This window comes from Phyllobacterium endophyticum (genome assembly GCF_003010935.1).
In the GTDB taxonomy this organism is placed as follows: Bacteria; Pseudomonadota; Alphaproteobacteria; order Rhizobiales; family Rhizobiaceae; genus Phyllobacterium; species Phyllobacterium endophyticum.
Map to the genome: position 1 here is coordinate 1 of NZ_PGGN01000007.1, position 57,003 is coordinate 57,003.

At 58.0% G+C, this 57,003-nt stretch carries 57 protein-coding genes (1 of these 57 only partly in view); 22 read left to right on the forward strand and 35 right to left on the reverse strand.

Going from position 1 to position 57,003, the window contains the following annotated elements; translation table 11 throughout:
- Nucleotides 1-216: 216 nt before the first annotated feature.
- A complete protein-coding gene (locus CU100_RS24390) occupies nt 217-717 on the forward strand; it encodes a hypothetical protein (RefSeq protein WP_106719250.1) in 501 nt (166 codons plus the stop codon).
- Between the two features lie 40 nt (nt 718-757).
- Here the strand turns inward: CU100_RS24390 and CU100_RS24395 are convergent, their stop codons facing one another.
- From CU100_RS24395 to CU100_RS24405, 3 genes are all read right to left on the reverse strand, one after another.
- Complete coding sequence (locus CU100_RS24395) at nt 758-2,356, reverse strand: FAD-dependent oxidoreductase (RefSeq protein ID WP_187445975.1); 1,599 nt, start codon at nt 2,354-2,356, stop codon at nt 758-760.
- Nucleotides 2,357-2,560: 204 nt separating this feature from the next.
- Entirely contained in the window at nt 2,561-3,040 is a 480-nt protein-coding gene (locus CU100_RS24400) for an SRPBCC family protein (protein ID WP_106719252.1), read from the reverse strand.
- Entirely contained in the window at nt 3,037-3,381 is a 345-nt protein-coding gene (locus CU100_RS24405; protein WP_106719253.1) for an ArsR/SmtB family transcription factor, read from the reverse strand. Before CU100_RS24405 ends, CU100_RS24400 begins: the two co-directional genes overlap by 4 nt.
- 165 nt (nt 3,382-3,546) lie before the next feature.
- Between CU100_RS24405 and CU100_RS24410 the strand changes: the two genes are divergently transcribed.
- The 6 genes from CU100_RS24410 (at nt 3,547) to CU100_RS24435 (ending at nt 9,609) form a co-directional block, all read left to right on the forward strand.
- Nucleotides 3,547-4,290 (forward strand): Tll0287-like domain-containing protein, encoded by a 744-nt coding sequence (locus tag CU100_RS24410; protein WP_106719254.1) that lies wholly within the window; start codon nt 3,547-3,549, stop codon nt 4,288-4,290.
- Entirely contained in the window at nt 4,287-6,998 is a 2,712-nt protein-coding gene (locus CU100_RS24415) for a response regulator (protein ID WP_170113962.1), read from the forward strand. Before CU100_RS24410 ends, CU100_RS24415 begins: the two co-directional genes overlap by 4 nt.
- 11 nt (nt 6,999-7,009) lie before the next feature.
- Nucleotides 7,010-7,375: a response regulator gene (locus tag CU100_RS24420; protein ID WP_106719256.1), complete on the forward strand. Its 366-nt coding sequence runs from the start codon at nt 7,010-7,012 to the stop codon at nt 7,373-7,375.
- 3 nt (nt 7,376-7,378) lie between these two features.
- Nucleotides 7,379-8,932 (forward strand): adenylate/guanylate cyclase domain-containing protein, encoded by a 1,554-nt coding sequence (locus CU100_RS24425; protein WP_245419229.1) that lies wholly within the window; start codon nt 7,379-7,381, stop codon nt 8,930-8,932.
- Between the two features lie 50 nt (nt 8,933-8,982).
- On the forward strand, nt 8,983-9,162 hold the full coding sequence (locus tag CU100_RS24430; RefSeq protein ID WP_342588329.1) for a hypothetical protein: 180 nt from the start codon (nt 8,983-8,985) through the stop codon (nt 9,160-9,162).
- Between the two features lie 72 nt (nt 9,163-9,234).
- Nucleotides 9,235-9,609 carry a helix-turn-helix domain-containing protein gene (locus CU100_RS24435; RefSeq protein ID WP_106719258.1) on the forward strand — a complete coding sequence of 125 codons (375 nt, stop codon included), beginning with the start codon at nt 9,235-9,237 and terminating at the stop codon, nt 9,607-9,609.
- Nucleotides 9,610-9,611: 2 nt separating this feature from the next.
- On the opposite strand, the gene CU100_RS24440 is transcribed toward CU100_RS24435, so the two are convergent.
- On the reverse strand, nt 9,612-10,508 hold the full coding sequence (locus CU100_RS24440) for a LysR family transcriptional regulator (protein ID WP_106719259.1): 897 nt from the start codon (nt 10,506-10,508) through the stop codon (nt 9,612-9,614).
- A gap of 124 nt (nt 10,509-10,632) precedes the next feature.
- On the opposite strand from CU100_RS24440, the gene CU100_RS24445 reads away from it, so the two are divergent.
- The gene (locus CU100_RS24445; protein WP_106719458.1) at nt 10,633-11,247 is read left to right on the forward strand and encodes a pyridoxamine 5'-phosphate oxidase family protein; all 615 of its coding nucleotides are present in this window, start codon (nt 10,633-10,635) and stop codon (nt 11,245-11,247) included.
- Nucleotides 11,248-11,261: 14 nt separating this feature from the next.
- Here CU100_RS24445 and CU100_RS24450 read toward each other — a convergent pair whose 3' ends face one another.
- From CU100_RS24450 to CU100_RS24470, 4 genes are all read right to left on the reverse strand, one after another.
- Nucleotides 11,262-11,513 (reverse strand): hypothetical protein, encoded by a 252-nt coding sequence (locus CU100_RS24450; RefSeq protein ID WP_106719260.1) that lies wholly within the window; start codon nt 11,511-11,513, stop codon nt 11,262-11,264.
- Nucleotides 11,514-11,619: 106 nt separating this feature from the next.
- Nucleotides 11,620-12,774 carry an MFS transporter gene (locus CU100_RS24455; RefSeq protein ID WP_106719261.1) on the reverse strand — a complete coding sequence of 385 codons (1,155 nt, stop codon included), beginning with the start codon at nt 12,772-12,774 and terminating at the stop codon, nt 11,620-11,622.
- Between the two features lie 35 nt (nt 12,775-12,809).
- Nucleotides 12,810-13,025, reverse strand: a complete 216-nt coding sequence (locus CU100_RS24460) for a DUF1127 domain-containing protein (protein ID WP_106719262.1) — start codon at nt 13,023-13,025, stop codon at nt 12,810-12,812.
- Nucleotides 13,026-14,021: 996 nt separating this feature from the next.
- Complete coding sequence (locus CU100_RS24470) at nt 14,022-14,771, reverse strand: Crp/Fnr family transcriptional regulator (RefSeq protein WP_170113963.1); 750 nt, start codon at nt 14,769-14,771, stop codon at nt 14,022-14,024.
- A gap of 481 nt (nt 14,772-15,252) precedes the next feature.
- Here CU100_RS24470 and CU100_RS27015 point away from each other — a divergent pair, with 481 nt between their 5' ends.
- The 5 genes from CU100_RS27015 to CU100_RS24495 all read left to right on the forward strand — a co-directional run bounded on the left by CU100_RS27015 (nt 15,253) and on the right by CU100_RS24495 (nt 21,544).
- The gene (locus tag CU100_RS27015) at nt 15,253-15,411 is read left to right on the forward strand and encodes a hypothetical protein (RefSeq protein WP_170113964.1); all 159 of its coding nucleotides are present in this window, start codon (nt 15,253-15,255) and stop codon (nt 15,409-15,411) included.
- A gap of 299 nt (nt 15,412-15,710) precedes the next feature.
- Entirely contained in the window at nt 15,711-17,621 is a 1,911-nt protein-coding gene (locus tag CU100_RS24480) for a potassium transporter Kup (RefSeq protein ID WP_106719266.1), read from the forward strand.
- A 162-nt stretch (nt 17,622-17,783) separates the two neighbouring features.
- Complete coding sequence (locus CU100_RS24485) at nt 17,784-18,365, forward strand: TRAP transporter small permease subunit (RefSeq protein WP_106719267.1); 582 nt, start codon at nt 17,784-17,786, stop codon at nt 18,363-18,365.
- A complete protein-coding gene (locus tag CU100_RS24490; RefSeq protein ID WP_106719268.1) occupies nt 18,358-20,124 on the forward strand; it encodes a TRAP transporter large permease in 1,767 nt (588 codons plus the stop codon). Before CU100_RS24485 ends, CU100_RS24490 begins: the two co-directional genes overlap by 8 nt.
- A gap of 181 nt (nt 20,125-20,305) precedes the next feature.
- Nucleotides 20,306-21,544, forward strand: coding sequence for a glycosyltransferase (locus CU100_RS24495; protein ID WP_425515814.1), 1,239 nt, complete (start codon nt 20,306-20,308; stop codon nt 21,542-21,544).
- A gap of 41 nt (nt 21,545-21,585) precedes the next feature.
- Here the strand turns inward: CU100_RS24495 and CU100_RS24500 are convergent, their stop codons facing one another.
- From CU100_RS24500 to CU100_RS24510, 3 genes are all read right to left on the reverse strand, one after another.
- Entirely contained in the window at nt 21,586-22,458 is an 873-nt protein-coding gene (locus tag CU100_RS24500) for an amidohydrolase family protein (RefSeq protein WP_106719459.1), read from the reverse strand.
- Nucleotides 22,459-22,464: 6 nt separating this feature from the next.
- Complete coding sequence (locus CU100_RS24505) at nt 22,465-23,451, reverse strand: aldo/keto reductase (RefSeq protein WP_106719269.1); 987 nt, start codon at nt 23,449-23,451, stop codon at nt 22,465-22,467.
- Nucleotides 23,452-23,571: 120 nt separating this feature from the next.
- Nucleotides 23,572-25,155 carry a GMC family oxidoreductase gene (locus CU100_RS24510; protein ID WP_106719270.1) on the reverse strand — a complete coding sequence of 528 codons (1,584 nt, stop codon included), beginning with the start codon at nt 25,153-25,155 and terminating at the stop codon, nt 23,572-23,574.
- A 226-nt stretch (nt 25,156-25,381) separates the two neighbouring features.
- On the opposite strand from CU100_RS24510, the gene CU100_RS24515 reads away from it, so the two are divergent.
- The 4 genes from CU100_RS24515 to CU100_RS24530 all read left to right on the forward strand — a co-directional run bounded on the left by CU100_RS24515 (nt 25,382) and on the right by CU100_RS24530 (nt 30,083).
- Entirely contained in the window at nt 25,382-26,464 is a 1,083-nt protein-coding gene (locus tag CU100_RS24515; RefSeq protein ID WP_106719271.1) for a sugar ABC transporter substrate-binding protein, read from the forward strand.
- Nucleotides 26,465-26,566: 102 nt separating this feature from the next.
- Nucleotides 26,567-27,598 carry an ABC transporter permease gene (locus tag CU100_RS24520; protein ID WP_245419230.1) on the forward strand — a complete coding sequence of 344 codons (1,032 nt, stop codon included), beginning with the start codon at nt 26,567-26,569 and terminating at the stop codon, nt 27,596-27,598.
- A gap of 4 nt (nt 27,599-27,602) precedes the next feature.
- The gene (locus tag CU100_RS24525; protein WP_106719272.1) at nt 27,603-29,105 is read left to right on the forward strand and encodes a sugar ABC transporter ATP-binding protein; all 1,503 of its coding nucleotides are present in this window, start codon (nt 27,603-27,605) and stop codon (nt 29,103-29,105) included.
- Nucleotides 29,106-29,114: 9 nt separating this feature from the next.
- Complete coding sequence (locus CU100_RS24530; protein ID WP_106719273.1) at nt 29,115-30,083, forward strand: ABC transporter permease; 969 nt, start codon at nt 29,115-29,117, stop codon at nt 30,081-30,083.
- 74 nt (nt 30,084-30,157) lie between these two features.
- On the opposite strand, the gene gloA is transcribed toward CU100_RS24530, so the two are convergent.
- On the reverse strand, nt 30,158-30,574 hold the full coding sequence (gloA, locus tag CU100_RS24535; protein WP_106719274.1) for a lactoylglutathione lyase: 417 nt from the start codon (nt 30,572-30,574) through the stop codon (nt 30,158-30,160).
- A gap of 159 nt (nt 30,575-30,733) precedes the next feature.
- On the opposite strand from gloA, the gene CU100_RS24540 reads away from it, so the two are divergent.
- The 3 genes from CU100_RS24540 to CU100_RS24550 are packed head-to-tail and all read left to right on the forward strand — an operon-like array spanning nt 30,734 to nt 33,699.
- The gene (locus tag CU100_RS24540; RefSeq protein ID WP_106719275.1) at nt 30,734-32,188 is read left to right on the forward strand and encodes an FAD-binding oxidoreductase; all 1,455 of its coding nucleotides are present in this window, start codon (nt 30,734-30,736) and stop codon (nt 32,186-32,188) included.
- The gene (locus tag CU100_RS24545; protein ID WP_106719276.1) at nt 32,185-32,901 is read left to right on the forward strand and encodes a FadR/GntR family transcriptional regulator; all 717 of its coding nucleotides are present in this window, start codon (nt 32,185-32,187) and stop codon (nt 32,899-32,901) included. The genes CU100_RS24540 and CU100_RS24545 overlap by 4 nt, the downstream gene beginning before the upstream one ends.
- Nucleotides 32,902-32,955: 54 nt before the next feature.
- Nucleotides 32,956-33,699 carry an SDR family oxidoreductase gene (locus tag CU100_RS24550; RefSeq protein WP_106719277.1) on the forward strand — a complete coding sequence of 248 codons (744 nt, stop codon included), beginning with the start codon at nt 32,956-32,958 and terminating at the stop codon, nt 33,697-33,699.
- On the opposite strand, the gene larB is transcribed toward CU100_RS24550, so the two are convergent.
- The 4 genes from larB to CU100_RS24570 are packed head-to-tail and all read right to left on the reverse strand — an operon-like array spanning nt 33,688 to nt 37,380.
- Nucleotides 33,688-34,365 (reverse strand): nickel pincer cofactor biosynthesis protein LarB, encoded by a 678-nt coding sequence (gene larB, locus CU100_RS24555; RefSeq protein WP_106719278.1) that lies wholly within the window; start codon nt 34,363-34,365, stop codon nt 33,688-33,690. The two genes, CU100_RS24550 and larB, sit on opposite strands and share 12 nt — an antisense overlap.
- Nucleotides 34,362-35,162, reverse strand: coding sequence for an adenine nucleotide alpha-hydrolase family protein (locus tag CU100_RS24560; RefSeq protein WP_106719279.1), 801 nt, complete (start codon nt 35,160-35,162; stop codon nt 34,362-34,364). The genes larB and CU100_RS24560 overlap by 4 nt, the downstream gene beginning before the upstream one ends.
- The gene (locus CU100_RS24565; protein WP_106719280.1) at nt 35,159-36,358 is read right to left on the reverse strand and encodes a nickel pincer cofactor biosynthesis protein LarC; all 1,200 of its coding nucleotides are present in this window, start codon (nt 36,356-36,358) and stop codon (nt 35,159-35,161) included. The genes CU100_RS24560 and CU100_RS24565 overlap by 4 nt, the downstream gene beginning before the upstream one ends.
- 17 nt (nt 36,359-36,375) lie before the next feature.
- The gene (locus CU100_RS24570) at nt 36,376-37,380 is read right to left on the reverse strand and encodes an NAD(P)-dependent oxidoreductase (protein WP_342588332.1); all 1,005 of its coding nucleotides are present in this window, start codon (nt 37,378-37,380) and stop codon (nt 36,376-36,378) included.
- Between the two features lie 29 nt (nt 37,381-37,409).
- Here CU100_RS24570 and CU100_RS24575 point away from each other — a divergent pair, with 29 nt between their 5' ends.
- Entirely contained in the window at nt 37,410-38,162 is a 753-nt protein-coding gene (locus tag CU100_RS24575; protein ID WP_106719282.1) for a FadR/GntR family transcriptional regulator, read from the forward strand.
- Between the two features lie 4 nt (nt 38,163-38,166).
- On the opposite strand, the gene larA is transcribed toward CU100_RS24575, so the two are convergent.
- The 17 genes from larA to CU100_RS24660 form a co-directional block, all read right to left on the reverse strand.
- On the reverse strand, nt 38,167-39,459 hold the full coding sequence (gene larA / locus CU100_RS24580; protein ID WP_106719283.1) for a nickel-dependent lactate racemase family protein: 1,293 nt from the start codon (nt 39,457-39,459) through the stop codon (nt 38,167-38,169).
- A 4-nt stretch (nt 39,460-39,463) separates the two neighbouring features.
- On the reverse strand, nt 39,464-40,183 hold the full coding sequence (locus CU100_RS24585) for an ABC transporter ATP-binding protein (RefSeq protein ID WP_106719284.1): 720 nt from the start codon (nt 40,181-40,183) through the stop codon (nt 39,464-39,466).
- A complete protein-coding gene (locus CU100_RS24590) occupies nt 40,183-40,905 on the reverse strand; it encodes an ABC transporter ATP-binding protein (protein ID WP_106719285.1) in 723 nt (240 codons plus the stop codon). Before CU100_RS24590 ends, CU100_RS24585 begins: the two co-directional genes overlap by 1 nt.
- Nucleotides 40,905-41,903, reverse strand: a complete 999-nt coding sequence (locus CU100_RS24595; RefSeq protein WP_106719286.1) for a branched-chain amino acid ABC transporter permease — start codon at nt 41,901-41,903, stop codon at nt 40,905-40,907. The genes CU100_RS24590 and CU100_RS24595 overlap by 1 nt, the downstream gene beginning before the upstream one ends.
- A gap of 24 nt (nt 41,904-41,927) precedes the next feature.
- Complete coding sequence (locus CU100_RS24600) at nt 41,928-42,797, reverse strand: branched-chain amino acid ABC transporter permease (RefSeq protein ID WP_106719287.1); 870 nt, start codon at nt 42,795-42,797, stop codon at nt 41,928-41,930.
- A gap of 75 nt (nt 42,798-42,872) precedes the next feature.
- Nucleotides 42,873-44,093 carry an ABC transporter substrate-binding protein gene (locus CU100_RS24605; RefSeq protein WP_106719288.1) on the reverse strand — a complete coding sequence of 407 codons (1,221 nt, stop codon included), beginning with the start codon at nt 44,091-44,093 and terminating at the stop codon, nt 42,873-42,875.
- A gap of 215 nt (nt 44,094-44,308) precedes the next feature.
- Nucleotides 44,309-44,956 carry an HD domain-containing protein gene (locus CU100_RS24610; RefSeq protein WP_106719289.1) on the reverse strand — a complete coding sequence of 216 codons (648 nt, stop codon included), beginning with the start codon at nt 44,954-44,956 and terminating at the stop codon, nt 44,309-44,311.
- A gap of 142 nt (nt 44,957-45,098) precedes the next feature.
- Nucleotides 45,099-46,067, reverse strand: a complete 969-nt coding sequence (locus CU100_RS24615; protein ID WP_106719290.1) for an MBL fold metallo-hydrolase — start codon at nt 46,065-46,067, stop codon at nt 45,099-45,101.
- A 249-nt stretch (nt 46,068-46,316) separates the two neighbouring features.
- The gene (locus tag CU100_RS24620) at nt 46,317-46,682 is read right to left on the reverse strand and encodes a response regulator (RefSeq protein WP_106719291.1); all 366 of its coding nucleotides are present in this window, start codon (nt 46,680-46,682) and stop codon (nt 46,317-46,319) included.
- Between the two features lie 29 nt (nt 46,683-46,711).
- On the reverse strand, nt 46,712-48,721 hold the full coding sequence (locus CU100_RS24625; protein ID WP_455363806.1) for a PAS domain-containing protein: 2,010 nt from the start codon (nt 48,719-48,721) through the stop codon (nt 46,712-46,714).
- Nucleotides 48,722-48,947: 226 nt separating this feature from the next.
- Nucleotides 48,948-50,438: a mechanosensitive ion channel family protein gene (locus CU100_RS24630; RefSeq protein WP_106719293.1), complete on the reverse strand. Its 1,491-nt coding sequence runs from the start codon at nt 50,436-50,438 to the stop codon at nt 48,948-48,950.
- 24 nt (nt 50,439-50,462) lie between these two features.
- Nucleotides 50,463-50,999, reverse strand: coding sequence for a CBS domain-containing protein (locus tag CU100_RS24635; protein WP_245419232.1), 537 nt, complete (start codon nt 50,997-50,999; stop codon nt 50,463-50,465).
- Nucleotides 51,000-51,059: 60 nt separating this feature from the next.
- Complete coding sequence (locus CU100_RS24640; RefSeq protein ID WP_106719294.1) at nt 51,060-51,473, reverse strand: cupin domain-containing protein; 414 nt, start codon at nt 51,471-51,473, stop codon at nt 51,060-51,062.
- A gap of 72 nt (nt 51,474-51,545) precedes the next feature.
- Nucleotides 51,546-52,304, reverse strand: coding sequence for an SDR family oxidoreductase (locus tag CU100_RS24645; protein WP_106719295.1), 759 nt, complete (start codon nt 52,302-52,304; stop codon nt 51,546-51,548).
- A gap of 335 nt (nt 52,305-52,639) precedes the next feature.
- Nucleotides 52,640-53,290, reverse strand: a complete 651-nt coding sequence (locus tag CU100_RS24650) for a response regulator transcription factor (RefSeq protein WP_106719296.1) — start codon at nt 53,288-53,290, stop codon at nt 52,640-52,642.
- 221 nt (nt 53,291-53,511) lie between these two features.
- Nucleotides 53,512-54,051 carry an RrF2 family transcriptional regulator gene (locus CU100_RS24655; protein WP_106719297.1) on the reverse strand — a complete coding sequence of 180 codons (540 nt, stop codon included), beginning with the start codon at nt 54,049-54,051 and terminating at the stop codon, nt 53,512-53,514.
- 100 nt (nt 54,052-54,151) lie between these two features.
- Nucleotides 54,152-55,042 (reverse strand): AraC family transcriptional regulator, encoded by an 891-nt coding sequence (locus CU100_RS24660; protein WP_106719298.1) that lies wholly within the window; start codon nt 55,040-55,042, stop codon nt 54,152-54,154.
- 249 nt (nt 55,043-55,291) lie between these two features.
- On the opposite strand from CU100_RS24660, the gene CU100_RS24665 reads away from it, so the two are divergent.
- Nucleotides 55,292-56,047 carry an SDR family NAD(P)-dependent oxidoreductase gene (locus CU100_RS24665; RefSeq protein WP_106719299.1) on the forward strand — a complete coding sequence of 252 codons (756 nt, stop codon included), beginning with the start codon at nt 55,292-55,294 and terminating at the stop codon, nt 56,045-56,047.
- A 36-nt stretch (nt 56,048-56,083) separates the two neighbouring features.
- Here CU100_RS24665 and CU100_RS24670 read toward each other — a convergent pair whose 3' ends face one another.
- Complete coding sequence (locus tag CU100_RS24670) at nt 56,084-56,425, reverse strand: DUF779 domain-containing protein (RefSeq protein ID WP_106719300.1); 342 nt, start codon at nt 56,423-56,425, stop codon at nt 56,084-56,086.
- 62 nt (nt 56,426-56,487) lie between these two features.
- Nucleotides 56,488-57,003, reverse strand: the final stretch of a protein-coding gene (adh, locus tag CU100_RS24675) for an aldehyde dehydrogenase (protein ID WP_106719301.1). The gene runs 1,002 nt beyond the window's last position; the window shows 516 of its 1,518 coding nt (coding positions 1,003-1,518); the start codon falls outside the window, past its right edge; its stop codon occupies nt 56,488-56,490.

Genomic DNA, 57,003 nt, shown 5'->3' on the forward strand with positions numbered 1-57,003 from the left:
CGGAGAAATGCGCGGCAAAACCGCAAGCAAACGTAAAGAGGGGCAGCCTCGTTCCGCCAGTGGGCCTCCAGTCCGGCCTGTTTCGGACCTATGCCCCGGCATGGTCAGACCTAAGTCTGATTACGCGACGGCAAGCCGTCGTTATCTGAGTTATGGAGTTCTTCCCCCGAGGCAGCGGGTTTCCCGCCCGCCAGGTCCGGAATGACAGGAGGCACGATGCCTGCCCGCACGAGACCGGTACCCGTCCTTTGCACCGCCGCGCTGGCAACGGCGCTGGCGCTGGCGCCCTACACCTTCACTTTCGACGGTCATTTCCCCACCTTGCAGCCCCAGGCAGCCCTCGCAAAGGACGGCAATAATGGCGGAGGCAATGGCAATGGCGGTGGTGGAAACAACGCCGGCGGCAACGCTGGTGGCAATAACGGCAACGCTGGTGGCAATTCCGGCAACGCTGGTGGCAATTCCGGCAACGCTGGCGGCAACAATGGCAATGCCGGTGGCAAGGGCAATTCTGCAGCTGCCGGCCCCGGCCGGTCCCCTTCGGCAGCGCCTGGCCGGGCGGCAAGCGACGGTCCTATCGAAGTTCGTCACAGGAATGGCATGAGCGAACGCATAAAGGACGGCCGCTATCTCATGAGTGACGCCAAAGGCCGCACGATCATCAACCGCACAGCGACACTAACCGACGAAAGTCGCCTGCAGTCCCTTACCCGCTGACACAGTTTCACAATTCCGGTGAAACCCTTGGCCGCCCGGCTCAAAGGCCGTCCTGCGCCGTGATGTGGTCGGCTAGGCGCAATGTCAGAGCGACGATAGTCAAAGTCGGCATGTCGTTGCCGCAGGTCGGAAATACCGAACTGCCGGCGACGTGAAGATTATGGATGCCGTGTACCTTGCAGTTCCGGTCGACCACGCCCAGTCGGGGGTCGGTGTGCATGCGCGTCGTTCCCATGTGATGATTGCAGCCGATGATGGGGAGCTGTAGACCCGCATCGGCCCGCTCGAGGTCGACGCGCCCCATGCCCCCAGCTTCGAACTGGGCCTTCATTAAAGCCAGCATTCGCAGATGTGTGCGTTTTTCCAGATCGCCAACCCGCCAATTCAGTTCGGCCCGGTTGAGGCCGAGACTATCACGTTGCCGCGAAAGAGTTATGCGGCTCTCCCTGTCCGGGACAGGCTCGACAACGCTTTCGATCTGGAAGTAGTCCGACTTTGCCGCCAGCCTCAGCCTTCGGTAGAGCAACGACGCCATCAGATTTGGGCTCCCGCGCGCAACCGTCGCAAAGGTCCGCAATTTGATGTCGCGATAGTTCTTCAATCTTATGGCACTATAGAGCTCATGAAACCGCTCTGTGACGTCGCTGTCTTCTCCTGAACGGCACGCGCGGAAATAGGTGCGGCACTGCACCAGTTTTTCCCGCCGCTGCACCTGCTCCGCCAATCCGAAATGTGCGCTGGCGCTGGTGCCATCCACTGCAAGATCTGGATTGTGATAGGTGTGGCGGGCATCATAGAACCGGAAGGCCGCCGCATTGTTCAGAGGCACCATCTGTCCTTGCCGGATGCGCGGGTGTTCCATGAAATAGCGCCCGACAACATCGTAGTGGTTGCCAATTCCCTGTTGGGCGACTTTGTTGGAAAGCAGCATGAGACGCGCATTCTCAACGCCGCCTGCCGCAAGAATCGTACGTTTAGCCCGCACGAATATCTTCTTGTGCTCGGCCGTCTCCACGTGGACGCCGGTAACCGTTGCGGCATCTTCGCTGGTCTCTATCTCGGTCACGTTCGCATTGAGTAGCACTCTGGTTGTTGCAGCAGCAGCCAACGCCGCACGATAGTCCCGGCCGAAGCGGGTCGGCGGACTGAATTTACTCACGATCGTCTCAAGCGATCCATCGTTCAGCTCAAGCAGTTGCACTTGCTTGACGGACAGGTGTTCGCGCCAGAATTGCGGCTCGAAGCTGTGGTCGTTGACCTTGACGAGGTCGTTCGCGCGTTGGTAAAACGGCTCGACCTCCGTCCGGTCGAATGGCCAGCCGCTATTCGGCACCCAATCCCTTCGTTCAAAATCAATGTCAATAAATGGCCTGATCCAGCCTCCCCAGCAATTGGAACTGCCTCCCAATTGCCGGGTTCTGCTCGCGTGGAGATCGTATGCGAGACCGACATTCTCGCTCCGGTAGAGCGACTGCGATGCGGCGTTGAATTTGAGCCCACCGCCTTCAAGGACACATGTCTCGATACCGCGGCGTGCAAACTCGAGTGCAAGCGTGATACCTGCGACCCCACCCCCGACGATGCAGATCGCCGCATCCAGAACAGACCCGCCTGGCAGTTCTCTGGCATCGATAAACATGGAATTGTAGCCACCTTTCCCCCGAGCAACCTTGTTCATCATAACGCTCGACACGGCGCGAAATGAATGCGCCGCGAAGGGTGACGTGGCGTAGTCCTTTGGTGGAGGCCCCTCATCATTCGATTGGTGCTAGTACCCGGAACCGACGGATTATTTAAATCAGGCGCTGGTTATGATTAGGGATCGTAATGCCATTTGGACTATCTATGTCGGCTGACGCTCAACAAGGCTGGCCAGTTGCTCTACAACTGTCCCCCACCCGTCGAAAAAGCCCATTTCTTCGTGAGTATTCCGGTCGGAACCGTTCTTATGCATCACGTGGGCGCGATAGCCGGTGCCCGATGAATGATCTTGCAGGGTAATGATCGCCGTCATGAACGGCTGTTCTGCAGGTCTCCACCCGCCGACAAGAGAGTTTGTGAAGACAATCCGTTCAAGGTTATCGAGAGCGAGAAAGCAGCCGCTCAGATGGGGAACGAAATCGCCGCCGTTTTCACTCATCTCGGTGATCAATGCGCCGCCAGGGCGAAGATTCATTTCAACAACCCTGCACTTGGCCGGTGCTGGAATCCACCATTGCTCAAAGCTTGACGCAGTGGTCCACGCGTTCCAGACGCTTGATCTTGGCGCTTTGATCACCCTTGAAATAACGAGGTCGAGATTTGGATCTACGGTCTGGCTCATTCTTGTCTTTCCTTCTTGTCGGCGTCAGTAACAAATTGCTCGAGCCTGTCGGTTCGGTCTTCCCAAAGTGCACGTTGTTCGGACAACCATGCGTCCACCGCGGCAAGCCGTTCCTTCTTGATCACACATGTTCTCACGCGACCTTGCTTGCGCGTCTGGATGAGCCCGCTGCTTTCGAGGAAATGGATGTGCTTCAAAAAGGATGGCAAAGCCATGTCGAAAGGATCGGCCAGGTCGCTGATGCTTGCAGGCCCCTTCCCCAACCGGCTCAGGACGGCGCGACGGGTGGGATCGGCGAGCGCTTGGAATATATCGTTCAACTGGGTCGAATAGTTTTCCATATGGCTAACTATCATGTCCTGATACTTAGCGCAAGAGCTAACTATCGTGCCGAGACAAATGCATCTGCAACCAGCGCGTGGCCTGCCCCAAATGGGGCGCTTTTGAATTCTTCTCGCGTCTGCTACACTTGCTCCTATAATCAATAAAAAATACGGGGAACTACCATGCATCGCGGTCTGACGTGCGGAGTTTTTCTAGCAGGAGTTGTGCTTTGCGCTTTTGCCGGCGCGGTTGCAGCAGATAGCGAAAACGATGTCGCAACGGGAGAGCGGCTTGCTGCTTTTTTGCGCGCGGGCCGGAACGTCATCTCAAGTCACCAGAATATCATCAATGATGCATCGATGGGCGACAAGAACCTCACTGGCCAGCGCGTTACAGATGAAGCGCTGGAAATCTTTGCCAAGGGGGACCCTGCACCCGAGAACACGTTCGACGCTCAGGACAAGCGGCTGTTCGATGCACAGGTCGCGGCATTGCGCGAAGTCGTGGACGAGCATCAGAAATTGATCAATACGGAAGGCGTTGGCTTCAAGGGGTTCATTCCTGCGACCTTCGCCCGTCTGGTCAACGAGCGCTTCGAAGAGAAAGTTGGCAACGAGGCAAAGATGAAGGTCACGGCGCCAAAGGATCTCGTGCGCAACCGCAAGGCGCTTCCCGATGAGTGGGAGCAGCAGGTAATAGAAACCAAATTTCTGGCACCCGATTGGCCCAAGGGCAAACCCTTCGTCGAGGAAGTTTCAATGAAGGGGCGCCAGTCGTTTCGCATGCTCATACCTGAATACTACTCGAAGTCATGTCTCACTTGTCATGGTCAGCCCAAGGGCGAAGTGGACATTTCCGGCTATCCGAAAGAGGGTGGCGCCGAAGGCGACCTGGGCGGTGCGATCAGCATCACGCTCTTCAAATGAACGCCTTCAACGCCATCGGATCCCGCATCGGGCGTTTGCTGGAGCGCAAGATACCGCTACGGCTCATCTGCCTTTCGGCGGGTCTCCTGGGCGCACTCCTTCTCAGCGTTGCCTTCATGGGCCACGATCTGCTTGACAATCAGCGACGCGTCGCGGCGGCAAATGCACGTTTTCACATGTTCAGCGAAGCAGCCAAGGCACATCGGCATTTTGGCGAAATGCGCTATTGGCTGACCGACCTGTCGGTCAGCCTTTTGACATTGTCGGAGCGCCGTGCCGCGACGGCAAGAGCCGCGCTCGAGGAGGATCTGGCACGAATCCGGGAGTTTGCGCCCGAAGCCGCCGATATGATCGAGAAAGGCGCAAAGGCCTATTACGATCAGGCAATGGAGGCGGTTGATGCCTATACGGCCGACAATCGCGTGATCGGCAACACGCGGCTGGCCTCGGCAAGAAACTATAGTGACGAGATCGACGGGGTGCTGACGGCGCTCGGGACGCGCCTTGAAACCGAAGCCGATGCCGCGCGGGACATGGCCATCACTACCATGCGAAATACATTTCGCCGCGCCATGATCTCCGTCAGTGCAATCACGATCGTTGGCGCGATAATGACGTGGCTCGTGCTCAGGTCAATTCTTGTGCCGCTTGGCCGCGTCGACAGAGCAATGGCTCAACTCACCCAAGGGCGCGAGGATGTCGAACTGCCTCCCGAAGGGCGCGACGAATTTGGCCGGCTTGCGACGACATTGCGGCTGCTGCGTGATGGTCAGGCGGAGCGGCGGGCCCTTGAAGCGGCTGCTGAACACCAGCGCAATACCGTAAGAACTGCCATCGAGACCATCCCCGATGGGTTTGCCCTTTTCGACGCAGAGGACAAGCTCGTTCTCGTAAACCAGCGCTATCTGGAAATCTTTCCCGAGACGGCTGACCTTATGAAGCCTGGAACAAGCTTCGAGGACATCATGCGGGCGCAGGCGGAGCGCGGGCGGACCGAGATAGATCGCGCTGAACGGGAGACCTGGCTCGAAGAGGCGATGCGACGCCAGCGGGATCCGCACGGCACCATGGAGCGGCAGTTTTCCAACGGCACCTGGATACGCGTTGCCAAGCGGAAGACGCCCGAAGGCGGCACAGTTGCGGTGTATACGGACATCACTGATCTGAAGCATCGTCAGGCCGAGCTCGAGGAGGCACGGCGCGGCGCGGAAGTCGCGAGCCAGGAAAAGAGCCGTTTCCTCGCTTCGATGAGTCATGAATTGCGAACGCCTCTCAACGCCATCATTGGCTATAGCGAGATGCTGATGGAGGATGCAAGCGATTGGGACAAACCGGGGTTCGTTGCTGACCTTGGCAAGATCATGGGGTCCGGCCGTCACCTTCTTGCACTGATAAACGATGTTCTCGATCTGTCGAAGATCGAGGCAGGCAAGATGGAGCTCTACATCGAGCCTGTAAGCGTAAAGCAGCTTCTGGCAGACGTGGAGAGCACCGTAGCTCCGCTCATCACCAAGAAGGGCAATCGCCTCACGATCGAGGCATCGGTAGAACCAGACGAAATCGAGACCGATAAAACCAAGCTGCGGCAAAACCTGTTCAATCTGCTTTCCAATGCAGCGAAATTTACCCAGAACGACGAGATCCGCCTTTCGGTGAGGCGATATCATGACAGGGAAACCGGCGATCTGGTTGAGTTCGCGGTCAGCGACAATGGTATCGGCATGACCGAGGAGCAGCAGACAAAACTGTTCCAGGCTTTCGTACAGGTCGATGCGTCCACCACCCGCAACTACGGCGGCACCGGCCTTGGCCTCGCGATCACCCAGCATTTCATCAAGATGATGGGCGGTACGATCGAGGTGGAAAGCAAGTTCGGCGAAGGATCGACCTTCCGTTTCACCATACCGGCAAATGGTGCAACACCCCTCGCCCCGGAAGCGGCTCCTGAGGAGCTGCCCGACAACGCAATGCGTGGAACTGTTCTGGTCATCGACGATGAGGAACGGGCACGCAAGTTCATTTCGGAAGCGGTACGCAACGCAGGTTTCAACGTCATCGAAGCAGCTGGCGGCGAGGAGGGCATGACAAAGATACGCAAATCGCGCCCCGACGCCATCATCCTCGATGTCATCATGCCGGGCCAGGACGGCTGGTCGGTGTTGCGCGAGATCAAGTCGGATCGGGCACTGCGGGATATCCCCGTGATCCTCGCAACGGTCGTCGCGGATCGTGAGATGGGAATGGCCTTCGGTGCAGCGGGCCACCTGGTCAAGCCCATCGATCCGCGCCAGCTCGTTGAAATGCTGAATGCGGTCGCAGGTACCGGGCAGCACGACGTGCTGATTGTCGACGACGATCCCGCAACGCGCGAATTGTTCCGCCGGGTGCTGGCCCGCGAGGGCTGGCGTGTGCGTGAGGCAATTGATGGCCAGCGCGGGCTCGCGGAGCTTGAGGCGGGACGCCCGACGGTAATGGTTCTCGATTTGATGATGCCGAACATGGACGGTTTTGCCCTGCTTCGGGCGATCCAGGACCGGACGGATCTGGTCGACATCCCTGTCGTCGTCGTGACCTCGAAGGATTTGACGCGGGACGAACTGGCCTGGCTCAATACGCGTGCGAGTGAGGTTGTCCGAAAAGGAACAAAAGGCCGCGCCGACCTGATCGCAGCCTTGAAGCGGCACGTGCCGCTTCGCGAAGATGCTTGAGGGAGCTGAATATGGTCAAGATTCTTCTCGTCGAAGACAATGAGATGAACCGCGACATGCTTTCGCGCCGATTGGAGCGGCGGGGATATGAGGTGATCATCGCCACGGACGGGCTCGCCGGCGTCGAAGCTGCAGTGAGCGGCAGGCCGGACCTCGTCCTGATGGATATGAGCCTGCCTGTGATCGACGGCTGGGAGGCGACACGGCGCATCAAGGGAAATCCCGTTACCGCCGCCATTCCTGTCATCGCGCTCACGGCCCACGCCATGGCCGGGGACAGGGAGAAGGCTATGGAAGCCGGCTGCGATGATTACGACACCAAACCGATCGAGTTGCCTGCGCTTCTCGACAAGATCGTCAGACTGACGGGAGCCTGAGCCGTGTCGATCTCCACGGATATGGGCCGCCGCGTCTACGTCGCAAGGCTGGTGCAAAAGATCGCCGACCCGGCGCAGGCGATTTTGGGCTATCAGGAACTGGTGATCGAGGATGTACAGGCTTCCGGGCCCCATGATGCGTTGCCCGACCTCTACAAGGTTCTCGCCGCTGCGCGCGATCTGAACGACCTGATCAAGCGCCTGCTCGATACCGAGGCTTCCGGCAGTTCGGGCGTCTTCGCGGTCGACAGCGAATTACGCCATGACCTGCGAACCCCGATGAACGCCATTCTCGGCTATTCGGAGATGGTCATGGAAGAATTCGCAGGGAGCCTTTCCGCAAGCATCGCCGACGATATCGCAAAGATCATTCTCGAAAGCCGGTTCCTGCTGGAGCAGATCGATGGAAAGCTGGACGTTTTCTCCGACGACCCCCGCGAAAAGCTCACTGATCATGTTGACGTGACCATAGCGGCCGATCTGGTACGGACCATTGCCGCGCGTGTTGTCCGCTCCTCCAGCGAGACCGGGCGTATCCTGATCGTCGATGATACAGCGTCGAACCGCGACCTTCTGAACAGGCGCCTCACCCGCGATGGCCATCTTGTTACCGCCGCCGGTTCCGGCGAGGAGGCCCTGAGCATCCTGGAGACCCAGGAGTTCGATCTGGCCTTGGCTGATATCCTGATGCCGGACATGAACGGCATTGAACTTCTCGGCCGTCTCAAGTCACATGAGCGCTTGCGCGAAATCCCGGTCATCATGATTTCGGGGTTGAAGGATGATGGCGCCATTATCCGCTGCATCGAGGCGGGAGCCGAGGATTACCTGCACAAGCCCATCGATCCGGTCCTGTTGCGCGCCCGCATAACCGCCTGTCTTGAACGCAGCCGTTGGCGTGAGCGCGAAAGACGGTATCTCGCACAGATCGAATTCGAAAAGGAACGCGCGGACACGCTGCTCGATGCCATCCTTCCAAGACAGGTGATAAAGCGGCTTGCCGATGGTGAAAAAGTTATCGCCGATCGCATCGATATGGCCACCATCGTCTTTGCAGATATTGTCAATTTCACCCAGTTTGCTGCCCGGACCCCGCCCATCAAGTTGCTGCAGAGACTGGGTGAACTATTTTCCCGTTTCGACGAACTTGCCGATCAGCATGGTGTCGAGAAGATAAAGACCATTGGCGATGCCTATATGGCTGCAGCAGGGATACCCGACCCGCGACCCGACCACGCACAGGCGGCCGTGGCGTTCGCAAGGGCAATGCTGGCCGAGATGTGCCGGACCACGGGTTCGGAACCGCGCCTCAATCTGCGCATTGGAATAAACACCGGACCGGTTATCGCTGGTTTGATAGGCCGCAAACGCTTTGTGTACGACGTGTGGGGTCACACGGTGAACGTTGCCAGCCGAATGGAATCCTGCGGGACGCCTGGGCGTATCCAGATATCCCAAAGCACGTTCGACGCGCTCGGCCCGGATTTCGGAGAGTGCCACCACGAAATCAGGGATATCCACGGGATCGGTAAATATCCCACATACCTGCTTTTGTAGAGTCGTCGATCCGCTCTCTATTGGCTTGAAGTTTGCTTTACGCATACAACATGAAAAACATCGCTTACAGCCGTGTTGCGTTGAAAGCGCTGAGCCGAATGCCGTTGAACACAGCGAAGCTGATCCGCTCGAAAATCGTCCAGTATGCCGAGTATCCGACATCACAGGTGCGTAACGTCGTCAAGCTTCAGGGCCTGGATATCGCCTTCGTGTTGAGGACTGGCGTGTGATTTTCGATGACCACGGAAATGTTCTGCACATCGAAGCTATCGGCCCGCGCGGCGGCGTATATGGAAACTGAGATGGTCAAACCTGATATTATCACAACTCCAAGCGGGGACCGGCTGGCGATATTGCCACTTGCCGAATATGAGCGCCTTGTCGATGCGGCAGAAATGACCGCCGATGTTGCCGCATATGACGAATTTCACCGAAGACTATCGTCAGGGACTGAGGAATTGATACCGGCTGCGTTTGCCGATCGTATCATAGATGGAGAGAGCAAGATCAAAGTGTGGCGTGAGTTTCGCAATCTGTCAGCGCGGGAACTGGCTGCAAAAGCGGGAATCAGTGCCGCCTTTCTCTCGCAAATTGAGAGTGGGGCAAGGGACGGAAGCTTTGACACCATCAAGAAAATCGCGGCTGCACTCGGCATCACCGTGGACGAGCTTGCGTGATTTCATCCGACGACCTGCTTCCTTAGCTTTGGCACGGCAAAATCCAGGAATGCCCGCACTTTCAGCGGTACCAGTCCTTGCGCTACATAGATCAGGCTGACCGGCCACTGCTCCGGTTCGAAGGCCTCGAGGACGATCTGCAATTCGCCGGCGGCGATGGACCGTGTCGCCTGATAGGACAAAAGCCTCGTCACGCCAAGACCTGCCACCGCCGCGTCGATCGCCGCATCGGCCGTGCTCACGCTCAGCCGGGAATGGACCGGGACGATTATCTCCTTTTTGCCCTTCATGAAGGTCCACGTCTGCGGTGAATTCAAACCTTCGAATGTAATGCAATCATGGCCATGCAGATCCTCTGGCCGCTCGGGCACTCCCCGCTGCGCAAGATATGAGGGGCTTGCATAGGTTGCCCGGCGAATCCAACCGACTCGGGTCGCGACAAGATTGCTGTCCGGCAGATTGCCGATCCGCAGCGCAAGATCGATATGGTCTTCCACCAGATTGACCTGACGGTCGCTGAGACTGAGCCGCAGATTGATGTCGGGATAAATCTTGAGAAACTCGATCACGACGGGCAGCACGTGGACGCGGCCGAAGACTACAGGCGCGGTCATCGTCATATCGCCCCTAGGAGTAGTGTACTCGCCGGCGACAGCCCGCTCGGCCTGTTCCACCTGCTCCAGAATGAGCCGGCTCGCCTCGATATAGCCACGGCCCGCGTCGGTGAGCGACACGCGGCGGCTCGACCGAATGAGCAAGCGCGTCTTCAGATGCGCCTCGAGGTCGGAGATTTTTCGGCTGACAGTGGCGAGCGGCATGCCGAGCGTGCGGGAGGCGGCGGAAAGGCTGCCTGTCTGCGTAACACAAAGAAGCACTGCCATTGCGTCGAGGCGATCCATCTTCATCCTTCCATTTTATTGGAGGTTAGCTCCAGCTTATCATATCTACAGCAATTGGATGGAAGAGCCTATGTTGTGCCTCCGCCATTCTTCCTGAGTGGCAGTTTGGATATTCGAGGTTCACATGCCCGAAAATTTGTATTCCAGCGATGTCGCCTTTACGCCGACCGTCAAAACAATCCAGACCCGCAAGGGCTCGCGCCATGGTTATGAAAGCATGGAGCAGCGTGGCTCGTGGCAAACCGGCATTACGCCCGATCTGGCTGATTTCATCCATGGCCAGACCAGCAGTTTCTTTGGCACAGTCAACGCGCAGGGCCAGCCCTATATTCAGCATCGTGGCGGGCCAGCCGGCTTCTTGCGGATTATGGATGAGAAGACGCTTGCATTTGCGGACTATACGGGCAACCGGCAGTACATAACCTCGGGCAACCTTGCGGATAATCCGAAAGCATTCCTTTTCCTCATCGATTACCGCAATCGCCAGAGGGTGAAGCTATGGGGCGAGGCGCGGACCGTAGAGGGTGATCTGGACTTGTTGCAACGCCTGATGCCGGAGGGCTATCGTGCTCGACCTGAGCAGGCGATCCTTTTCACCGTGACCGCATGGGACATGAACTGTCCTCAGCATATTCCCGTGCGTTTTGAAGCCAGCGACGTAGCCGCTTTGTTGGCGGAGCGCGACGAGCGTATCAAAATGCTCGAAGCAGAACTCGCCCGCTTGCGGGCAGAAGCCTGACGCCGCGCGGTGGCTTATGCCACCGCCTCTGTCCTCAGGCTTTCAATCCGGCTCTGCAGCAAAGTCGAAAACCGTGAATTCCCGGCTGTCGAACCTATGCTCGCTATCTCGTCAAAATCGACATCCAACAGGAGACCACGTGCACTCAGAAGTGACATCACTCCCGTTACCAGCGTGCGCTCGACTGCATAATCCATATTGAGCTGTGCGATTTCGTCCGATTGTTCTCTAAGAATGCTTATAAGCTGCCCCAGTTTTTCGTTCATTATTGCTGCCCATAACGTAACCCCTGATCGAATCAATCCAGGATTCGCGGCGGAAACGTAATAGACTGTTTGGACTATTTATTGCAAAACTGCCTAAGCAATTTGGCTACGAGGCCTTGTCCACCCTCGCAGCTATCAAAAACACTGCCAGGACGCAGCACAACAGACCAAGCGACCATGGCAGCCCCTCATGGCCGATCAGTTGCATCGTGAGGCCTGTCGCAGGCGAGCCCACGATGCCCCCGATCCCCCATACAAACGCGAAGGCGGCGTTACCGGCGATCAGAGCATGACCCGTAAATCGCTCGGCGAGCTGGATCAGCGATTGAGTGTAGATGCCGAACGAAACGCCGCCCCAGACGACAACGAGTGGCCATATGAGCCATGAGTTGAATACAAGCGGCAAGAGCAGGCAACCAGCCAGGGCAGCGAGTACACAAAACAACATTGTCCGCCCGGAGCCAACCTGTTCGGCCAAGCGTCCGAGCAAGATTTGCAGGACGGCATTGCCTGCGATGAAACAGGTAATGAGCGAAGCAATACGCTCCTCGCCGCTGCCATATGCGGCGCCATAGACCGCAAACATGGACAGCACGGTCTGCTCGAAGGCGGCTGCGGAAAAAACCGCGAACAACAGCAGGGGCGCAAGTTTGAAGAAGCCGGCGACCGATGTTGGCTCCCCTTCATGCGGCATCTTCGGCAGGCGTGGCACGACCGCAAGTACGGTCAGGCCGCAGAAAAGAAAGGCGGTGATGCCGATCATGAAGGGCGGCCATCCCTGCGTTCCGACCAGACCGAGGGACAGCGGGCCAATAGCGAACCCGCCCGAAACGATGGAGGAATAGAGCCCCATGATACGACCCCGGCGTGCAGCGGGCGTAATCGAGATGAGCCAGGTTTCACTGATGACGTAAAGCGGGTTGGCGAAGAAACCGAGCAGGAAGCGCAGCGGCATCCAGGCCCAGACTTCCTGCGTCCAGCCAATAGCGATCAGGGCAACTGCCGCCATGCTTGAACAAAGGATCGCAAGTCGTGCCCCGCCCAGCCGCAGTGCCATCGCCGGAACCAATGGCGCAGATATGATGAAACCCAGCGGCGTCATCGCCGCAGACAGACCGATCAGGCCGGGCGTCGTCCCCTGCCGCTCCAGGATGAAGCTGAGCAGCGGATAGGTTAGCCCCTGCGCCACGGCGAAGACGGTGACGGTGGCAATGATGCCCGCCAACGCGGCCAGGGGAATTCGTTCCTCTTGTAGCGGTATCGTTCTCTCGGCGCCGGTGTCATTTCAGAACTTGCTTATACTTGCCAGAAGGGCTTGGCGAGTTCCGCCTCGACCTGCCGTTTGGTCAGACCGATATCGTCGATCAGATATGGATTGTCTCTCGAAATTTGTTCGAGGTCGCCGCGAAAACGGCTTCGCTCGCGCCAGGTGGCAATAATGTCTCGTAGGTTCGTCACGCTGCAGTGCCATCGCGCTATCGCCGCGTGTCGCGCTTTGAAAGTGTGATTCATGACATAGCTCCATGTCGTTCGAGGGTCCAGATACCCGCTCTGGAAGTAGAAATGAATTCTGCACGATGCGCGTGACGCCGTAATTAAGCGCTTCCTAATAGTTCTAAAAATTTGCCAATCGGACTTCAGATGCACCGACGTAATTTGTCGGTAGCAAAAGCAGTGCTTAGATTTGCGATGACTTCATGCGAAGACCCGGAAATTGCCGAACAAGGCGCGGAAATGGGGAGACGATGAGGGATTCTCGATGCTCAGAGATTGCCCACAGGCATATGTGGCTAACCGGGTGATCTTTGAAAAGGCACAGGGTACTTTACCTGCCTCGCTTCGGCCACGTCCAGCCTCCGCAGGAGCTGCGCAAAATGTTCGTCCGTCTCGGGGAGATCATGGCCACTCTGCATGTGCTCGGGGAGTTCTTTACGCCTGGTTGCTCTCCGGAAGACCTCAGCGAGGCCTCGGGGCTGTCCCTTCCTTCTCATAGGCTCCCAGCCCCGTGAACTTCTTTACCACGAACGCTCAATTCTCTCCGAGGTTCCCTGTCCAGTAAGACCTTTGCCGTCGTTCTGGGGCCATTGGTCTGATTGTCTGTCATGGAATAGATGATACGTTTCTGTTCCGACCCCCGTCGGCAGGTCCTTTTGAGGGCCATTAGCCCGATCAGCTGAATAACACCCTACCTGCTGATCGGGCCTTTTTACGAGCCGGCAAAGCTGCGGACGATCTGATAGGCGAAAAAAGTGGCCGAAGCGCCAAAGCGAAAGGCGGTCTAGTGCGCGTTCTACTAAGTCGGCTTCGGCCCAGTGCTGCCATAAGTATTGGGGTCGGTTTGGGCAGGCAGCAACGCAAGAATAACCGTGAAAAATAGAAACGGCAATTAATCCAATCTCTTAGATGCATCTCGACAACAGGAGCGATCCCGAGAATCAGAGTGAAGCTCTCCGGTGTAGCGTCAGGGTAAATGTGACTACTGCTGGAAGTTCCTTGCAGGGTGATTTATCAACTTTCCACAATCCTGAGATCAGCCCCGCTTGGCGCATCCCGACGAGCCATAATCCGTTCGTACGCTTCCTCCGCCATGCCATAAAAACCTCTTGCCTCGGCAATCAAACCGGCTCGGTCGAGTATCTGGACATTGCCACGTGTGGAACGGATCAAATGCTTGCCTTCAAGCACGTGCAGCGTTTCGGTAACCCACGGCCTATGCATTGCCAGCATCACCGCAATGAACTGGTGGGTGATGGCAATGTTCGATCCTGCACTACGGTCGTGCAGCATCAGCAGCCATCGGGCCAGCCTTGTTTCCGCATCGGCTGTGCCATTGACCAAAGCCGTCGACGAGGCTTGGACGATCATGGTTTGTATGTATAGCAGCAGTCTCGCCTCCAAAGTGCGGCTCTGCTTGACCGCCGCCATAAACGCGCGTGCCGGTACAGCGTAACCATAGCCAGCCGACTGGACGTAGGTGTCGAGCGGCGCCGTGTCCCCTCGTAACACCAATGCCGTTCCGGACATTCCTTCAAATCCGATGAGACCAACCTCGACATCTTCGCCGCCGGGGCTGCTTGCAACCGTCGATGCGATGGCAGAGTCGAAAAAGATGGCATAGTCTATCGGCTGGCCCTGGCGCTCGACATACTCCTTCAGCGCAAAGTTGCGGTAACGGAGATGCGGTTCCAATAGAGCGAAATCAGCAGCCCTAAGGCCGTTGAGCAACCTGTTTATGGTCATAAATTGTTGAATGGACATCGAAATCTTTCCACCAGGCATAGCTGGCCTGATGCTTCAGGATCGTTGTTTGATCCTGGGGGGCATGCCGCAGAGACTGGAAACGTTATCGCCACAAAGAGGGTGGGCAATATAATTGAGCTCAGAACATTGAGCCGCTTCCCTGATTGAAGACATCATACACTACTCGACTCGAGTCTCCTAATCTAAGGCATCGCTGAAGAAGCTTGCGGCCTTGGAAGTCGTCTCGGTGCGAGCACGCTCCCCTTGGTCCGAGTAGAATGTGAATCTGTACGATGCGGCGGACAACGCTCCGGTGAAGGCGTGAACCGAGGAACTTTTACTATAATTCCTGGTTGCGCGCGCGGGCAGAGCTATCGCTGTCTTAATCGGGAACATTGGTGACTCGATCAGGTTTGAATCTGGTCGCAGGGCCGAGGCTGGGCTCAACCGCCGAGATCGCGTGGTTTTGCGCCAGGCCTCGATAATTCCGGAGTCGGTCATGAGACAGCGATACCTGGTGCTCCCGGCACTTGTTGCAATATTTTCACTCCTGGCAGCACTGGCATTTTGTTCCGGTCAGGATCCGCCGCCAGGCTCGGTCGAGCCAAACGCGGAAGTTGGCCTTGACAAGGATAAAGGGCCTGAGGGCCAGAATTAGGAGGTCCATCGGCCAACGAGGTTGTGTCGCCGATCTCCGTGCTTGAGAGAGCTTGGATCTGTTGCTATGCAGCAACGGCGGAACTGTTCAGTAAGCAATATTGCCTACCGGGGGGCGGTACTGGGATGTACGGGCGTCGTTTGCCGCGCGATAGAGGAAAGAGCGGCAAGGAAGCGCGAACAAGACACGGGCCCCTGTCCGGATGCGTGTTGTAACTCCTGGAGGCATCATCTAATTGAGGCGCTCACCTTGACCGTGACGGGCGGCGGACTTACCCCTAATCAGATGAGGACGTTCCATTGATTTCCACCGAGCTGCGCGCCAGGGATCCGCAAGTTTCAAGCTCCGCTAACGGTTCACGCGGGATGCCGCTTCTGGTGCTCGGGGCATTGGGCGTCGTTTATGGCGACATCGGCACCAGTCCGCTTTATGCCTTTCGCGAAGCCTTGCATGCGTCAGGCTCGTTGAACGTTTCATTCGCCCCGCTCGAGGTCCTCGGTTTGCTCTCCCTCATTGTATGGGCGCTTACAACCGTGGTGACGATCAAATATGTCAGCTTCGTGCTCAGGGCTGACAACAATGGCGAAGGCGGAACACTATCCCTGACTGCGCTGGCGCAACAGAGCTTTAAAAACAAGCCGTTGTGGGTCCTTGTACTCGGCGTCATAGGAGCCTCGCTGTTTATCGGTGATGCCATCATAACGCCCGCAATTTCCGTTCTGTCAGCTGTTGAAGGTCTGGAGGTTGTAGCGCCTACCTTGGCCCACTGGATCGTCACCATCACGGTCGCCATCATCCTTGCACTCTTTCTCGTGCAGAGGTTTGGAACGGAGCGTGTCGCCTCCGTGTTCGGTCCGATTACGGCGCTGTGGTTCGTCGCTCTGGGTGTCTCGGGGCTCGTTCATATCGTCGAGCAGCCGTCGATTCTGGCGGCGGTTAATCCCTATTACGGCATCAGATTTCTGGTTTTGCACGCGGAAATAGCAATTCCTGTTCTGGGCGCAGTCTTTCTCGCCGTAACCGGTGCCGAGGCGCTCTATGTCGATCTTGGACACTTTGGCCGTAGACCCATTGTCGTCGCCTGGTTCGCCATAGTTTTTCCCTGCCTGCTGCTGAATTATTTCGGACAGGGAGCGTTTGTACTGACAAATCCTGCTGCCGGGCATCCCTTCTTTGAGATGCAACCCGACTGGGCACGTATGCCCATGGTCATTTTGGCAACGGCTGCCACCGTGATTGCCAGTCAGGCCGTGATATCGGGCGCCTATTCTCTCATACGCCAGGCTATGCATCTTAATCTGCTGCCGCGCTTTCATGTTCAGCATACGTCGGAGACGCAGTCCGGCCAGATCTATATGCCGCAGGTCAACACCCTGCTTATGATCTGCGTCATTATCCTGATCATCGGTTTCAGAAGCTCCAGTGCGCTCTCCGCGGCTTACGGTATAGCCGTTACCGGGGAGATGCTCATCACGGTCGCCCTGCTGTTCGTCGTTATGCGCAGGATCTGGCGATGGTCTTTGTTGCTGGCTTTGCTCGTTATCATTCCGCTCGCGATTATCGACACCGGCTTTTTCGTCGCCAACATAGCGAAATTTGCCCAAGGCGGCTGGGTGCCGGTTGTGGTCGCCCTGACCGTCGCCTTCCTGATGCAAACATGGATGGCCGGACGCCGGTTGCTCCTGGTGAAAACACGGGCAGATGAAATTCCCTTGCGAACTGTAATCGAGAGCCTGACGAAAAAGAAGCCGACAACCGTTCCAGGCACGGCAGTCTTCCTCACCAGCGATGTTGAGGGGGCACCAACCGCCCTTCTTCATAGCCTGAAGCACTACAAGGTCTTGCATGAGAAAAACGTCATACTGAGCGTGGTGACAGCTCCTACGCCGTTTGTGGCCGACGACGACAAGATCTTCTACGAAAGTTTCACGCCGCATTTCAGCCGGGCGATCATCACCTTCGGCTATATGGAAACGCCAAATGTGCCGCGCGCCCTTATCCTTGCCAAAAAGCTTGGCTGGAAGTTTGACATCATGTCGACCTCGTTCTTCCTGTCGCGGCGCACATTGATACCGGCAGCAAAAGGCGGAATGCCATTTTGGCAGGATCGCGTCTTCATCGCGCTTGCCAGCAATGCCACCAGTGCGACGGATTACTTCCGTCTTCCTACGGGGCGCGTAGTCGAACTAGGGATCCAAACAACAATTTGAGTTGCACTCCTCGCCTGCCCGGCAGACCGGGTACTCTGATCTATATCGCCTGGGACACCGCCATATGCCAAATGCCATTAGGGAAGAGCTTTATTTGACCAATCGCCGATAACGTGACAAGCAAATATTCCACTTAAGTCGAAGCTCATGGGGAGGAAATCTGTGTCGGCCTTACTCGCGTTATCGAGAACAATTGATCGAATCAACGAACTGATCGGGCGTTATGTAGCTTGGCTCATTTTTTTGGCGGTTATCGTCAGCGCCGGTAATGCGGTCGTTCGCAAGACCTTCAATATGTCCTCGAATTCCTGGCTGGAACTGCAGTGGTACCTTTTCGGCGGCGCCTTTATGCTCGCTGCCGCATATACGCTCCAGCAGAACGAACATATTCGCATTGACATCGTTTATGGAGCTTTTTCCCGGCGCGTGCAGCACTGGATCGATCTGTTCGGACATGTGGTATTTCTCATGCCGTTCGTAATTCTGATGATTTTCTACTTCATTCCTTACGTCAGGCTTTCCTACAATAGCGGCGAAGTGTCTTCCAGCGCCGGCGGGTTGATTCTCTGGCCCGCCAAACTTGTCTTGTTGATTGGCTTCGTCCTCCTCGCCATGCAAGGGATTTCGGAGATCATCAAGAAGATTGCAGTGATCCGGGGAGATATCCCGGATCCCGCACCGCCGATGTCGCGCGAGGAAATTGCGGAACAGGAAGTGGCCTTGGCGGAGGCCCGCAATGATTGAGTTTATAGCGCAAAACATGGCGCCAATCATGTTCGCTTCCCTGATCATCTTCATGCTCATCGGCTACCCGGTGGCGTTTGCCCTTGCGGCCAACGGCTTGCTGTTCTTTTTCGTGGGCGTTCAACTGGCACCCTATTCCAACGGAAGTATTACGCTCTCCTGGCCCTTGCTCTATGCGTTGCCCGAGCGCTTCTGGGGCACAATGTCCAATGAAACTCTTCTTGCCATTCCGTTCTTCACCTTCATGGGCATAGTCCTCGAGCGCTCCGGCATGGCCGAAGACCTTCTCGATACGATTGGCCAGCTGTTTGGCCCGGTCCGAGGTGGCTTGGCTTATGCCGTTATTTTCGTTGGGGCGCTGCTTGCGGCAACCACTGGCGTGGTCGCTGCCTCCGTGATCGCAATGGGCCTGATCTCGCTGCCCATCATGCTGCGTTATGGCTATGACCGCCGCGTTGCATCCGGTGTCATTGCGGCCTCTGGGACGTTGGCGCAGATCATACCGCCGTCGCTGGTGCTGATCGTTCTCGCCGACCAGCTGGGCCGTTCGGTCGGAGATATGTATCATGGTGCACTTATTCCCGGTCTTGTTCTTACCGGGCTCTATGTCGGCTATATCCTACTGATGACCTTTTGGAAGCGGGATTCCATGCCAGCTCTTCCTATCGAAGCCCGTACTTTGGGCTCTGGCATCGCCTCCCTCCTCGTCACACTCGCCATCGCCGGTGCTGGTGCCTATGCAGCCAGCCGCCTGCTCGCGACTTTTGCCGGAGCGAACGCCGATATTTGGGGTGCTACGCTTGCAATTGTTATCATCTATGGGTTTGCTCTCGTTGACCGGACGCTCAAACTTAACCTGATGTCGCGCTTGGCCCAGCAAGTCATCATCGTCATGATACCGCCACTTGCCTTGATCTTTCTCGTTCTCGGCACAATTTTCCTAGGCATTGCAACGCCTACCGAAGGTGGCGCAATGGGCGCGGTGGGCGCTTTGATCATGGCGGCCTCAAAGGGAAGACTGAGCTTGAGCGTCATAAGTCAAGCTCTAGCCTCCACAACGCGGCTGTCATCATTTGTGATGTTTATCCTGCTAGGGGCACGCGTCTTCTCGTTGACCTTTTATGGCGTGAACGGTCACGTATGGGTCGAGCATCTGCTGGTTGGCCTGCCCGGCGGTGAGGTCGGCTTTCTTATCGTCGTCAATGTGCTGGTATTTTTCCTTGCCTTCTTCCTCGATTTTTTCGAGCTCGCTTTTATCGTCGTGCCTCTGCTCGCGCCCGCTGCCGACAAACTCGGGATCGATTTGATCTGGTTCGGCGTTCTTCTTGGCATCAACATGCAAACGAGTTTCATGCATCCGCCTTTCGGTTTCGCCTTGTTCTATCTGCGATCCGTCGCGGCAAAAGTGCCTTATCTCGATAAGATAACCGGAAAGAAAATCCAGCCCGTCACCACGGGTCAGATTTATTGGGGCGCCGTGCCCTTCGTCTGCATTCAGGTAATAATGATAGGATTGACGATCGCATTCCCGCAGATGGTGATGCATTACAAAGGCACGGGTCCTGCAACAGATCCTGCAACAATGAAGATCGAAATCCCAGGTTTCGACCAAGGCAACGGTCTGGGTGGCGGATTGGGCGGGGGCCTTGGTGGCGGGGCTGACAACGATCTGAGTTCACCACCCTTCGGCAAGCCCGCAACTGATCCCGCTGTGCCCGCGCCGCCGGCACCGAACTTGAACGAGCCGCCGAAAATGTAGCGTCTGCTATGGTTTGGAAGTCTGGTCAGGCTACAGCGCTGGCGGCTTCCAAACGTCCGACTTGCGCGGTGTGGAACCTTGGCGGGGAACATGGCGATCACAGGCGCCTGTCGGAGCCTTTCTTCAAGGTACGTGACGATTGCTGATTTTGCTTACGACAGGGTCTTGAGTCACGACCAACGTGACTGGCCCATGGAGGATAGCGTTGCGGGTTGCAATTCAAACTTACGGCACGAGAGGTGACGTGCAGCCATACATCGCTCTTGCTTCTGGGCTGATGTCCCGCGGCCACGAGGTCCAGCTTGCCGGACCGGAGCAATTCTCGTCAATGGCATGTGAGTACAAAATACCATTCGTGCCCCTGCCGGGAAGTATGCTGGCACTGATCGATACGCCCGAGGGACGGTCCGCCTTGGCGAGTGGCAAGGGGTTCAGTGCAGGATTCAAGCTCCTCCAACATGTGCGACCGATGATGCGTCAGCTCCTTGACGCCGAATGGAGCGCGCTTCAACAGTTCGCGCCACACGTCATCGTCCATCATCCCAAATCCATCGCTTCCCCTCACATCGCGGAGGCGCTTGGTGTTCCCTCAATACTCGCCTCTCCTTTGCCAGGATTTACACCGACATCCTACTTTCCCAGTCCGATGTTGCCGTTTTCAAACCTTGGACCACTTAACAAGGCAAGCCACACTTTGGCGATCAAGGGAGCAGAGTTAATCTTCGGCAAATTGATCAGACAGTGGCGGACAACATCGCTGCATCTTTCGAAGCACCGGACCGCTTCTTCCTTTCCATCCCGTACGCTTTATGCCTACAGCAGGCATGTGGTGCCGGTGCCGCCGGATTGGGGGAGCGACGTCCTTGTCAGCGGATATTGGTTTGTCGATAGCAGCGCATGGCAGCCTACCGAACCCCTTGCCGCGTTCCTCGGTGATGGCGATCCTCCTGTCTATATCGGATTTGGAAGCATGCCGGGCCTTGATCCTGAAAAGCTGACAAACCTTGTTATGGAGTCTTTGGCAATGACCGGAAAGCGCGGAATACTGGCTACAGGTGGCGGTGCCTTGTCGGCAGGAGCCACCTCCCCGAATATCCACATAATCGAAGGCGCGCCGCATGACCGGGTATTTCCTAGGGTCTCAGGTGTTATCCATCATGGAGGTGCCGGAACCACCGCAGCCGCATTGCGCGCCGGAAAGCCTAGCGCAATCTGCCCCTTTTTTGGGGATCAACCTTTCTGGGCCAAACGCATCGCCTCATTGGGGGCCGGTCCAGAACCGCTCGAGCGAAAGAAACTCTCAGCCCACGATCTGGCATTGGCGATTAAGGCAATGGACAGTGATGCGGTCCAGCGAAAAGCCGATGAGATCGGGACGGCAATCCGCAAGGAAGACGGCAGCTGCCGTGGCGTTTATTGAAGCCGCTCTCGTTGCGAATAATATCGCTTGATACGATTGGTTCAAGGCTCATGATTGAAAGCCGGCAGCTTGTACGCCTCGATGGCCGATCCGCCGAAAATCTGATCGCGTTGTTGCGCTGTCAAATCCGGCAGACTTTCACGCAAGGCACCCATAACATCATCATAGCTGCCGGCAACCAGGCAGACCGGCCAATCGGTGCCAAACATGCAGCGGTCGGGACCAAAGATTTCAAGGACATGATCCACATAGGGCTTCAGATCAGCTGGCGTCCAATCGTGCCAATCGGCTTCGGTGACCATACCTGACAGTTTGCACCAGACATGCCGCCGCTCCCTGCGGAAGCCTTGCATGAGCTCGGCCCACTCATCGTACTCGCGGTTCTTGATGTTCGGCTTGGACATGTGATCGAGAACAAAGCGCAACTCGGGAAAAGTTTTCGTCGTCTCGATCGCCGAAGGGAGTTGAGGAAGGTTGGGAACGAGGTCGTAGACCAGACCCGCATCCTGCACTGCCTGAAGACCTCGGCGTACATCGTCGCGCAAAAGCCAGTTCGGATCGGGTTCCGTCTGAATCAGATGCCGTATACCAACGAGCCACTTTCCGTTCGGACTTTGCTGGAGTTCCGCAAGCGTATCTGCCACGTGCGGATCGGTCAGATCGACCCAGCCGACCACGCCAGCGACAAAATCGGTGTTTGCTGCCGTTTCGATGAAGTCCCAGGTCTCGCCGAGATCATTCCAGGTCTGCACGAGGATAGTTCCAACCACACCGTTGGCCTGCAAAGCCGGGTGCAGATCGCGCGGCTCGAACTTTCGGTTGAGCGGCTCGAAGGGACCGCTCAGCCACCCATAGTCACCACCACTTGCCGGATCCCAAAAATGTTGATGTGAATCGATAATCGGAGATGCCATGCTCAATCACCAGCGTTGATGCACATAGGGCTTGATGTCCTGCTGATAGATTTCCCTGATCTTTTCCATCGTGTCAGTGGTTATCGGAGCAAGTTCGACTGCTTCGGCATTCGAGCGCGCCTGTTGAGGATTGCGGGCACCAGGAATTGCAACCGTGACCGCGTCGAACATCAGGATCCAGCGCAATGCAAATTTGGCCATTGTCGTGTCGCCCGAAACGAGGGCACGGACCTTCTCGACCGCGTCTAGGCCTTTTTCATAAGGAACACCGGAAAAGGTTTCACCAACATCGAAAGCTTCGCCATTGCGGTTGAAATGGCGATGATCGTTCTCGGCGAACTTCGTATCGCGCTTGAACTTGCCGGAAAGCAGGCCGCTGGCAAGCGGCACACGGGCGATGATCGCCGTCTTCGTCTCCTTGGCAAGGTCGAAGAACCGCTCGGCCGGACGCTGGCGGAATGCATTGAAGATGATCTGCACGCTGACGACGCCCGGATATTCGAGGGCCTTGAGGGCTTCTTCAACGCGCTCGACACTGACGCCGTAGTTGCGAATCTTGCCCTGCTGGACGAGTTTGTCGAGTCGCTCGAAAACTTCCGGATGATAGTAAAGGTCCGTTGGCGGGCAGTGTAACTGCACCAGATCCAGCGTGTCGGTTTGAAGGTTCTTCAAACTGCGCTCTATATAATTCGAAAGGTTCTCGGCGCTATAGCCGGCAACGGTCTGTTCCGGCAGGCGCCGGCCTGCCTTGGTGGCGATGAACGGTCTTTCGCCGCCGCGCTCCCTGACAACCTTGGCGATCAACTGTTCCGAATGGCCATCACCATAGACGTCGGCGGTATCGATGAAATTGACACCGCTGTCGAGCGCCGCATGAAGCGCCGCCAGCGCCTCCTCGTCATTCACCTCACCCCAGGCAGCACCGATAGCCCACGCACCAAAACCGATTTCACTGACCTTGCGGCCAGTGCGTCCAAAATCTCTCATTCGCATGTGTCAACTCCCTGTCGGCGCCGTGTCGTTATCTCACCTGCAGCGCATCAAACGCAGTGTTCCAATACATATCGAATATCTGATTGTACGACAACCCGGTAACATGATCTTAACGCTTCTTTATGCGCCATTGCGGATCATATCGGCAGCTTTCTCTCCTATCATGACAGTGGCGGCGTTGGTGTTCGAGGAGATCAGCCTTGGCATGATCGAACTGTCGCAGACACGCAGCCCCTCGATGCCGCGAACGCGAAGTTGCGGATCGACAACTGCTCCCTCCCCTGTTCCCATGCGGCATGTACCGACAGGGTGATAGGCGGAGCGCGCATATTGTCTGGCGAAGAGAGCAGCACTTTCCCGCGACGTTACCGCATCGCCGGGAAGGTGTTCACGGCGAATGAATGGCCGAAAGGCGGGCTGCGCGAGAATCTCGCGGCTCAACATTATCCCGTCGATGGCCCGTTCCAGATCATAGGGCTCCGAGAAGGCGTTCGGATCGATGATCGGCGCATCGCGCGGATCGGATGAACGCAAGGTGACCGAACCACGCGAACGCGGCCGGACATGATACGAATTCAACGTACAACCATTGCCTCCAGGCACCGAACCGATGCCTTCCTCTACACCCGCGCCCGGCAGAAAATGAAATTGGATATCCGGCGTCTTCTCACTCTTGTCGCCCCACCAGAAAGCGCCGCCTTCCACAATGTTGGATGCAATGGGTCCTTTGCCGAACAGTGTGTATTCGAGACCGGCCATGAATTGCCAACGGCGCTTCTTGTAGCGATCAATGCCATAAGGTCCCGAGAGTTCCGCCAGCACATCGACATCCATGTGGTCCTGCAGGTTTTGCCCGACACCCGGGAGATCATGAATGACTTCGACACCTTTGGCTTTGAGATGCCTCGCATCGCCAATTCCCGAAAGCATCAGCAGTTTTGGCGAGCCAATTGCACCCGCTGCCACAATCACTTCCCGTTCAGCCCGCAGGATTGAAGGATTGCCATGCTCGATGATTTCGATGCCTCTTGCGTGTCCGTTCTCGATGACAATACGATTGACGAAAACGCCTGTTCGAACCGTGAGGTTTTTGCGACCAAGCGCAGGCTTGAGGTAGCCGACGGCGGTACTGCTGCGCTTGCCCCTTTTCGTCGTAGTTTGATAGAACCCGGTCCCCTGCTGATGGGCAGCGTTGAAATCGGCAGTGAAAGGCAGCCCCGCCTGTTGTGCAGCCTGCACGAATATTCGGGTTAGCGGGTGCGGATTGCAAAAGCTGACGCCGAGCGGGCCCTCATTGCCGTGGTAATCGCCGACGAATGTGTCATTGCCTTCAGACTTCTTGAAGTACGGAAGCACGTCCTTGAATGACCAGCCGGTGCATCCCTCGTCCAGAGCCCAGGCGTCATAATCTTCCGGGCACCCGCGCGTGAATACCTGCGCATTGATGGAACTGCCACCACCCAGAACCCGTGCTTGCGGATAGACCATGGTGCGGCCATCGATCTCGCGCCCTGCAGCAGTTTCATAGCCCCAGATCAATGGGCCCGCGGTCATCTTGAAAAACCCTACAGGCAGATGGATGTAGAAGTTCGTATCGCGCGGACCAGCCTCGATCAGCGTGACGGATATGCTCGGATCCTCTGACAATCTCGCAGCCATGACGCAGCCGGCGGAGCCGCCGCCAACGATGATATAATCGGACATTCAAATCCTCCCATGCCGGATGTAAGCTTTGGAACTGGCAGAGCACCGGCAACCTTCAGAACCTACAATCTCAAGTCTCTTGTGAAGCGTCAAGAGAAAGGGTATGGTTATCGTGTTGGAGGGTTGTCGTACAATTAGGAGGCTACAGGCATCAGCTCCGCTTGCATTGCATGCCTTGAGGAGAGGCATTTCCACAGCATCTGATTTTCATTGGGAGGATAGAGGAATGAGTGACAGGGCTAGTATTTCACATTTCGGCCGGATGAATCGCCGGACATTGATGATGGGCGCAAGTGCTGGCCTGGCAGTGGCGGCAATGCCAAAACGGCTGTGGGCACAGGGAGCGCCAACGCTGGTTACTTCGATTCGCTCGCTTTCGAACCCTTACCACGCTGTGTGGAAGACAGGCGCAGAGGCCTATGCGGCGTCGGTCGGTCTGGAGCACGTTACGCTTGTGTCCGAGGGCAACAGCGAAAAAGGGATTGCCGACATCAAGGCCATGCTTGCAAAGACCGGCGGCAATATGGTCCTCAATTCCGATCCCAACGATACGCCGGATGCCCGCCCCATTGTTGAAGCCTGCAAGAGTGCCGGTGCCTCGGTGGTGACCCAATGGAACAAGCCCGCTGATCTGCACCCGCGCGACTTCAATCCGAATTACGTATCGCACATCGAGTTCGATGGTATCGCCAGCGGCAAGCAGATTGCCGAGGTCCTCTTCAAGACGATGGGCGGCTCGGGCGGCATCATTGCCCTTGGAGGCCTGATTTCGACGACAGCTGCCATCGAACGCAAAAAGGGTCTCGACGAGGCTCTTGCCGCAAACCCGAACATCAAGCTTCTGGATTTTCAGGTCGCAAACTGGAAGTCCACCGAGGCGTTTGACCTGACCAGCAATCTCCTCACGCGCTTTGGTGATGACATCAAGGGCGTATGGGCGGCCAATGACGACATGGGGACGGGGGCGCTCGAGGCGCTTCGCGCCGAAGGTCTGGCCGGCAAGGTTCCAATCGTCGGCATCGACGGCATCAAGACCGCCGTCGACGCCGTGCGTACGGGAGAATTTGCCTGCACAATCACGTCTGATCCGTTCTGGCAGGGCGGCATGGGCCTTTCCATCGGCTACAATGCCCACATGAAGAAATTCGATCCCGCGACCCAGCCACCGGAACACCGCGAGTTCTATGGCAAGGTGGTTTCCATCACCAAGGACAATGTCGAGGAATATTACAAGAATAACATCGACTCCAAGCCGACCATGGATTGGAACGACCTATGGGGCCGGGTGACCGGCGCCATTCGCGCCTGAAGACCGGCAATCGAGGACTCGGCCCGGCCGCGTCCTCCATTGCAAGGGCGGCGTTGGTTTCGCTGCCTGTTCTTTCCCATTTTTCACGCGGGATGTAGTCTGTTGACAGTTAACTCTGAAACCATGAAGTCCATTTTGAACATGGAGCCGAAAACGGCGATGCGATCGTTCTGGAGCCGTGCGGGCAAGGCGAGGCGTTGGCGTGCGTTCGCACCTTTGGGCGTTCTGATCGTCCTTTGTATCCTGATTGCGATCGCCAACCCGAATTTCATTGAACCACGCAATCTCATACGCGTTGCAAATTCAGCCGCGGTGCCTTTGACGCTTGCCATGGGCATGACCTTCATCATCCTGCTTGGCAGTATCGACCTTTCCGTTGAAGGTGCGATGTCTGTCGCGGCAATGGTGCTGGTGCTGCTGGCGACCAACGACAGCAATGCCAACAATTACGGTTGGTTAGCCGTGGTCGCAGCCATAGCGGCGAGCACGGTGATGGGTCTGGCGAGTGGATTTCTCCAAACCACGCTGCGGATACCGTCCTTCATGGCGACGCTCGGTGTATGGTTCATTGGCCTCGGCTTTTCGGTCTATATGCTCGGCGGTTCGGCAGTAAGGCTAATGGACGAAAACATCCGCGCCTTGGCGTTGTCGCGCTTCCTCGGATTCCCGCTGGCGGTCTGGATCGCGCTTGCTGCATTCGCCGTCGCAATCGTTATCCAATACCACACACGTATTGGCCGTCACATCATGGCTATCGGCGGCGGTGAAGACGTTGCCGAACTTTCCGGCATAAATTTGCGCCGCGTGCGCATCATTGCTTTCGGACTTGCCGGTTTCTTCTTCGGTGTCGCCGGTGTACTCGCCGCTGCACAACTCGGTCAGTCCAATGCGGTGATTGCCGATGGCCGCCTATTTGCAGCGGTGACCGCGGTCGTCGTAGGCGGCACCGCACTGACCGGAGGCGAAGGCGGCGTTCTCAACACGCTGGTCGGCGTTTTGATCGTGACTGTGCTTGCCAACGGCATGATCCTTCTTGGCATCTCTCCGTATATTCAGCAGACGGTGCAGGGCCTGATGATTATTGCTGCTGTCGCTCTGTCGCTGGATCGCTTCAACCTCAAGATCGTGAAGTGACGCCATGTTTGCAGCAAACGGGATCAGCAAATCTTTTGTCGGCACACACGCATTGAAGAATGTCGATATCGAAATTCGCCCCAATGAAGTGGTCGGGCTTATCGGCGAAAACGGCGCTGGAAAATCAACACTGATGCGCATTCTTGCCGGCACGCATCGACCGGATTCGGGCACGCTCACGCTCGATGGTCAGCCACTTCGCCTGCGCAACGCGCGCGATGCCGCGGGCCATGGCATTGGCATGGTGTTTCAGGAGCAGTCGCTACTCCTGAACATGACAGTCGCAGAGAACATCTATCTCGGGCAGGAGCACCAGTTCACCCGCTTTGGTATTCTCAACTGGCGGGCAATGAACGATGCCTCGCGCCGCCAGCTTGCAAAGATCGGCGTCGACATCGACGTGACTGCTCGCGCCTCTGGACTGACTTTTGCCGCACGCCAGATGGTGGAACTTGCCAAGGCGCTCACTCTCGAGGAAAGTGTGGACCGGCCACTGGTCATCCTGCTGGATGAGCCCACTTCCGTCCTGAGCGCTTCGGACATCGATGTGCTGTTTGCACGGGTAAAGTCGCTTAAATCCCGCGCGAGCTTCGTATTCGTCTCGCACCGTCTCGAGGAAGTCCTACGGATATCCGACCGCGTCTATACAATGAAGGACGGAGCAGTCGTGGCCGAGCACCGCTCGCAGGATGTTACCGCCCCTGCCCTGCACGAGATCATGGTCGGCCGCGGTTTGCATACCGAACATTACAAGGAGAGCAAGCAGAGCGTCCCGCGCAGCGAAGTCATCGTGGAGGCATCGAAGCTCGGTGTCGCCGGTGCTTTCCACGATGTGAGCTTCAAGATACATGCAGGAGAAATCATAGGTATCGCGGGGGTCGTCGGCTCGGGACGCGAGGAAATCACACGCACGATAGGCGGTTTTTTGCCTCAGACCGAAGGTGCGCTCAGGATCAAGGATGCCTCCGTGCGCTTCACGTCGCCAGAGCAGGCCGTGCGCAAGAGCATCGGTTATATCCCGCGCGAGCGGCGCGTCGAGGGGCTGGTGATGTTTCTCTCGGTTGCTGAGAACATAACGCTCGCTGATCTTTCCTGCGTCATGCGCGGCGGAGCGATCAATTACAAGGAAGAGCGAAAACTCGCCGTCGACTGGATCAAAAAGCTGCGCATCAAGACGCCTGGACCGGATGCTGCCTGCCGCAAGTTAAGCGGAGGCAACCAGCAAAAGGTGGTTCTGGCACGCTGGATGACAGCGGGTTCGCAAATATTGATCCTCGATCATCCAACACGCGGTCTCGATGTCGGCGCAAAGGAAGAGGTCTACGACCTTGTCAGGGACCTTTCAGCTCAAGGTATCGCGATCCTGCTTATCTCCGACACGCTCGACGAGACGATCGGTCTCTCGCACAGGGTACTCGTCATGCGCGACGGTGAAGTCACCGCAGAGTTCGATGCCAGTCGCGGCAACAAGCCGGATCAGGTCGAACTGTTGCGCGAGATGGTTTGAGGAGCGGCGATGAAGAATTCTTTCGATTTCAGATCCATGATATCCAATAGCTGGGTCCAGGGCGCAATCCCTCCTGCGCTGCTCGCCGTGCTCATCATCATCGTCGAAATTGGTTCCCCCGGCTTCCTGACCGGCGAAACCCTGGCGCTGCTCTTGTCCAACACGGCGGTACTGTTCATTCTGGCGACCGGCGTCACGTTCGTCATCCTTATTGGTGGCATCGATCTCTCCATTCAGGCCGTTGCCTCGCTTGCCAGTGTCATTCTCGCCCAGCTGCTGCCGTCGATGGGGCTGCTCGCCTTTCCCGTCGCCATTGCGGCAGGTCTGGTATTTGGCATTCTCAGCGGCGTTGTCCATGTCTGGTTACGCGTGCCGTCTTTCGTGGCAACGCTTGCGACGGGCGGCGTGGTTGCGGGAATGGCGTTGTGGCTGGCGAACGGACGGGCGATCACCATCGAAGAAGGCGGGCGCGCAAGCACTTCCTGGATCAATGCCACCATTGTAGGAACACCCGTTGTTGTCCTGATCGCCATAGGCGTCGGACTTGCGAGCTATCTCGGCTTGCGCTACTCCCGTTTCGGAAGGCAGAGCCTTGCTGTGGGCGCCGGTGAACCGGCAGCCTATGCGGCAGGCATCAATGTGGATCGCACCAAGATTGTTGCATTCGCTCTTTCCGGAACCCTCGCCGCCATCGCCGGCGTCGTCCTCGCTGCCCGGCTTTCAAGCGGTTCGCCCAGCCTTGCCAACCAGCTGCTGCTCCCGGCAATTGCTGCGGTTATCGTCGGCGGCACGGCGATTACAGGCGGTCTCGGAGGCGTTGGCCGCACTGCCGTAGGCGCACTGATAATCTCGATCGTTCGCATCGGCATGACGTTCGTCGGCGTGAATATTTTCGCGGAGAACGTGGTTTTTGGCGCTGTGCTGATAGCAGCCGTGGCCATCACCATCGACCGCAGCAAGATCGCAATCATCAAATGAGCAGAACGAGGACTGGGCAGACGAGCTGTTGGAGCCGCACCGCAAGGACGTGGAAGCGGCTCCGCCGGCAGAATCTATTTCATCGTATCGAGGCCAATCAATTCGATCTTGTAACCGTCGGGATCTTCGATAAAGGCGATATGCGTGGTGCCATGCTTCATCGGTCCCGGCTTGCGCGGAATGCTGGCGCCGTTGCGTTCAAGCTCGGAGCAAACCGCGTAAATGTCATTGACGCCAAGGGCCAGGTGTCCGAATCCGCTTCCGATCTCATAGGGAGTCGCCTGGTCCCAGTTATGGGTAAGCTCCACAACGGTGTTGTTCTCCTCCGGACCATAGCCGACGAAGGCGAGCGTGAACTTGCCGTCGGGATACTCGTCGCGACGCAACAATGTCATGCCAAGCAACTCGGTGTAGAATTTGATCGACTTCTCCAGGTCGAAAACCCGGATCATGGTGTGCATCATTCGAAAGCGTGTGCTTTGATCGCTCATGGTGTTTTTCCTCCTGTAGATGATCGCTCTATGTTGATTTTCAACAACAATTGGCAAAAGGCAAGGCGGCTGCCGCTTGAAGTTACAAACCATAGTTGTATGATAACATGGCAACAGGGATAATTGTCCAGTTGTTTTCGCTGTCGCGGAGAATCTGAAATGAACGTGTTGCCGCCCTCTAACAAAAAGTCACTTGCTGCGATGACCGCAGCAATGCCGGAGGGTATTTTACTGACCGCTGAGACGGACATGGCGCCCTATAGCCGTGACTGGTCGGGCGACCACTTTGGGCGGCCGTTGGCCGTTGCACGTCCGCGCACAGTCGAAGATGTTTCGACGCTTATGAAAATCTGCTTCAGGGAAGGCATTCCGGTCGTGCCGCAGGGTGGCCTGACTGGTCTCGTGGGTGCTGCTGTCGCGGCGCCTCTAGGCGGTGAAGTCGTCATCTCGCTGGAACGCCTGAATCGATTGCGCTCCATCAGCGCCATTGATTTTGCCATGGTGGTCGAGGCAGGCTGCATTCTTGAGGAAGCCAAAAACTTTGCTGAAGCGCATGACTGCGTGCTCCCCATAACCTTCGGCGCGCAAGGCAGCTGCCGCATTGGCGGCAATGTCGCAACCAATGCGGGCGGCTTCAATGTCCTGCGCTATGGCATGACGCGCGACCTTGTGCTTGGCCTTGAGGTTGTCCTCGGCGACGGGCGGGTGTGGAATGGCTTGAAGGTCCTGCGCAAGGATAACCGGGGCTACGATTTGAAGCAATTGTTCATCGGCAGCGAGGGTACGCTGGGCATCATTACCGCCGCCGCGTTCAAGCTGTTCCCGCGGCCCACGCAGGTGGAAACCGCGCTGGTCGGCCTACGATCTGTCGAAGATGCCATGGCGCTCTATGCCCGCGCCCGGCGCGAATGCAGCGACTTGCTGACAGCCTTCGAGCTGATCCTGCGTGGCGGTATTGATATTGCGTTGAATGCAGGTACCGGGCTTACCGACCCATTGACCGCGCCCTATCCTGTTTACGTTCTGATCGAGGCTTCTGCCGGTGGCAGGGTGGATCTGAAGGCGATCCTCGAAGACTTCCTTGGCGATGCCGCAGATATTGTGGCAGATGGCGTCGTGGCGTCCAGCAAAGCCCAAGCCGAGCGGCTTTGGCTGTTGCGGGAGACGATGGTCGAGGCCCAAGGTGGCGGCGGGCGTTATCTGAGGACGGACGTTTCAGTGCCGATCTCGAAGCTTGCGGATTTCGTCACCGATACGCTGGCGGCGCTGGCCCACCACCATCCAGAGGCCTTGGCCGTGACGTATGGTCATGTGGGGGATGGTAATGTCCATCTCAACATCGTACCCCCACAGAACAGCACTCCCGATGCAATCGAGGTTCTGTTTCACAAGACGGAAACGATCATCTTCGATGTGGTGGATCGTTACAGTGGCTCGATCAGCGCTGAACATGGCATTGGGCGTGTCAAACAAAAGGCGTTTCTGGACCGGGTGGATAAAGTTAGTCTCGACATTGCGGGCCGACTCAAGGACGCTTTTGATCCGATGCACATTCTAAGTGATGGGCGGATTCTAGGGGCACATTCAAGTATTGGGGGTATAGCGGATCGATGACGTTGAAGCTCGACAAGGTCAATCGCGGGCCGCATCTTTCGACATTGGTGGCCAGCTCGATCTCCCGCGAAATCGCGCAAGGGCGGCTGAACCCCGGTGACCAATTGCCGACCGAACAGGCGCTTGCGACCACCTTCGGCGTCAGCCGGAATGTGGTGCGTGAGGCCATTGCCCGGTTGCGTTCCGAGGGTCGCATATGGTCCCAGCAAGGGCGCGGAGCTTTTGTGGCAGACGTTGCGAATTCTCCGGTTCTGACCATCGATCACGATGCCCTGCAACAGGCGGACGCGTTCAAGAGCCTGTTCGAGCTGCGCGGTGCGCTGGAGGTGAAGGCTGCGGCCTTTGCTGCCCAACGCCGCACCGATGCCGACCTCCAGGCCATGAAAAGCGCATTGGCGGCAATGAACACTGCGCCCTATGGCAGTGTCGCCTGGTTGAAGGCCGATCTCGAATTTCATCGCGCCGTCGTCGCGGCAACCCGCAACAGCTACATGGAACAGTTTTTGATCTTCGTGTCCGAGCGGGTGCGCGAGAGTATTCTCGCGGCGGGCAACCAGCAGGGCTCCGATGACATGGCAAGCACGACCCTTGGCGAACACAATCGTATTCTCGATGCGATTACCGCCGGCGATGCCAATGCTGCCCAGGAAGCCATGCAGTTGCACCTCAATGGCGCGGCGCAGCGTGTCGGCCTGCATGTCAATGATCTTTGAAACAATCGCTATGCAGGCGCATTGCTTCAACCCCAACAGTTTCAAGGACGAGAAATGACAGGCAGGCTTGAGGGAAAAACGGCAGTCGTAACGGCTGCCGGACAGGGAATGGGGCGTGCCGCTGTCCTGGCGCTTTCACGCGAGGGTGCAAAGGTGATAGCCACTGATCTGGATCAAGCCAGACTGGATACGCTGGATGACGTCGCCGGGGTCAGCATCCGCCGGCTGGACGTGCTCGACGCCGCAGCCATCACCGGCTTTGCCGCCGAAACGACTGCACCCGATATTCTCTTCAACTGTGCCGGGTTCGTCCATCACGGCGCCCTTCTTGATTGCGATGAGGATGCCTTTGATTTTTCCGTCAGTCTGAACGTCCGCGCCATGTACCGGATGATCCGGGCTTTCCTTCCCGGCATGATCGACCGCGGTGATGGCTCGATCATCAACATGGCCTCGGTTGCTTCGACGATCATAGCTGCGCCCAACCGCTTCATCTACGGCACGACCAAGGCCGCCGTCATCGGCCTGACGAAATCGGTCGCTCTCGACTACGTCGGCAAAGGTATCCGGGCCAATGCAATCTGCCCTGGGACGGTCGACAGCCCCTCATTGCATGATCGGATGCGAGCACTGGGTGACTACGAAGCCGCGCGGTCGGCCTTTATCGCGCGCCAGCCGATGGGCCGGCTGGGCACACCCGAAGAGGTCGCCGAGCTTGTGGTTTTCCTCGCGAGTGCAGACTCGGCCTTCATGACCGGCAATGCCATTGTCGTCGATGGCGGCTGGTCAAACGCCTGAGTGGCGCAGCCGTTCATAGCTCGATAGTACACGCAGCGCGGCGCTGGCCGCGCCATAACCATTGTCTATGTTGCAGACCACGAGGCCGGGTGCGCAACTGGCAAGCATGGCGTTAAGCGCGGTGCGACCCGCTTCGGCAGCACCATAGCCGACCGATGTCGGCACGCATATAATGGTACCTGATACCAATCCGCCAAGCACGCTCGCCAACGCCGCATCCATTCCAGCGACGGCAATGACGATTGGATGTGTTCGTATCTCTTCCAATCGTTCGGTGAGGCGCCAGAGACCCGCGACACCTACGTCGGCAATCACCGTCGCCTCGACGCCAGCATGGCGGAGCGTTCGCTCTGCCTCGCGCGCAACCCCGACATCCGAGGTGCCGGCGGCGATTATTGCCACGGCTCGTCGTGAAACGATCCGCCTTACGGAACCGAAGAACCCGGTGCTGGAAACCGCGCAATAGTCAATCGCATCACGCCTTGCGGCGGACAGACCTTCCAGCTTTTCCACCGTCAGTCTCGTGAGCAGCAATCCGGCACCGCGCTCTTCCGCCAATTCTAGAATGGCTTCGATCTGCTCCACGGATTTCCCGGCGCAGAAGATTGCTTCATCGAGGCCGATACGATTGAACCGGTCAAAATCAAGGACGGTTTCCGTTGTCATGATGGGCCGGTCCGCAGGAAGGCGCTGCCGTTCCGATATGGCGCGAAGGCAAGGGTTTTTCCAGCCAGATTGGGCGGCATGAGCGATATGATCGACGTCTCCAGCCATGTGCTGTCTGCCACCGTCAGCGACTGCAAGCTTTGCGCATCGAGTTCGACGACCACTCCAGTGCTGCGAACCCGGCAGCGCACTGTCCGGGGCTGGAGTTTCTCGGCAAGGAATGTTTCCACCGAATGGATGAAACCCAGTGTTTCGGGCTCTATTCGAATCGACGTTTCCACACGGCTGGAAAGACAAGGCGACGAAGGAAGCTCGGCGACATCGCCAAGTCCAAGTTCGCGTGCAAGCTGACGGACATCGTTCTTGTACATTTCGGCTTCGACATAGGGGTGCCGCACTCCATGGTCACGCGCCGCATCGAGTCCAGGTCGATATTCACCGAGATCATCGACATTGGCGCCGGACACGATCTGCCGACTCGAGTAGCGGGCGATCGTTCCATAAAGGCTGCCCTTGCAGTAAAAGCAGCGATTGACCGGATTGCTCCGATAATTGACGTCGTCAAATTCGCCCGCGTCCACTATCTCAAGGTCCCAGCCTTCCCGGCTCGCCCAATCCCGCACCCGTTGCGTGGCCTCGGGAGGCACCGCGGGCGAAGCAGCGTGAACCATATTCACGCCGCTGCGTCCGGCGAGGCGATGCGCAGCCGCTGCGAGTGTCATTGAATCGACCCCGCCACTGACGGCAACTGTCAACGGACTTGACCTGACCAGTATATCTTCAAGCGTCTTCTTCACGATTTCTTTCCAGTCTTTGCTGCCGCTTCCGCCTCTTGTCTGCGTCTGTGCCTCTCCGCTGCGTTGGCCGTATCGCCAATATCACTGGCCTCCGCTTTCGCAGTCAGTCCGCTCGGCCGCTTCACCAGTTTGACACGCATGCGCGCGGTTTCCACCTCTGTCTCAACCATTTCGCGCTGCAGGATCATGCGGTCGGCAATAGCGTGACGAATGCCGATTGTCGTGGTTTCATCGAAGGCCAAGGCCGCGACCTGCGCAACCGCGTCGGGCCTTGCCAAAATGCGCACGCTGGTCATCATCCGGCCCCTCTTGCCGAAGACAGGCGTCTGGACCACGTCGAGCACATCCTTGTGCGCTCGCAATTTTTCAATCCCTAGGGCGAGATCTTCGCCTGTCTGGTCATCGATTTCAAACTCCAGAACCGCGATCTTATCGCTACCGGCAACATCCGTTGGGGGCGACTCGAAACAAAGGACGCGCACGCAATTGCTAATTCCCGGCAATTTGCGCGTGCCAAAGCCAAAACCCGATGCGACAAGCCGCCGGGGTTGTGACGACGTCGTTCCTTGCTCGCAAAGATAGCGCAGGATGGCCGCCCCGGTGGGTGTCACCCGTTCCCCGGGAACCCCATCGTCTATGGTTGGCATGCCCTCGAGCAGCAAGGCCGCTGCCGGTGCCGGAACGGGCAGAATACCATGCGCCGTGCGCACTCTGCCTGAACCGAGTGGGGCGGCGCTCGACGTCCAGCGCGCTGCATTCATCTGCGCAATCAGATAGGCGGCAGCGACGATATCGGCGATTGAATCCCATGCGCCGACTTCATGAAACTCCACGGCTTCGGCTGCAGTGCCGTGCACGCGCGCTTCTGCATCTGCCAGTAACGAGAATATGCCAATGGCGTGGCGGATGGTTTCTGCGTCAAGCGACGAAGCCGACAACGCCGCCCGGATATCGCGCCATGCGGTATGGTGATGATGATCGTGGGATGTATCCGGACCCGGCCGTTCGACGAGGAAGCGGCGGCCCGTCAAGATACCATCGTCATGTCTGACTGTCCTGCACGCTACACCCTCCAGCATCGGGGCAGATGACAGTGCATTCATCAGTCCCGTCTCCAGATCGGGTCGCAGATCGAGCATGGCAGCAACGAACATGTCACCTGCAATGCCGCCAACAAGATCGAGATGCAGTTCCATGAAATTCTGAATTCCTGTCAGTCGGCAGATAGTGCCGGGCCGGTCAGCGATACGCCATTGAGAGCTGCTATCACATCGGACAATGCGGGCACGAATTCCTCGCCGTGCCCGGTTGCAACGGCCGTCGCGAAGGAATTGCGGACAGCCGCGCCAATGGGATTGGCGATGGAAGCCGACTGCGCAAAGGAGGCGAGATAGGACATGTCCTTGAGTGCATTGACCATGGCAAATCGTTGCGCGTTCGGATTGCGGTTGAGGACGAACTCGAAGAAGGCTTGATAAAATCCGCAGTCCATCCTGCTGCCGCGTATGACGCTGTCGAAGACCTGAGGCGTCAACCCTGCCTTCGCACCAAGCGCAAGCGCCTCAGAATAGATTGTGGCATAGCCCATCGAAAGGAAGTTGTTGAGGAGCTTCATCGTGTGGCCGCTGCCCGTCGGACCCGTGTGGATGATGCGCGCGGCGAATGCCTCGAGGATTGGCTTTGCCCGCGCCACCGCTTCTGCAGATCCGCCTATCATGACGTCGAGCGTGCCTTCCGCTGCTTCTTTCGGCGTCCGGGCCAGCGGTGCATCGACGAGGATGCTGCCTTGGTGCGCCAGTTCCGTTGCCATTTGCGCGGTTATGGCGGGATTGGACGTCGAGCAATCGATGATGAACAGCTCTTTGCCCGCTGCGAGCAATCCGTCCACGCCCTTCAGCAACTGTTCGACCTGGGGCGAACCCGTAACGCAGAGAATGACGACATCCGAGGCAAGGGCGAGGTCCCTTGGCGTCGCAGCCTCTGTCGCCCCGTCCTTGACCAGCCGCTCGAGCGCCTCGCGGCTGCGGTGCGCGAAAACAGTCATCGGCCAGCCTTTGGCAAGCAGATTTGCGGCCATGCCAGACCCCATGCTTCCCAGTCCAATGAAGCCGATCTTTTCTTTCATACTGTCCTCCCAGGGATGGTGATCGTGTGGACCACGCCCGTTTTGCTTTTTTCCGTTCGTTGCGATAGCAACATTGTCATGAGATCTCTCAATGCGAGTCCCAACGAAGGTCGTTTCAGACTATGAAGGAGCAGGAAACCACGCTGTTCAATACGATCCAGCAAACGCCCAATCTGCGCAGTGGTTTGGTGGACACGCTCATTGCCCAGATTGAATCGGGCGACCTTGCACCTGGTCAGCGCCTGCCGACCGAACAGGCGATCATGACCGCGACCGGCGTCAGCCGCACAGTTGTCCGTGAGGCTCTGGCCTCGCTGCGTGCCAAGGGCCTTATCACCACCAGGCAAGGTCTTGGAGCGTTTGTCTCGGACGATCCGACGCCCAGATCCTTTTCCATCATACCGACCGACCTTGAATCGATCGATGACGTACTGCGTATCCTCGAGTTGCGAATGGGTATCGAGGTCGAGGCGGCCGGGCTTGCTGCGCGGCGTCGCACGCAAGACGATGTGGAGCGGATGGCATCGAGACTTGATGCGCTCGAAAAGTCCATCCAGGCGGGCGGTCCGGGCGCTGAAGAGGATTTCGGCTTCCACCGTGCTATCCTTGTCGCAACCCAGAACTCCTACTACGCCCGGCTGTTCGATACCTTCGGCAGCACCATGGTCCCGCGCCAATGGGTCAGGTTCGACACGATGGACGCTGCGGAACGGCAAAAACACGTCGCCCGAATGCAGCGTGAACACCGCGCGATCCTGTCGGCAATCCGCGACCAGGATGAACGTGCTGCCCAGAAAGCCGTTCGAACGCATCTGACCAAAAGCTCCGCCCGCTTCGTCGAGCTGCGCGACCGTGCCCGGACAGGCCAAAGCTGACCTGTCAGGCTGCGAAACGCGGAACGACATAGGGGCCCTCCGGTATGATCGCGACCGCCGTATCGCCGCTCTTGGCGATGCTTCTTTCGATGGCCTTGCCGATATCGTCAATCATATGAACGCCTGTGAGCATCCGGTCATCACCGGACAGTCCGGTGGTGTAAAGCTCGACACGCCCGAGCCGCATCGGCTTCAACTGCATCTCGGTTTGCCACTCGTCGATTTCCGCAAGGTTTTTCGCGGTAAGTGTCGCTAGGAAGCGCTCTGGTCCGAGATCGACAAGACGTGCCTGAGCTTCGCGGAACTCGGCCGAGCCAAAACCTTCCGAACATTCGGACGCGATGATGAGTGTGCCGCCGGGTTCAAGTATATCGAGCGGGGTCACCATGCCCTTGATCGTCTGGTAATAGGTCTTGTCGAGTGGATAGCCGGCCGACGACGTGACGATTGTCGAGAACTTCCTCGGCGACGCAATTTGCGTAACCTCACTGACATAAGCTACCGCCGCCGCATGGCTCGCTATGATCTCACCAAAGGTGACGCAAACCAGATCGCGATCTTCATCCAGGACCGTGTTGAGGCCATAGACATCGCCAAGCATCCTGACGATTTCCAGCTGCTCTTCGTGGAGGGGATTACCGATCAAGTTACACTGGACCGCGAGCGGATCCTCCATGAACCGGGCCGAATGGAACGTGCGGATCGTCTCATGGTGTGCCACACCCGGCGCAATCACCTTCCGTCCGCCTGACCAGCCGGCCATGAAGTGCGGTTCGACAAGCCCGGTCGCAATGCGCAGATCGGCTTCGACAAACCGCCGATCCAGCTTGACCGGAGTTCCACGCGTCCGAGTTGGCCCAAGATCGATATGATCTTCCTCGTTGCGGGCATAATGATTTTCCACCCGTACGTTTTCGAGAACCCAGGAATCGCCGACAAGTTCGGCAAGCTCATCGCCGAGGTTAGGCCTGTGCAAGCCGGTGGCAATGAGGACGATGATCTTGTCACGGGGTATCCCCGCTCCGATCATGGCTTGGATCATCGGGCGCAGAAACAGCCCATTTGGCACCGGGCGCGTGATGTCACAGATGAGAATGCATGCGCTATTGCGTCCGCGTGCAAGTTGGGCCAACGGCGGGGACCCGATGGGCTCGTTCAGCGCCGCTGTGATGGCGGCCGGCTGATCGGCGATCTTCGGCAACGCTCGCTTCCGGATGATTGTCGGTCGTACGATCGCTGGCAGGCTCAATGGGAGATGGCCGCGACCGAAAGATATGGTGATTGTTTCATCCGTCATTTTCCTACCCCGCAACGCCGCCAAGATAGAGCTCGCGCATGAGCGACATGTCCCTGAGCTCTTCGATCGGTCCTGATGTAGCGATGCGTCCGTTTTGCATCAGATACCCCCGGCTTGCAACCGAAAGTGCAAGCCCTGCATTCTGTTCAACCAGCAAAACGGAAGCGCCGAAGCGGTCGCCGATACCGAGGATAATGCCCTGGATTTCCTTGACCAGCAGCGGCGAAAGACCGAGCGACGGCTCATCGAGCAGAAGGATACGTGGCCGCGCCATGAGACCCCTGGCGATTGCCAGCATTTGTTGCTGGCCGCCGCTCAGTGAGCCACCCTTCTCCCGGCGCTTGACTGCGAGAATCGGAAAGAATGATTCCATTGTTCTGACATCCGCGTCGACCCCCTCCCCGTCCCGGCGCGTATAAGCTCCGAGCCGCAAATTTTCTTCGACAGTCATATCGGTAAAGATACGGCGTCCTTCGGGGACGAGCACTATTCCACGTTTCGCCATGACATCGGGCGCCTGCCCGGTGACATCAGCGCCATCGAAAATGACCGAGCCGCTTCGGGGTTTCACCAAACCGGCGAGCGTGCGCAACAGTGTCGACTTGCCCGCGCCGTTCGGCCCGAGAACCGTTACGATTTCCCGTGCCGCCAGGGTTAGCGAAACGCCGCGGTTGACGATGGTCGGGCCATAGCCTGTGGTCATGTCGGAGATGGTGAGCAGCATTACAGCGCTCCTCCGAGATAGACTTCAAGCACTTTGGGATCGTTCAGCACGTCCGCGGTGGGCCCGTCGGCAATCTTTGAACCGAAGTCCAATACGGCGAGGCGTCGGCACAGCATCTGCATCAGTTTCATGTCGTGATCGATGACACAAACGCTAATACCATGCTCCGGAAACTGTTCAACCAGATGCACCAGTGTCGTTGTTTCGCGATCGTTCAAACCCGCCGCGGGCTCGTCCAGCAAGATGAGCGATGGCCGCGTTGCCAGCGCCAAAGCCAGACCCAGCAAACGAAGGCGTCCGAATGGCAATATGCCTGCTTTTTCCTCGGACAACCCTGACAGGCCGACGAATTCAAGTAGACTTGCCGGCGTCGTCCAGGGAAAGTTTGCAAGTGTATTGCTGCAATGCTCCGTCGCGATCTGGACGTTTTCGAAAACGCTCAAGCCGGTAAATGCCATGGCCTGTTGAAAAGTATAGGCGATGCCGGCGCGCGATACGGCGTTTGCCGGGATACCCGTGAGGTCCCGGCCACGCCATGAGACGGTACCCGCAGTCGGCTTGTGCACCCCTGTCACGCAATTGAACAATGTGGTTTTGCCCGAGCCATTCGGCCCAACGACACCTAGGATCTCTCCTTCGTTGACGGTCAGGTCCACACCCGCGAGCGCGGTAACGCCGCCGAACTCCTTGCGCAGGCCCTTGATATCGAGCAGTGCACCCATCACTTGCCCTCCCGCTCGACAGCAGGCTCGTTTGGTTGAACGGGGCGGCGGTCGAAGAACCTGTACCAGCCGGCGACAATTCCGGCGATCAGACCATTTGGAAGAAGCAGGATCACCGCGATCAGGCAGACACCGTAGAGAATGCGCGACTGCACAGGATCAAGGTTCAGGAGCTCCGGCAGAAATGCAACGAGTATTCCGCCAGCCAGGGGTCCAAGCAGAAGCCGCGCCCCGCCAATCATCACCATCAAGGCGAGATAGATGCTTGGGAAGGACGCAAACTGGCTGGGCGAGATATGGCGCAGGAAATAAGCGAGCAGAACACCCGATACACCAGCAAATATACCGCTGACAACGAAGGCACCGATCTTGTGGCGGCCGACATTGATGCCAAGTGAAGCTGCGAGTTTTTCGTTCTCGCGGATCGCGCGAAGAGTTCGGCCGTAGCGGGAATTGATGATAGCCCAGCTGGCAATGGCGCTCAACGCCACGAAGGAGACCACCATCAGATAGTAGTGCGTCAGCACGTCCATCGACAAACCGAACAAGGCCACGGGCTGCTGCACATCAAGCCCGGAAGCGGCTCCGGTATAGTCGCCGCCATTGGTCAGGATGATCGACAGCAACTGGCCGAATGCAAACGTCATGATGACGAAATGATGGCCGCTGACACGAAGCGAAGGGACGCCTATGAGTGCCGCTACGATGGCTGCCATGATCCCCGCCAGTGGAATGGAGAGCCAGAACCCTACGTTGAAATCGCGCGCGACGATTGCGGCCGTATACGCACCGATTCCCACCAGTGCGGCATGGCCCATCGAGAGTATGCCGGTTTGGCCGAAGAGAACAGACAGACCGTAAAGCGCGATGACGTTGATTCCGGCGGAGATAGCCAACGAGAGAAAGCGGTTGCTCGGTGATAACAGCGGGACGAGTGCAAACAGCACAAGCAGAATGAGGACTGGTAGAAGCGATCGGAGTGAATTGCTTACGGGCATCAGGGCACTCTTCCTATATCTCATTCATGCCATCTTCGGGCCGCTGGTCCCGCCGAAGAGACCATTGGGCCGGAAAAGCAATACGAGAATCATCAGCCCGAACGAATAGGCGTCGGTCCACCCGGAGAAACCGTAACCGGCGCTCAGACCCTCGACGATGCCGAGAATGAGACCGGCGACCACCGCTCCTGTGAGATTCCCGAGCCCGCCGATGAGTGCGACCGCGAAGCCCTTCATCACCATCGTTCCTCCGGTGAAGGGAGTGATCGGAAACAATGCAATGAGAAGACCCCCGCCAAGTCCGGCAAGTGCACTTCCGAGAACGAAAACACCTGTGATGTAACGGCGAACCGGAATTCCCATCAATGCCGCCGTATCGCGGTCTTCGACACTGGCGCGCAGCGCGCGGCCATAACGGCTTCTGGTTATGGCAACGAACGTCATGGCGACGACTGCGGCGGTTATGAAGATCACCATGACCCGCACGGACGCGATGCGTACGCCGCCGATCTCCCATACAGTGTTGAGGGGCCGCGGAATGCTCTTCTGATTGGCGTTCCAGAACAGGATGACGATGTGCTGCAGGACTATGATCAAACCCAGCGAAACGATGAATCCATTTGTCGGCCGCTCGAGGGTGAAGCGGAAAAGACCTCGCTCCAAAGCAAAGCCCATCACTGCCACGACGATCATCGCAAGGATGATGGCCAACCAGAAGCTGACACCGTTGCTGACGGCAAGCCATGTCACAATGCTTCCGACCATCAGGAATTCGCCATGGGCAAAATTGATGATACCCGTCAGGCCGAAGATCAATGTGACACCGACGGCTATCAGCGTGATTACGCTGGCAATCGAGAGCCCGTTGAGAATTTGTTGCAGGAGTACGTCCACGGTCTGCTTCCGGTTCAGATGATCATTCGGATAGCGTTCCGGCCGCCCCGAGGGCGACCGGGGGTCCTTGGGGGACTATTGCTTCGGCGCGTCAGCCGGCGGTTCCTGCATGGCGCAGGTGATATCGCCACCCGGCGCTGCTGCGCAGACTTCGGTGGCGTGGGTCACCTGATGCGTTGCGTTGAATGCGAGGTCGTCCGAAACCACACCCTTGTGGTGCAATGTTTTCAGCGCTTCAACCGTCTTGTCGGGATCGAGAGAACCAGCTTTTTCCCATGCTTCGGCAAGGAAATGCACATAATCGTAATAGAGCAGCGACACGGACGACGTCACGCCCTTTGGTGCGCCGGCCGCAAAATACGCGTCGAAGTATGCTTTGGCCTTCGGATTGGACGACTCGCCCCAGCAGACTGGCACGCAGCTCATCGCCACGGGGACATCTGCCGACAACCCTTGCTCTTTCCATATACCGGGGTCGACACCGAAGAGGAAATAGCTCGGTGCGACACCGAGTTCCAGCGCCTGGGGAAGTGCAGTCAGCGTCGAGTCGCCATTGTACCAGAAATGGACGACATCCGGCTTCAGGCTCTTGGCGCGCGTAAGAAAGGGCGAAAAGTCCGTCGTGTCCGGAGGATAGAATATGATGTCCGGAACGTCCTGGCCTTCGGATTTCAGCGCAGCAAAATAATAGGAGGACAGGAATTGCCCGGTCGCGTCGTTGCCGACAATCAGCACGGATTTTTTAAGCGGGTGACCGACAAGCGGCTCCAGCAGTTTGAGCACGCCGCGCGCGGTCGAACCGCTGCGCTGAAACTCCTGAGGCTCAGTCTGGAAGAGATAGTGATCTTCTCCGCCGTTGGCGACAGAACTCTCCGTCAGCACTTTGGCAAGCGTACTGTTGCCGGCGAAATGCAGGACCTTGGCCGGTTGCGTGATCTTGGCCATGGCCAGTGTGAAGTCGTGGGTTTCCGATCCGAAGATCGCCGCGACTTTCTCGTCGCGCACGAGCTCTTGTGTTGCCGCGATTGCCGTCGAAATGTCAGTACGGTCATCGCGCTTTAGAAGTTCGAGCCTGTAGGTCTTGTCGCCGACCTTTACACCTCCCTCGTCATTGATCTCCTTGACGGCGAGGCTGACACCTGCAGGCAGCGTGTGGCCTGCGGAGACGAAGGCCCCGGACTCGGCTGCCACGACACCGATCTTGATTGTCTCTGCCGCATCCTCAGCCAGCACTGGATATGTGAGTACGCCGAGGAACAGCGCGAGGCTCGCGCTCCTCAATAAAGTCGATTCCATAATAGATCCTCCCGATCCATATCTTGCAATCTTACCGGGTTGTCGTACAACCATGTTCTCTGTTAATCCTGCGGTCGGTGATTGTCAAGTCGCAGCGGAAGAACCCGCGCCGAGCCACCCCTGCGGCGAGCGATTGGGTCGGGCATGATCTGGGCCCAGGAGATGCCAGGGTCAAACCTGTGGGGCCGGGATCGACGATAGAAACTACCGCCGCATCACTCGTCGAAAGGCGCTGCAGCGACGAGATCGACCGAGGAAGAAGCCTTGTAACCGGGAACCAGACGCTCGCCAAAATCCCGGACAAAATTGTCGTAGGTGGTTTCCGGCTGCGTTTGGGCGATGTGGCAAAAACATGCAGTCATTCTTTCCTTCATTCCAAGTCGGGGGAACTCGGCAATAATCGCCTGCACCTCGGACCGAGGAATAAGACTATAGCCGAGGCCCACAACATCAAGGCAGATACCGGTCGTGCAAAGTGCAATTTCCGTCTCCTTGTAGAGCCCGATCGAAGGCGTCGAGTTGAGAGCCACGCTGTCCCAGATCAGTTGGGCGCGCCGTCGATCGAGCCCGGATTCGATCGCGAAATTTCGAGCAAGATCGGCGGCTTCCACTTCGAAACGGCGAGGCCCCGCAAATCGGTCATTGAGGGTGATGTCGTGCAGTAACGCGCCGACTGCGAGCACTTCGGCGTCGTGCGTTGCGTTCTGCACCTCGGCGATCTTCACCGCAAAGAGCCAGGATCGCATGACATGATTGAAGAGATAAGGCTCACAGGCCTCCCGCGCATAGTTGATTGCTCGCTCGACGAGCTTCGTTCTGGGAACCGAAATACCGGCGATCATGCGTGTTTCCATCGCAGTCATGTTTCAACCTCTCTGCTGTAGGGTGATAATCGGGGAGCACGCGGCGCTTCAGCACCGTTCCCTTTCCTTCGAAGTGCCGCATGCGATCTCCTGGATATCCGATCGCATGCGGTAGCCGTCTGGCACCTAAGCCAATATGCGCTTAGTAGTCCCAGAAGACTGGTACCCAACGAAAGGCATCGCCATCGACTGCAACGTGGCCGACCGACGGGAACGGCATATGAGTGGCCACCAGCAGTTCCCCTGTCGCCGCCAATTCCCGCAAGAGCCGGACCCGAACGCGCGCAGCTTCCTCGGGATCATGCTCGAAGCCGTTGAACCAGTCGGGGTGCTCGAAGCCAACCGCGAACACGGCATCGCCGGCGAACATCAGCCGGTCGTTGCCGGATGCAACGCGGACGACGCTGTGCCCGGGGGTATGGCCGCCGGTGCGAGAGACGACGACACCCGGAGCCACCTCGTATTCCTCATCGAACAGCCGTAGCTGATCATGGTATTCCTTGGCGAACTGTTTGGCAGCCGCCCGAAGTGCATCCGGGAAGCCGGTAGGCATGTTGACACGCGTGAAATCGGGCGCCTCCCAGAACTTGACCTCGGCAGCGGCAACGTGAATGCGCAGGTCCGGACGCAACCTGTCCTTCACGCCTTCGACGAGCAGCCCGCCAACGTGGTCCATATGCATGTGAGTCAGCACGACGTCGGTAACGGACCCGAGTTCTATACCGGCTCCCTCCAGCCGCTTCACCAATTGCCCAGCCCGGGGCAGGTTCAATTCCGGATCGAGCCCAAGTCCGGCATCGATAAGGATGACCTGTGCGCCGCTGCGCACCACCACAGCGTTCAGCGCCCAGTCGAAAGCGTCCCGAGGCAGGAACATGTGGTCCAGCCATGCGGCGCGTTCCGTGGGGTCGGCATTATGTCCCAACATTTTAGTCGGAAGGGGCAGCACCCCATCGCTGATCACCAGCACTTCAATATCGCCGATCTTCACCGCATAGCGCGATGGAACCAGTTCATCGGTTGCCGATCGACCGGCGCGTCGGGTGTTGTCCAAGCTCTTGTCTTTCTCCTGCTGATCCATCCTTGGGGGATTTGCTAATGCCTGCGTCATGATGCGCTCCTGTTCTGCGGGATTGGAACGTGCCGGGCACGAACCATGCAGCGGAGTGTATTGGGACGCATTTGGGCGGTCGATTGGCTCAAGGAAGAGGAGAAGCTACACCAGAGAACAGGGTAGACTGACCTGTTCGTTTACAAGCACAGAGGTTTAGCCAAGGCGAAGCTGGCGTGAGGAACGGGGCCACCTATCAACGCAGCCGTGATACCGACCCTGAAAAACCCGCCAAAGTGTGGATTCGGATCAGCATTGTCGGTCGTCCAGGGCCTTGCGGACGGCGGCGAGCAGGGTGTGCCCGTCGAAAGGCTTGCGCAGAAACCCGTCAATGCCCCGGGCGCGTTGCTGGTCTGCGATTTCATGGCGTCCTGTGATCAGGAATATAGGCAGTTGCGGATTCGTCTGCCGGGCAAGATCCCGGAGTTCGAATCCATCGGCGCCGGGCATACCGATATCGGTAATCAACACATCGACGCCTTCAAGCCCGGAAGCGAGCAGCGCCTCACCCGAGAGGAAGCTGCGAGTTCCGTACCCCCCCGATTCCAGGAGTTCCACCAATGAGGCAAGCACCCTCGGGTCGTCGTCGACGATCGCAACCACAGGCTTGTTCATATCGTCCTCCCTATGGCCCAGCTATCTGGTCACGGCATCTTCGCCACGTCCAGCGGCAGGGTGAAAACGAATTTCGCGCCGTGCGGTTCATTCTTTTCGGCCCATAACCGACCACCATGCGATTCGACGATCGAGCGGCAAATTGCCAGGCCCATACCCATTCCCTGGTCTTTGGTAGTAAAAAACGGCTCGAAAATCTTGTCGGGGAACTGGACGCCCCTCCCCCTGTCGCTGACCTCGACGCGAACCATATCGCCCGCGCGGCAGGCACGGATATGGAGAACACGTTCGCTCGAAACGGAAGCCATCGCATCCATGCCGTTGCGCATGAGATTGACCAGCACCTGCTGAATCTGTACCCGGTCGAACGGGACGAGCCGAAGACCGCTCTCGCCTTCGATAACCGTAGCAATGCGTCGACGACCCGCCTCCTCCGCAAGCAGGTCACGCGCCTGCCTGACAACGGCGCCAAGCTCGGCACTGTCACGCTTGTCTGTCGATTGCTTGAAGAGCGCGCGAATGCGGCTGATGACATCCGCTGCGGAATTGGCGCTATGAACTATGCGATCCAGCGTTTTCTGAGCGCGGTCGATATTGGGCGGCTCGGCGTTGAGCCAGCGCTGGCAGGCGCTGGAGTAGTTCATGACTGCCGAAAGCGGCTGGTTTATCTCATGCGCGATAGAGGCTGACAATTCTGCGAGGCTGGCGGCCTGACTGGAGCGGGCGAGATTTTCCTGGGCTCGGCTCAGTTCCTCTTGGGCATGCACCTGATCCTCGATATCCAGACAGATTCCGTTCCATTGAACGATTTCGCCGTCGCCATTGCGCATTGCCGAAGCACGGGTCTCCACCCAGCGGTACACGCCGTCAAAGCGCCGCAGCCGGTGTCGCAGCAGATAGGGCTCTCCGGTTGCCAGTGAGTGGGCGTACCGTACTTTGACCATGGCCAGATCGTCGGGATGGATCACGGTGTCGAGCGTACCGTCCAGCCGGGATTTTCCGAGACCATCCGTTTCTTCGAGATTGAAACCGAGATACTGGCGGAGACGCTGACTGCGATATATCGGCTTGCCGTCCGGCAAAGCGCAATAGATCAGCGCGGGCAACGTCTCGACGAGTTGCTGAAGGTGTTGCTCGCTCTCGCGCAGCGCTTCCTGGGTGGTTATCAGGTCATGGATGTCGGAGCTCACGCCATACCATTTGACGATCGTGCCCGATTCATCCCGCAACGGTTCGGCCCGCGTCTCGGTCCAGCGATAGTTGCCGCCGGCACGCTGCTGGCGGTATCGCTGGATGTAAGGAACACCTGCCTTGACCGAATGCAGGAAAGCCTCTCGCGCTGCCGCCCTGTCCTCCGGGTGAACGACGCCGAGCGAAGGCGATTGATCCGGCGCGGTCATATATTCGAGCGTGGCACCGGTCACTTCCGCGAAGGACTTGTTGACATAGGTCGGAGTTCCATTGGCCGTTGTGCTCCAGATGAGCGCCGGTACAGTGTCGATAAGCTGCTGCAATTGCCGTTCGCGCACTCGGAGTGCGGCCTCGGTTCTCTTCGACATATCGGGGGCTTCGGTGCTGGTCCCGTAATCCGCGACGATCACGGTGCCGTACCATCCGGCGATTGCGCCGTCTCCGTCATGGATCGGCTGCCCGGTGTTGCGCGCCCAGCCATAGATTCCGCTCGCGCGTAGCATCCGGTGCTCGACATTGTAGTGCTCGCCCGTTTGCAGGCACCGGCGCCATTCGACAGCGGCCGCATCGTAGTCTTCCGGGTGGATGACCTGTCTCCAGCCCAACTTGTCCGGCTGCGAATTGAGGCTTTCCAGGCTTATGCCGAAAAAGCCGCGCGCAGCCGGTGTCACATAGATAAAATTGCCGGCGGCATCCGTTGACCAGGCATTACCGGTAATCCGTTCGACCACCTTCGCCGCCTGTACGGCATCGATATCGGGGTATCGTGACGATCCACTCTCCACCCCCGATGTTCCTGCGAACTTCGACATGCCCCAACCCGATCCTGTTGCATATAAGACCGCCATGCTGCGCCACGAATCGGGACAGCACCTACGGCCTATCTGTAGCAACGGTATATGGGAGCTTGCGACAAAAACACCTGTTCTGAAGGATAGGGCTGGGATTACGAGGCAAATTCAGCCCTCGAACGCTGCCGGCGGATGTCCGCCAGGCTCCAGACGCCCGGCGCGTAAACCGTGGCCCTCGTCCTTCCTTTGATGTTTTCGATTGGTTTAGGCTTGCCGCCGACATTCAGGTGCTGAAGATCGTCCGGATCGACTTCAAGAAAGCGGAAGCGCTCCGCTCGTGTTTTACCGCTGCCAGCGGCAGCTGGCCGGTATCGCCGGACCGTGCGGCGAGCATTGACGCGACCTCTTCGGCTATCGCCGGGCGGTCGGCGATCAGGCGCGCAAAACTCTTCTGGTCGATCTCGTAAGCTGTGACCCGTGTCAGCGCTTGAAGCGTGTAGGCTTCATGCATTCCCGCAAGGAGCCCTGTTTCACCGAAGAAGTCGCCCGGCGAAAGCCGTCGTCTTTCCTGCTCGTCGTGCTGCATCGATACGACGCCGGTGCGGATAATCATCATCGTGGGCAGCGCCTGTCCCTGGGAGACGATGACATCGCCCCTGTGATATTCACGCTCCATGCCCGTTTGAGCCAGTTTCTCTCTTTCCGATCCGGTCAGGCCGGAGAAGATCGGATTTTCATCGATGACTTCCTGCAGCGTCGCTTGAGGTGATCTGCCGGTTTCACCCGACGCAATTCCGTTGAATCTGGCGATTGCCGAGGGCGGCATCGCAAGCTGCAATCCGGTGGATCGGCAATGCCGGTAGAAACGATCGATCACCTCGTTTTGCGCCTTCATCCTCAGCATCGGATTGCTCACCCGGAAAAACAGATGGATTTCCAGTGCGGTCGCATCCAGGCCGCTTATCGAGACCAAGGGCGGCGGCTCCCGCATAATGGAATTGCAGCCCGCCAGAACCGTCAGCATGGCCTCCTCGACAATCGAAGGAGCGTGTGTCGGCACCAGTCGCACATTTATCTTGAGGAGATGCGTTTCGTCTGGCCGGCTGACATTGGTCAGCTTCAGCTTCGCAAGGACGCTGTTGGGCAATACCACGATATTGTTGGCGCCCGTCAAAATCTGCGTCGAGCGCCAGGTGCTCGCGGTGACGCGTCCTTCCGTGCCGTCCTCAAGCAGTATCCAATCGCCCAGCGCGTAGGTATGCCCGAAATTGAGGGCGACACCGGAAAAGACGTCGCCAAGCGTATTCTGGAGAGCAAGGCCGAGCGCAATGGCGATGACGCCGGAAGTCGCGATCAGCGTTCCGACCGGAGCGTCGAAAACAAAAGCCAGTGCGGCGAGCGTGACGCACATGTAAACCGCGCCGACGACGATATCTTGAAGCAGGCGGGCCTCGCGCGGCCTGCCTTCCAGAACCAGATAGATCCGCACGAACCCAATGACAGCCCAGGAGAGATGGAGCCACCACAGCAACTGGGCGAAGACGATGAAAGCGGTCTGCTCGTCGCCAATATGAAGGCCTTTCGATTGACCAAGCGGAATATCTGCGAGAACAAGGACGCAAGTCATGGCTGCAAAGAAGATGATCTGCACCACGAGCCGCAGATTGGAACGCACGGGTCCAATGAATTTCCACACAACTATTCCGGTCAGGCCAAGAATGATCAGCCATGCCAGCGGCGTAGCGGCGATTTCAACCAGATAAGCCTGAACCATGGTGATCGTCCCGATGTCCGGCGGTCAGTAACCGATGCCGGCGATATAGTTCGCCAGCATATGTTCCTGCAGTTGTTCCTGCTCGAAGAGCACTTTCAGGGCGTCGCGGATATCAAGGACACCAAGCGGTTTTGCATCCACGCCGAGGACCGGCATGTTCTGGATGCGGTTTTCCACCATGACCTGCCATGCGGCCTGCAATTCGTCGACCGGGCTGCAGGAAATGATGTTACGGCTCATCAGCGTCTCGATACTGGTGTTCGGCTCGCGATCCGTCAGATGGCGAATGAGATCGGATTTGCTGAGCACCCCTGCCGCCTTGCCGCCTTCCTCGCTGACGACGGCCAGTCCTATCTGCGGATTGGAAAGCGTCAACGCGGCCGTCTGCAGCGTCGCGGCGAGATCGATCACCATCAGGCGAGCCGATGTCATGGGATAGAGTTTTTCGATGCGCATGGGTTCCTCCTGGCGGCACTCGCTGGCGCTGCCGGGTATGTCGGTATTGGTCGGAACCGGCATGGCGCCGGCTATCGGTGCCATACCGTTGTCGATGTCAGGCAACAGCCGCCGCCAAGGTCGGATCTGGTCAGCAAGTCCGAAGCCGCGGTCGCCTGAGCGGGCTTACTTTTCGTAAACCGTCAGGTTGGTTTCTTTCGTGTCGACGACGAACACCGCAAGCAGGCGGGCGCGCTCCGTCTTGCTTGCGTTTTCGCTCACAGCGTGATGATCGCCGGGGAACTCGGAAAAGCTTTCGCCGGCACGGTAGACAGTCACGGGCCCGCCATTGACCTGGCTGGTGATCGCCCCCTCAAGCACCGTCGCGTAGATGAATGCAGAACTCGCGTGCGTATGGGCCGGCGAGGTGCCGCCGGGCGCATATTCGACAAGCACGCCCTTCATGCTCTTGCCGGGTACGTTCGGCAGCGGCTGGTCGTAGACCATCGTCACCTTTTCACCGCGCGAGGCGTCATGGGCCATGGCTGAAGGCACAGCGGCGAATAAGAGAGTCGTCGCGCAAAGCATTATCCTGATCATTTTTTCGTCTCCTTGTTGAATAGAGGTGTGCCGGTCCGTCGGGCGGCGAAACCGAAGTAATTTGCGAGGCACTTATTTCTTTAGCGCTGCGGCGGACTGCAGCCAGTCCTCGAAGCGGATCGAGCCGAGGCGAGCGCCGTCACCCGGAACCAGTGTCCGGTCATCGATCTCGACCTCGAAATAACGGGCGTGCGGGTCCGCGACGAGGATGCGCCGATCGTTGGTGGCCTTGAGGTAACGCGCGATGAACTCGTCCATTGGCGCTAGCTCCGGACCGGCGATCTCGATCACGCCGTTCAACGGTTCGGCCAGAGCGGCATCGGCCATGGTATCGGCGACATTGTCCGCTGCGACCGGCTGGAATGCGCCTGTGGGCGCGCGAACATTCGTTCCCTCCGTCGCAGACTGGGCGATGGCCCCCACAAATTCGAAGAACTGCGTTGCATGGACGATCGTGTAGGGAATTCCGGAATTCCGGATGTGCTCTTCCTGGCGCAGCTTGGCGCGGAAATAACCCATCGCCTGCATGCGGTCTGTACCGACGACCGACAGCGCGACGTGATGCCTGACGCCTGCAGTCTTTTCCGCAGCGAAGAGATTACGGCCGGCCGCTTCGAAAAAATCCATGGCGGCTTTTTCTTCGAAGGACGGCGAGTTCGCGAGGTCGATAACAACCTGCGCGCCGGCAAGAGCTTCGGCAAGGCCTTCTCCGGTGACGGTGTTCACACCTGAGTTCGGAGAGGCAGCCAGCACCTCGTGGCCCTTCTTGCGAAGCCTTTCAACGGTCTTCGAGCCAATGAGGCCCGTGCCTCCGATGACGACGATTTTCATGTTCAATCTCCTGGTTTCAAGTTTGATGTCGGTATTACGGCATTGCCCGCCGGCGATGCGTCGACGCGGGTGCTTCCTCGATCAGTGAGGCTGCGGGGATCGCCAGTGTTTTGGAGGTATCGCGCACTCTGTGTCTCCTGTTGGGCCCTTTTCGGCTGGTCAGGAGAATGCGTCACAGCGGGCCGCCCGCCTATCGAACACAGGCATCGGACAGCTAGTCCCAGAGTACAGGTATGTTAGATCGGGTGATTAGACGCCCTGCTTGAACTCACCGCCTTGCACCCCTTTTACGAGGAACGGGTTCTGGCTTCAGCATTCTTCATGTGTCCGCAAGCTCAGGCTTGCGGCTTCTCGCGCAGGCCGGAAGGCAGGGAATCCCATGCACGAATGAGTTCACCGACGGAAATAGTCCGCATCTTGCGCATCACATTGCTGCGGTGGAGTTTTACCGTGATCTCGCTGATCCCGAGTTCGAAGGCGATCTGCTTGTTGAGCCGCCCGCGTGCGACTTCGCGAAGGACTTGCCGTTCGCGTGGGGTAAGGGTCGCAAATCGGGTGGAATGCTGGTGGATGTTCTTTTCCTGCGCTCTTTTCTCCACGTCCCACTGGATACCGGCAATCACGGCGTCGAGCAGGGTCTGATCCCGCACGGGCTTCGTCAGGAAATCGACGGCCCCCGCCTTCATGGCTTGCACGGTCATCGGGATGTCGCCGTATCCCGTAAGGAAGACGATTGGTTTCGTGACCCCGCGCGCCGAGAGCTGGTGCTGCAGGTCGAGGCCGCTCGCGCCCGGCATGCGGACGTCCAGCACCAGGCACCCGGGCCGGTCGGGAAGGCCGGCACTCAACAGTTCGCGTGGCGAAGGGAAACATGCAACGTCGAGGCCGACGGATTCCATGAGTTCCTGAAGGGAGTTGCGAACATCTTCATCATCATCGACAACAACGACCAGCGGATTATCTGCAACAACAGCCGAGCTTGCCATCTGATCATCTCCCCATACGGCAGATTGCAGGTGCTACCATGTGCAGAGCACTCGCCTTACCGCGCTGCGACCGAACGCGCACCGACAAGTGAAGTGCGCCATTGCCGGCCAAGATGTATTCATCCTTCATTGATCCAGATCCCCATCTGCCAGAGCGGCCGCATCTCAGCTCCGCTTGGCTGCAATTCCAGCCGAAATCCATGCCACGCTTCTCCCGCCCGTCAGGACAACGCTCCATCTTCTATTGCGCCGTTGCGGGTCCGGCTCTTTGTCCTGTCCGCAAGCCATTTGCGGACGTCGTCAGAGAATTCCGGCGGCGCCTTGCGCCCGAAGTCCCCGGCAATATCGACCAGCGTCTGGCTCGCAAGCGAATCCCGCATTGCTTTTTCCGCGCGCAGCATTACTGCGTGAATTGCGCATACGCCTTTGGTTGCCCATGACGGCGGCCGCTCCCGGAACACGGCGCAGCGGCCGCGGATTTCCTGGCAGTCGAACAAGGGCTTCCTGCCTTCGATCGCATCAACAACCTCCAGAACCGTGATATCTCCAGGCTGCCTTGCGAGCAGATATCCACCTTTGATGCCCTCGGAGGCGGACACGATCCCCGCCTTTTCCAGCTTCGGAAATATTTTCGCCAGGAAACTCGGGGAAATTCCCTGAAATTCCGCCAGGTCGCGGCTGCTGAGCGGCGTCCCCGGCGAACTCGCCAACCACAGGAGACAATGCAACCCGTATTCCACACCTGCCGTCAAATGTGCCATAACGCGGACTATATTAGTCCGCGTTATGGCTGGCAAGCACTAATTTGAACCGCCGGGCGAAATACCTCGGCACAGCAAAGCAATGACAGGAACAACCCCGTCAGGCTGGCTCCTGGATGCGACGTCGAGCTGCTCGGACATCGCGGGACGGCGGGAGGCCGAACATTCGTCCATATTCGCGGGTGAACTGCGGCACGCTTTCATAACCAACCGCATAGGCTGCGTTGCTGATTGTCGCGCCCTCGGCAAGAAGCATTCGCCTCGCCTCGATCAGGCGCAGCTGCTTTTGAAATTGCAGCGGGGTCAGCGACGTAATCATGCGAAAATGCTCATGAAAAGCGGAAGCGCTCATTCCCGCCGCCTCGGCAAGCTCCTGCACGCGCAATGTCTTCGCGTAGTCCGAGCGTATCATGGAGACCGCACGCGCGACACGTTGCGCATAACTATTGGTGACACCGAGCGTCCGGATAGCACCGCCGTGCCGCCCGGACAGCAGCCAGAAGTGGAGTTCGCGGATCAGTTGGTCCTGCAACACCGGCAAGGCGGCGGGGCGATCAAGCAGGCGCATCAATCGCAGCGCTGCGTCCTTTACCTCTTCCTCCGTCGTATCGACCCGGACTGGCTCACCCGGCGCGAAGGGTACCGAACCCATCTCGATCACAAGTGCTTCGATCACAGCAGGATCAAGGTCGATCACGAGCGAGAGGTAAGGGCAGCCGGCGCTCGCTTGCGTGATCTGGCTGACAGTTGGCACGTCCGTGGTGATCAAAAGCGACTGCCCTGCGCCGAAGTCGAACGTGCTGCTCCCAAGCGTCACCCGCTTGCCACCCTGAAGGACGATCGCCACGAGCGGTTTCGAAATTGCGTATTCCAATGGACTGGGCACCAACTCCCGCAAGACTGTAAGGCCGCGGATAGGCGTGGGCGCTACACCGTCGCGGCAATGCCCATCGGCATGGCGACGGGCGGCATCGAGAAGCATGTCGTTCATGCCCGGTATTTACGCCACCCCTTGTTCTTTTGCAATCGAGACGCGAGGATTAGGCAATAGTCGCGAGCGCAGCATCGCGGAGCTTCGCAGGTAAGAGTCTGCGATTGGTCAACTTTGAGCAGTCGCGAGACAAGGCGGCAGCTTGGTCAATTCGGAGAAACAGGCAAAAACGAACGAGGATCAGGCAACATGGAACGATAGATCCGGCTCATAAAGGCGTCATCTCGCAACCCATCATGGAGCACTTCGATGACCACAATTTCCCTCGTAACCGGCGCGAGCCGCGGCCTTGGCCGCAACACCGCCATCAGCATCGCGCGCCACGGCGGCGACGTGATCCTGACTTACCGAAACGGAGCCGAAGAGGCGAAGGCCGTTGTCGCCGCAATCGAGGCGCTGGGCCGCAAGGCGGTCGCCATCCAGCTGGACGTCACAAATGTCTCCTCATTCGAACCGTTCGCGAACAGCATACGCTCGGCACTTCACGACGTATGGGACCGCGATACATTCGACCACCTCGTCAACAATGCCGGCCACGGCGACATGGCGAGCTTCGCTGAGACGACCGAAGCGCAGTTCGACGCTCTTTTCGACACACATGTGAAAGGCGTGTTCTTTTTGACACAGGCGCTTCTGCCGGCCCTCGCGGATGGCGGCCGGATCGTGAACTTCTCCTCGGGCCTCACCCGCATCTCCTTTGCAGGCTTCTCGGCCTATTCGGCAGCCAAGGGCGCGGTCGAGGTGTTGAGCGTCTACATGGCGAAGGAACTTGGCGCTCGCGGCATCACCGTGAACACCGTCGCGCCCGGCGCCATCGAAACCGACTTTCTGGGTGGAGCCGTGCGCGACATGCCCGATCTCAACCGGCAGTTCGCGGACATGACTGCACTTGGCCGCGTCGGCGTGCCGGATGACATCGGCCCCATGATCGCCAGCCTGCTCGGCCCGGACAACCGCTGGGTCAATGGACAACGCATCGAGGTTTCGGGCGGCCAGACCATCTGATGGAGGTACCGTTCATGCTGGAGGCTATCGGCAAAGTCATTGTTCTGAAACTCCGCAGACCTTTGACCGTGTCAGAAATCTCACCTCCCGACCATTGTCGAGCGAAAACATGCCGCCGCGGCCAGGGACGACGTCGATGATGAGTTCAGTGTGCTTCCACACGTCGTATTGCAAGGCGCTGATATAGACCGGAGCTCCGCCGATCTCGCCGAGCCGAACATCCTGGTCGCCGATGATGAAATCGCCTTTTGGATAACACATCGGCGACGAGCCGTCGCAGCACCCGCCAGATTGGTGAAACAAGATCGGCCCGTACTCCGACTGAAGCGTCGCTATCAGTTCAAGTGCAGCAGGCGTAGCGCTGACCTTATCTTGCATCGTTCCTCCGCAAAACATTCATCGGTGGCGCAAAGGTGCCACCGATGACTTTAGCTATGATCTTAAAAGAAACCGAGCTTTTTGGGGCTATAGCTGACGAGCATGTTCTTCGTCTGCTGATAGTGATCCAGCATCTTCAGATGGTTTTCACGGCCAATACCAGACTGCTTGTAACCACCGAATGCCGCATGCGCCGGATAGGCATGGTAACAATTTGTCCACACGCGCCCTGCTTGAATCGCACGTCCGAAGCGGTAGCAAGTATTTGCATCACGGCTCCAGATGCCCGCTCCAAGGCCGTAGAGCGTATCGTTGGCGATCGACAGCGCCTCGTCATTATCCTTGAAGGTCGTCACTGAAACAACAGGTCCGAATATCTCCTCCTGGAAGATGCGCATGCGATTATGGCCCTTGAAAACGGTCGGTTGGACATAATATCCACCCGCCAGATCACCGGCCAGCAAATTGCGTCCGCCGCCGATCAGTACCTCGGCACCCTCCTGTTTGCCGATATCCATGTAGGAGAGAATCTTCTCAAGTTGTTCGCTCGAAGCCTGAGCGCCGATCATGGTCGCCGG

Excerpts from the sequence above, each read along its gene's own strand:
- CU100_RS24390 (WP_106719250.1), top strand. The coding sequence starts at position 217 with ATGCCTGCCCGCACGAGACCGGTACCCGTCCTTTGCACCGCCGCGCTG.
- CU100_RS24395 (WP_187445975.1), bottom strand. The coding sequence starts at position 2,356 with ATGTTTATCGATGCCAGAGAACTGCCAGGCGGGTCTGTTCTGGATGCG.
- CU100_RS24400 (WP_106719252.1), bottom strand. The coding sequence starts at position 3,040 with ATGAGCCAGACCGTAGATCCAAATCTCGACCTCGTTATTTCAAGGGTG.
- CU100_RS24405 (WP_106719253.1), bottom strand. The coding sequence starts at position 3,381 with ATGGAAAACTATTCGACCCAGTTGAACGATATATTCCAAGCGCTCGCC.
- CU100_RS24410 (WP_106719254.1), top strand. The coding sequence starts at position 3,547 with ATGCATCGCGGTCTGACGTGCGGAGTTTTTCTAGCAGGAGTTGTGCTT.
- CU100_RS24415 (WP_170113962.1), top strand. The coding sequence starts at position 4,287 with ATGAACGCCTTCAACGCCATCGGATCCCGCATCGGGCGTTTGCTGGAG.
- CU100_RS24420 (WP_106719256.1), top strand. The coding sequence starts at position 7,010 with ATGGTCAAGATTCTTCTCGTCGAAGACAATGAGATGAACCGCGACATG.
- CU100_RS24430 (WP_342588329.1), top strand. The coding sequence starts at position 8,983 with ATGAAAAACATCGCTTACAGCCGTGTTGCGTTGAAAGCGCTGAGCCGA.
- CU100_RS24435 (WP_106719258.1), top strand. The coding sequence starts at position 9,235 with ATGGTCAAACCTGATATTATCACAACTCCAAGCGGGGACCGGCTGGCG.
- CU100_RS24440 (WP_106719259.1), bottom strand. The coding sequence starts at position 10,508 with ATGGATCGCCTCGACGCAATGGCAGTGCTTCTTTGTGTTACGCAGACA.
- CU100_RS24445 (WP_106719458.1), top strand. The coding sequence starts at position 10,633 with ATGCCCGAAAATTTGTATTCCAGCGATGTCGCCTTTACGCCGACCGTC.
- CU100_RS24450 (WP_106719260.1), bottom strand. The coding sequence starts at position 11,513 with ATGAACGAAAAACTGGGGCAGCTTATAAGCATTCTTAGAGAACAATCG.
- CU100_RS24460 (WP_106719262.1), bottom strand. The coding sequence starts at position 13,025 with ATGAATCACACTTTCAAAGCGCGACACGCGGCGATAGCGCGATGGCAC.
- CU100_RS24470 (WP_170113963.1), bottom strand. The coding sequence starts at position 14,771 with ATGTCCATTCAACAATTTATGACCATAAACAGGTTGCTCAACGGCCTT.
- CU100_RS27015 (WP_170113964.1), top strand. The coding sequence starts at position 15,253 with ATGAGACAGCGATACCTGGTGCTCCCGGCACTTGTTGCAATATTTTCA.
- CU100_RS24490 (WP_106719268.1), top strand. The coding sequence starts at position 18,358 with ATGATTGAGTTTATAGCGCAAAACATGGCGCCAATCATGTTCGCTTCC.
- CU100_RS24500 (WP_106719459.1), bottom strand. The coding sequence starts at position 22,458 with ATGGCATCTCCGATTATCGATTCACATCAACATTTTTGGGATCCGGCA.
- CU100_RS24505 (WP_106719269.1), bottom strand. The coding sequence starts at position 23,451 with ATGCGAATGAGAGATTTTGGACGCACTGGCCGCAAGGTCAGTGAAATC.
- CU100_RS24510 (WP_106719270.1), bottom strand. The coding sequence starts at position 25,155 with ATGTCCGATTATATCATCGTTGGCGGCGGCTCCGCCGGCTGCGTCATG.
- CU100_RS24515 (WP_106719271.1), top strand. The coding sequence starts at position 25,382 with ATGAGTGACAGGGCTAGTATTTCACATTTCGGCCGGATGAATCGCCGG.
- CU100_RS24525 (WP_106719272.1), top strand. The coding sequence starts at position 27,603 with ATGTTTGCAGCAAACGGGATCAGCAAATCTTTTGTCGGCACACACGCA.
- CU100_RS24530 (WP_106719273.1), top strand. The coding sequence starts at position 29,115 with ATGAAGAATTCTTTCGATTTCAGATCCATGATATCCAATAGCTGGGTC.
- gloA (WP_106719274.1), bottom strand. The coding sequence starts at position 30,574 with ATGAGCGATCAAAGCACACGCTTTCGAATGATGCACACCATGATCCGG.
- CU100_RS24540 (WP_106719275.1), top strand. The coding sequence starts at position 30,734 with ATGAACGTGTTGCCGCCCTCTAACAAAAAGTCACTTGCTGCGATGACC.
- CU100_RS24545 (WP_106719276.1), top strand. The coding sequence starts at position 32,185 with ATGACGTTGAAGCTCGACAAGGTCAATCGCGGGCCGCATCTTTCGACA.
- CU100_RS24550 (WP_106719277.1), top strand. The coding sequence starts at position 32,956 with ATGACAGGCAGGCTTGAGGGAAAAACGGCAGTCGTAACGGCTGCCGGA.
- larB (WP_106719278.1), bottom strand. The coding sequence starts at position 34,365 with ATGACAACGGAAACCGTCCTTGATTTTGACCGGTTCAATCGTATCGGC.
- CU100_RS24565 (WP_106719280.1), bottom strand. The coding sequence starts at position 36,358 with ATGGAACTGCATCTCGATCTTGTTGGCGGCATTGCAGGTGACATGTTC.
- CU100_RS24575 (WP_106719282.1), top strand. The coding sequence starts at position 37,410 with ATGAAGGAGCAGGAAACCACGCTGTTCAATACGATCCAGCAAACGCCC.
- larA (WP_106719283.1), bottom strand. The coding sequence starts at position 39,459 with ATGACGGATGAAACAATCACCATATCTTTCGGTCGCGGCCATCTCCCA.
- CU100_RS24585 (WP_106719284.1), bottom strand. The coding sequence starts at position 40,183 with ATGCTGCTCACCATCTCCGACATGACCACAGGCTATGGCCCGACCATC.
- CU100_RS24590 (WP_106719285.1), bottom strand. The coding sequence starts at position 40,905 with ATGGGTGCACTGCTCGATATCAAGGGCCTGCGCAAGGAGTTCGGCGGC.
- CU100_RS24595 (WP_106719286.1), bottom strand. The coding sequence starts at position 41,903 with ATGCCCGTAAGCAATTCACTCCGATCGCTTCTACCAGTCCTCATTCTG.
- CU100_RS24605 (WP_106719288.1), bottom strand. The coding sequence starts at position 44,093 with ATGGAATCGACTTTATTGAGGAGCGCGAGCCTCGCGCTGTTCCTCGGC.
- CU100_RS24610 (WP_106719289.1), bottom strand. The coding sequence starts at position 44,956 with ATGACTGCGATGGAAACACGCATGATCGCCGGTATTTCGGTTCCCAGA.
- CU100_RS24615 (WP_106719290.1), bottom strand. The coding sequence starts at position 46,067 with ATGACGCAGGCATTAGCAAATCCCCCAAGGATGGATCAGCAGGAGAAA.
- CU100_RS24620 (WP_106719291.1), bottom strand. The coding sequence starts at position 46,682 with ATGAACAAGCCTGTGGTTGCGATCGTCGACGACGACCCGAGGGTGCTT.
- CU100_RS24625 (WP_455363806.1), bottom strand. The coding sequence starts at position 48,721 with ATGGCGGTCTTATATGCAACAGGATCGGGTTGGGGCATGTCGAAGTTC.
- CU100_RS24630 (WP_106719293.1), bottom strand. The coding sequence starts at position 50,438 with ATGGTTCAGGCTTATCTGGTTGAAATCGCCGCTACGCCGCTGGCATGG.
- CU100_RS24640 (WP_106719294.1), bottom strand. The coding sequence starts at position 51,473 with ATGATCAGGATAATGCTTTGCGCGACGACTCTCTTATTCGCCGCTGTG.
- CU100_RS24645 (WP_106719295.1), bottom strand. The coding sequence starts at position 52,304 with ATGAAAATCGTCGTCATCGGAGGCACGGGCCTCATTGGCTCGAAGACC.
- CU100_RS24650 (WP_106719296.1), bottom strand. The coding sequence starts at position 53,290 with ATGGCAAGCTCGGCTGTTGTTGCAGATAATCCGCTGGTCGTTGTTGTC.
- CU100_RS24655 (WP_106719297.1), bottom strand. The coding sequence starts at position 54,051 with ATGGCACATTTGACGGCAGGTGTGGAATACGGGTTGCATTGTCTCCTG.
- CU100_RS24660 (WP_106719298.1), bottom strand. The coding sequence starts at position 55,042 with ATGAACGACATGCTTCTCGATGCCGCCCGTCGCCATGCCGATGGGCAT.
- CU100_RS24665 (WP_106719299.1), top strand. The coding sequence starts at position 55,292 with ATGACCACAATTTCCCTCGTAACCGGCGCGAGCCGCGGCCTTGGCCGC.
- CU100_RS24670 (WP_106719300.1), bottom strand. The coding sequence starts at position 56,425 with ATGCAAGATAAGGTCAGCGCTACGCCTGCTGCACTTGAACTGATAGCG.